At 71.2% G+C, this 55,698-nt stretch carries 57 protein-coding genes and 1 riboswitch (1 of these 58 only partly in view); of the genes, 33 read left to right on the top strand and 24 right to left on the bottom strand.

Features of this window, described 5'->3' with window-relative positions:
• Positions 1–1,185 carry the 5' portion of a dihydroxy-acid dehydratase gene (ilvD, locus tag Q1K33_RS04385; RefSeq protein ID WP_300401053.1) on the bottom strand. 525 nt of this gene lie to the left of the window's left edge, so the window shows 1,185 of its 1,710 coding nt (coding positions 1–1,185); the start codon lies at positions 1,183–1,185; its stop codon lies off the left edge, out of view.
• Between the two features lie 43 nt (positions 1,186–1,228).
• Entirely contained in the window at positions 1,229–1,684 is a 456-nt protein-coding gene (locus tag Q1K33_RS04380) for an SRPBCC family protein (RefSeq protein ID WP_300401051.1), read from the bottom strand.
• An 82-nt stretch (positions 1,685–1,766) separates the two neighbouring features.
• On the opposite strand from Q1K33_RS04380, the gene Q1K33_RS04375 reads away from it, so the two are divergent.
• The 6 genes from Q1K33_RS04375 (at position 1,767) to Q1K33_RS04350 (ending at position 6,309) form a co-directional block, all read left to right on the top strand.
• Positions 1,767–2,627, top strand: coding sequence for an EamA family transporter (locus Q1K33_RS04375; RefSeq protein ID WP_300401049.1), 861 nt, complete (start codon positions 1,767–1,769; stop codon positions 2,625–2,627).
• A gap of 133 nt (positions 2,628–2,760) precedes the next feature.
• Positions 2,761–3,015 carry a hypothetical protein gene (locus tag Q1K33_RS04370; RefSeq protein WP_300401047.1) on the top strand — a complete coding sequence of 85 codons (255 nt, stop codon included), beginning with the start codon at positions 2,761–2,763 and terminating at the stop codon, positions 3,013–3,015.
• 96 nt (positions 3,016–3,111) lie between these two features.
• Positions 3,112–4,026 (top strand): alpha/beta hydrolase, encoded by a 915-nt coding sequence (locus tag Q1K33_RS04365; RefSeq protein ID WP_300401045.1) that lies wholly within the window; start codon positions 3,112–3,114, stop codon positions 4,024–4,026.
• 4 nt (positions 4,027–4,030) lie between these two features.
• Positions 4,031–5,239, top strand: coding sequence for a PQQ-dependent sugar dehydrogenase (locus Q1K33_RS04360; protein WP_300401043.1), 1,209 nt, complete (start codon positions 4,031–4,033; stop codon positions 5,237–5,239).
• A gap of 107 nt (positions 5,240–5,346) precedes the next feature.
• Entirely contained in the window at positions 5,347–5,775 is a 429-nt protein-coding gene (locus tag Q1K33_RS04355) for a hypothetical protein (protein WP_300401041.1), read from the top strand.
• A 162-nt stretch (positions 5,776–5,937) separates the two neighbouring features.
• Entirely contained in the window at positions 5,938–6,309 is a 372-nt protein-coding gene (locus Q1K33_RS04350; protein WP_300401039.1) for a hypothetical protein, read from the top strand.
• Here Q1K33_RS04350 and Q1K33_RS04345 read toward each other — a convergent pair.
• From Q1K33_RS04345 to Q1K33_RS04305, 9 genes are all read right to left on the bottom strand, one after another.
• Complete coding sequence (locus Q1K33_RS04345) at positions 6,302–7,111, bottom strand: ECF transporter S component (RefSeq protein WP_300401037.1); 810 nt, start codon at positions 7,109–7,111, stop codon at positions 6,302–6,304. The two genes, Q1K33_RS04350 and Q1K33_RS04345, sit on opposite strands and share 8 nt — an antisense overlap.
• The gene (locus Q1K33_RS04340; protein WP_300401035.1) at positions 7,108–8,688 is read right to left on the bottom strand and encodes an ABC transporter ATP-binding protein; all 1,581 of its coding nucleotides are present in this window, start codon (positions 8,686–8,688) and stop codon (positions 7,108–7,110) included. Before Q1K33_RS04340 ends, Q1K33_RS04345 begins: the two co-directional genes overlap by 4 nt.
• On the bottom strand, positions 8,685–9,758 hold the full coding sequence (locus Q1K33_RS04335) for an energy-coupling factor transporter transmembrane component T (protein WP_300401033.1): 1,074 nt from the start codon (positions 9,756–9,758) through the stop codon (positions 8,685–8,687). The genes Q1K33_RS04340 and Q1K33_RS04335 overlap by 4 nt, the downstream gene beginning before the upstream one ends.
• On the bottom strand, positions 9,755–10,741 hold the full coding sequence (locus Q1K33_RS04330; protein WP_300401031.1) for a hypothetical protein: 987 nt from the start codon (positions 10,739–10,741) through the stop codon (positions 9,755–9,757). The genes Q1K33_RS04335 and Q1K33_RS04330 overlap by 4 nt, the downstream gene beginning before the upstream one ends.
• On the bottom strand, positions 10,738–12,375 hold the full coding sequence (locus Q1K33_RS04325) for a prenyltransferase/squalene oxidase repeat-containing protein (RefSeq protein WP_300401029.1): 1,638 nt from the start codon (positions 12,373–12,375) through the stop codon (positions 10,738–10,740). Before Q1K33_RS04325 ends, Q1K33_RS04330 begins: the two co-directional genes overlap by 4 nt.
• Before the next feature lie 70 nt (positions 12,376–12,445).
• A riboswitch (cobalamin riboswitch) is annotated at positions 12,446–12,568 on the bottom strand.
• Positions 12,569–12,615: 47 nt separating this feature from the next.
• Positions 12,616–14,136, bottom strand: a complete 1,521-nt coding sequence (gene gatB, locus Q1K33_RS04320; protein ID WP_300401027.1) for an Asp-tRNA(Asn)/Glu-tRNA(Gln) amidotransferase subunit GatB — start codon at positions 14,134–14,136, stop codon at positions 12,616–12,618.
• Complete coding sequence (gene gatA, locus Q1K33_RS04315; protein ID WP_300401025.1) at positions 14,133–15,656, bottom strand: Asp-tRNA(Asn)/Glu-tRNA(Gln) amidotransferase subunit GatA; 1,524 nt, start codon at positions 15,654–15,656, stop codon at positions 14,133–14,135. Before gatA ends, gatB begins: the two co-directional genes overlap by 4 nt.
• The gene (gatC, locus tag Q1K33_RS04310) at positions 15,653–15,952 is read right to left on the bottom strand and encodes an Asp-tRNA(Asn)/Glu-tRNA(Gln) amidotransferase subunit GatC (protein ID WP_300401023.1); all 300 of its coding nucleotides are present in this window, start codon (positions 15,950–15,952) and stop codon (positions 15,653–15,655) included. Before gatC ends, gatA begins: the two co-directional genes overlap by 4 nt.
• Before the next feature lie 72 nt (positions 15,953–16,024).
• On the bottom strand, positions 16,025–16,699 hold the full coding sequence (locus tag Q1K33_RS04305) for a GNAT family N-acetyltransferase (RefSeq protein ID WP_300401021.1): 675 nt from the start codon (positions 16,697–16,699) through the stop codon (positions 16,025–16,027).
• Positions 16,700–17,212: 513 nt separating this feature from the next.
• Here Q1K33_RS04305 and Q1K33_RS04300 point away from each other — a divergent pair.
• The 5 genes from Q1K33_RS04300 (at position 17,213) to Q1K33_RS04280 (ending at position 21,737) form a co-directional block, all read left to right on the top strand.
• Positions 17,213–17,671: a hypothetical protein gene (locus Q1K33_RS04300; protein ID WP_300401019.1), complete on the top strand. Its 459-nt coding sequence runs from the start codon at positions 17,213–17,215 to the stop codon at positions 17,669–17,671.
• 14 nt (positions 17,672–17,685) lie between these two features.
• Positions 17,686–17,982, top strand: coding sequence for a hypothetical protein (locus tag Q1K33_RS04295; protein WP_300401017.1), 297 nt, complete (start codon positions 17,686–17,688; stop codon positions 17,980–17,982).
• A gap of 588 nt (positions 17,983–18,570) precedes the next feature.
• Complete coding sequence (locus Q1K33_RS04290; RefSeq protein WP_300401015.1) at positions 18,571–19,626, top strand: Fic family protein; 1,056 nt, start codon at positions 18,571–18,573, stop codon at positions 19,624–19,626.
• A gap of 215 nt (positions 19,627–19,841) precedes the next feature.
• A complete protein-coding gene (locus tag Q1K33_RS04285; protein ID WP_300401013.1) occupies positions 19,842–20,441 on the top strand; it encodes a hypothetical protein in 600 nt (199 codons plus the stop codon).
• Positions 20,442–20,771: 330 nt separating this feature from the next.
• Positions 20,772–21,737 (top strand): DUF4268 domain-containing protein, encoded by a 966-nt coding sequence (locus tag Q1K33_RS04280; RefSeq protein ID WP_300401011.1) that lies wholly within the window; start codon positions 20,772–20,774, stop codon positions 21,735–21,737.
• Positions 21,738–21,918: 181 nt separating this feature from the next.
• Here the strand turns inward: Q1K33_RS04280 and Q1K33_RS04275 are convergent, their stop codons facing one another.
• A complete protein-coding gene (locus tag Q1K33_RS04275; protein ID WP_300401009.1) occupies positions 21,919–22,653 on the bottom strand; it encodes an SDR family oxidoreductase in 735 nt (244 codons plus the stop codon).
• Between the two features lie 103 nt (positions 22,654–22,756).
• On the opposite strand from Q1K33_RS04275, the gene Q1K33_RS04270 reads away from it, so the two are divergent.
• From Q1K33_RS04270 to wrbA, 7 genes are all read left to right on the top strand, one after another.
• A complete protein-coding gene (locus tag Q1K33_RS04270) occupies positions 22,757–23,605 on the top strand; it encodes a LysR family transcriptional regulator (protein WP_300401007.1) in 849 nt (282 codons plus the stop codon).
• Positions 23,606–23,667: 62 nt separating this feature from the next.
• Entirely contained in the window at positions 23,668–24,588 is a 921-nt protein-coding gene (locus Q1K33_RS04265; RefSeq protein WP_300401005.1) for an aminoglycoside phosphotransferase family protein, read from the top strand.
• 44 nt (positions 24,589–24,632) lie between these two features.
• Positions 24,633–25,904, top strand: a complete 1,272-nt coding sequence (locus tag Q1K33_RS04260) for an HNH endonuclease signature motif containing protein (protein WP_300401003.1) — start codon at positions 24,633–24,635, stop codon at positions 25,902–25,904.
• A gap of 77 nt (positions 25,905–25,981) precedes the next feature.
• The gene (locus Q1K33_RS04255; RefSeq protein ID WP_300401001.1) at positions 25,982–26,542 is read left to right on the top strand and encodes a hypothetical protein; all 561 of its coding nucleotides are present in this window, start codon (positions 25,982–25,984) and stop codon (positions 26,540–26,542) included.
• A gap of 45 nt (positions 26,543–26,587) precedes the next feature.
• A complete protein-coding gene (locus Q1K33_RS04250; RefSeq protein ID WP_300400999.1) occupies positions 26,588–27,217 on the top strand; it encodes a sulfite oxidase-like oxidoreductase in 630 nt (209 codons plus the stop codon).
• On the top strand, positions 27,214–27,948 hold the full coding sequence (locus tag Q1K33_RS04245) for an FAD-binding oxidoreductase (RefSeq protein WP_300400996.1): 735 nt from the start codon (positions 27,214–27,216) through the stop codon (positions 27,946–27,948). Before Q1K33_RS04250 ends, Q1K33_RS04245 begins: the two co-directional genes overlap by 4 nt.
• A gap of 96 nt (positions 27,949–28,044) precedes the next feature.
• Positions 28,045–28,638, top strand: a complete 594-nt coding sequence (wrbA, locus tag Q1K33_RS04240) for an NAD(P)H:quinone oxidoreductase (RefSeq protein ID WP_300400994.1) — start codon at positions 28,045–28,047, stop codon at positions 28,636–28,638.
• 57 nt (positions 28,639–28,695) lie between these two features.
• Here wrbA and Q1K33_RS04235 read toward each other — a convergent pair whose 3' ends face one another.
• The gene (locus tag Q1K33_RS04235; RefSeq protein ID WP_300400992.1) at positions 28,696–29,355 is read right to left on the bottom strand and encodes a TetR/AcrR family transcriptional regulator; all 660 of its coding nucleotides are present in this window, start codon (positions 29,353–29,355) and stop codon (positions 28,696–28,698) included.
• Positions 29,356–29,470: 115 nt separating this feature from the next.
• Here Q1K33_RS04235 and Q1K33_RS04230 point away from each other — a divergent pair, with 115 nt between their 5' ends.
• The 5 genes from Q1K33_RS04230 (at position 29,471) to Q1K33_RS04210 (ending at position 33,571) form a co-directional block, all read left to right on the top strand.
• A complete protein-coding gene (locus tag Q1K33_RS04230; protein ID WP_300400989.1) occupies positions 29,471–30,652 on the top strand; it encodes an acyl-CoA dehydrogenase family protein in 1,182 nt (393 codons plus the stop codon).
• A gap of 153 nt (positions 30,653–30,805) precedes the next feature.
• On the top strand, positions 30,806–31,147 hold the full coding sequence (locus Q1K33_RS04225) for a rhodanese-like domain-containing protein (RefSeq protein ID WP_300400986.1): 342 nt from the start codon (positions 30,806–30,808) through the stop codon (positions 31,145–31,147).
• On the top strand, positions 31,144–32,523 hold the full coding sequence (locus Q1K33_RS04220) for an MBL fold metallo-hydrolase (protein ID WP_300400984.1): 1,380 nt from the start codon (positions 31,144–31,146) through the stop codon (positions 32,521–32,523). Before Q1K33_RS04225 ends, Q1K33_RS04220 begins: the two co-directional genes overlap by 4 nt.
• Entirely contained in the window at positions 32,520–33,335 is an 816-nt protein-coding gene (locus tag Q1K33_RS04215; RefSeq protein ID WP_300400982.1) for a sulfite exporter TauE/SafE family protein, read from the top strand. The genes Q1K33_RS04220 and Q1K33_RS04215 overlap by 4 nt, the downstream gene beginning before the upstream one ends.
• A gap of 50 nt (positions 33,336–33,385) precedes the next feature.
• Positions 33,386–33,571: a hypothetical protein gene (locus Q1K33_RS04210; RefSeq protein WP_300400981.1), complete on the top strand. Its 186-nt coding sequence runs from the start codon at positions 33,386–33,388 to the stop codon at positions 33,569–33,571.
• An 8-nt stretch (positions 33,572–33,579) separates the two neighbouring features.
• Here Q1K33_RS04210 and Q1K33_RS04205 read toward each other — a convergent pair whose 3' ends face one another.
• Positions 33,580–34,944: an NAD(P)-binding domain-containing protein gene (locus Q1K33_RS04205; protein ID WP_300400979.1), complete on the bottom strand. Its 1,365-nt coding sequence runs from the start codon at positions 34,942–34,944 to the stop codon at positions 33,580–33,582.
• Between the two features lie 106 nt (positions 34,945–35,050).
• Here Q1K33_RS04205 and Q1K33_RS04200 point away from each other — a divergent pair, with 106 nt between their 5' ends.
• Together Q1K33_RS04200 and Q1K33_RS04195 are read left to right on the top strand one after the other, a co-directional pair.
• Positions 35,051–35,881 (top strand): GNAT family N-acetyltransferase, encoded by an 831-nt coding sequence (locus Q1K33_RS04200; RefSeq protein WP_300400977.1) that lies wholly within the window; start codon positions 35,051–35,053, stop codon positions 35,879–35,881.
• A complete protein-coding gene (locus Q1K33_RS04195) occupies positions 35,878–36,993 on the top strand; it encodes an ArsO family NAD(P)H-dependent flavin-containing monooxygenase (RefSeq protein ID WP_300400975.1) in 1,116 nt (371 codons plus the stop codon). The genes Q1K33_RS04200 and Q1K33_RS04195 overlap by 4 nt, the downstream gene beginning before the upstream one ends.
• 1 nt (position 36,994) lies before the next feature.
• Here Q1K33_RS04195 and Q1K33_RS04190 read toward each other — a convergent pair whose 3' ends face one another.
• Together Q1K33_RS04190 and Q1K33_RS04185 are read right to left on the bottom strand one after the other, a co-directional pair.
• Entirely contained in the window at positions 36,995–37,711 is a 717-nt protein-coding gene (locus Q1K33_RS04190) for an arsenate reductase ArsC (RefSeq protein ID WP_300400973.1), read from the bottom strand.
• 95 nt (positions 37,712–37,806) lie between these two features.
• On the bottom strand, positions 37,807–38,505 hold the full coding sequence (locus Q1K33_RS04185) for an ArsR family transcriptional regulator (protein WP_300400970.1): 699 nt from the start codon (positions 38,503–38,505) through the stop codon (positions 37,807–37,809).
• A gap of 147 nt (positions 38,506–38,652) precedes the next feature.
• Between Q1K33_RS04185 and Q1K33_RS04180 the strand changes: the two genes are divergently transcribed.
• On the top strand, positions 38,653–39,594 hold the full coding sequence (locus tag Q1K33_RS04180; RefSeq protein WP_300400967.1) for a YihY/virulence factor BrkB family protein: 942 nt from the start codon (positions 38,653–38,655) through the stop codon (positions 39,592–39,594).
• Here the strand turns inward: Q1K33_RS04180 and rlmC are convergent.
• A complete protein-coding gene (rlmC, locus tag Q1K33_RS04175) occupies positions 39,572–40,690 on the bottom strand; it encodes a 23S rRNA (uracil(747)-C(5))-methyltransferase RlmC (RefSeq protein ID WP_300400964.1) in 1,119 nt (372 codons plus the stop codon). The genes Q1K33_RS04180 and rlmC overlap by 23 nt on opposite strands.
• A gap of 81 nt (positions 40,691–40,771) precedes the next feature.
• Between rlmC and Q1K33_RS04170 the strand changes: the two genes are divergently transcribed.
• The gene (locus Q1K33_RS04170; RefSeq protein ID WP_300400963.1) at positions 40,772–41,290 is read left to right on the top strand and encodes a SigE family RNA polymerase sigma factor; all 519 of its coding nucleotides are present in this window, start codon (positions 40,772–40,774) and stop codon (positions 41,288–41,290) included.
• Positions 41,283–42,452, top strand: coding sequence for a hypothetical protein (locus Q1K33_RS04165; protein WP_300400960.1), 1,170 nt, complete (start codon positions 41,283–41,285; stop codon positions 42,450–42,452). Before Q1K33_RS04170 ends, Q1K33_RS04165 begins: the two co-directional genes overlap by 8 nt.
• 9 nt (positions 42,453–42,461) lie before the next feature.
• Here Q1K33_RS04165 and Q1K33_RS04160 read toward each other — a convergent pair whose 3' ends face one another.
• Complete coding sequence (locus tag Q1K33_RS04160) at positions 42,462–44,540, bottom strand: hypothetical protein (protein WP_300400958.1); 2,079 nt, start codon at positions 44,538–44,540, stop codon at positions 42,462–42,464.
• A 4-nt stretch (positions 44,541–44,544) separates the two neighbouring features.
• The gene (gene ligA, locus Q1K33_RS04155; RefSeq protein WP_300400954.1) at positions 44,545–46,671 is read right to left on the bottom strand and encodes an NAD-dependent DNA ligase LigA; all 2,127 of its coding nucleotides are present in this window, start codon (positions 46,669–46,671) and stop codon (positions 44,545–44,547) included.
• A gap of 76 nt (positions 46,672–46,747) precedes the next feature.
• On the opposite strand from ligA, the gene Q1K33_RS04150 reads away from it, so the two are divergent.
• From Q1K33_RS04150 to Q1K33_RS04140, 3 genes are all read left to right on the top strand, one after another.
• A complete protein-coding gene (locus Q1K33_RS04150) occupies positions 46,748–47,416 on the top strand; it encodes an alpha/beta fold hydrolase (RefSeq protein WP_300400952.1) in 669 nt (222 codons plus the stop codon).
• A gap of 209 nt (positions 47,417–47,625) precedes the next feature.
• Positions 47,626–48,297, top strand: coding sequence for a TetR/AcrR family transcriptional regulator (locus Q1K33_RS04145; RefSeq protein WP_300400949.1), 672 nt, complete (start codon positions 47,626–47,628; stop codon positions 48,295–48,297).
• A complete protein-coding gene (locus Q1K33_RS04140; RefSeq protein WP_300400946.1) occupies positions 48,294–49,901 on the top strand; it encodes an MFS transporter in 1,608 nt (535 codons plus the stop codon). The genes Q1K33_RS04145 and Q1K33_RS04140 overlap by 4 nt, the downstream gene beginning before the upstream one ends.
• 88 nt (positions 49,902–49,989) lie before the next feature.
• Here Q1K33_RS04140 and Q1K33_RS04135 read toward each other — a convergent pair whose 3' ends face one another.
• From Q1K33_RS04135 to Q1K33_RS04115, 5 genes are read right to left on the bottom strand one after another with little or no spacing between them, the layout of a single operon-like run.
• Entirely contained in the window at positions 49,990–51,006 is a 1,017-nt protein-coding gene (locus tag Q1K33_RS04135; protein WP_300400943.1) for a methionine synthase, read from the bottom strand.
• A gap of 7 nt (positions 51,007–51,013) precedes the next feature.
• Positions 51,014–52,138, bottom strand: coding sequence for a tRNA 2-thiouridine(34) synthase MnmA (mnmA, locus tag Q1K33_RS04130; RefSeq protein WP_300400941.1), 1,125 nt, complete (start codon positions 52,136–52,138; stop codon positions 51,014–51,016).
• Positions 52,139–52,165: 27 nt separating this feature from the next.
• The gene (locus Q1K33_RS04125) at positions 52,166–53,332 is read right to left on the bottom strand and encodes a cysteine desulfurase family protein (protein WP_300400939.1); all 1,167 of its coding nucleotides are present in this window, start codon (positions 53,330–53,332) and stop codon (positions 52,166–52,168) included.
• A gap of 28 nt (positions 53,333–53,360) precedes the next feature.
• Positions 53,361–53,930 carry a DUF6801 domain-containing protein gene (locus Q1K33_RS04120; protein WP_300400936.1) on the bottom strand — a complete coding sequence of 190 codons (570 nt, stop codon included), beginning with the start codon at positions 53,928–53,930 and terminating at the stop codon, positions 53,361–53,363.
• A 15-nt stretch (positions 53,931–53,945) separates the two neighbouring features.
• Positions 53,946–55,031: a 2-oxoglutarate and iron-dependent oxygenase domain-containing protein gene (locus Q1K33_RS04115; RefSeq protein ID WP_300400934.1), complete on the bottom strand. Its 1,086-nt coding sequence runs from the start codon at positions 55,029–55,031 to the stop codon at positions 53,946–53,948.
• 159 nt (positions 55,032–55,190) lie between these two features.
• On the opposite strand from Q1K33_RS04115, the gene Q1K33_RS04110 reads away from it, so the two are divergent.
• Complete coding sequence (locus Q1K33_RS04110; RefSeq protein ID WP_300400931.1) at positions 55,191–55,445, top strand: GrpB family protein; 255 nt, start codon at positions 55,191–55,193, stop codon at positions 55,443–55,445.
• A 9-nt stretch (positions 55,446–55,454) separates the two neighbouring features.
• The coding region (locus tag Q1K33_RS04105; protein WP_300400928.1) for a hypothetical protein at positions 55,455–55,698 on the top strand (244 nt) is incomplete at its 3' end.

The raw sequence follows: 55,698 nt of genomic DNA, 5'->3' as shown, positions 1-55,698 counted from the left end.
CCCGGTGAGGATCGTCAGGCCGCCGGTGGCGTGGATCGGGCGGTCGAGCTTGCGGATGACGTCGTCGTCGAGCGCCGGCGGCGCCAGCGCCTCGAGGTTCTCCGCCATCGTCCTCCCGGTCACCGTCAGGCAGTCGCCGTGCATCAGGCCGGCGTCGAGGAGCGCCTTCATCACGACGGGGATGCCGCCGATCTTGTCGACGTCGTTCATCACGTAGCGACCGAAGGGCTTGAGGTCGGCCAGGTGCGGGACCTTGTCGCCGACCCGGTTGAAGTCGTCGAGGGTCAGGTCGACCTCGGCCTCGCGGGCCATCGCGAGCAGGTGCAGCACCGCGTTGGTCGAGCCGCCGAGGGCCATCACGACGGTGATGGCGTTCTCGAAGGCGGGCTTGGTCATGATCTGGCGCGCGGTGATGCCCTGACGCAGCATCTCCACGACCGCCTCGCCGGAGCGGTGGGCGAACCCGTCGCGGCGACGGTCGACGGCCGGCGGGGCGGCACTTCCGGGCAGCGACATCCCGATCGCCTCGGCGACCGCCGCCATCGTGTTGGCGGTGTACATCCCGCCGCAGGCGCCCTCGCCGGGGCAGATCGCGCGCTCGATGCGGTCGACCTCGGCGCGGGTGATCTTGCCGGCCAGGCAGGCGCCGACGGCCTCGAAGGCGTCGATGATCGTCACGTCGTTGCCGTCGACCTGGCCGGGCATCGTCGAGCCGGCGTACAGGAAGACCGAGGCGAGGTCGAGGCGGGCGGCGGCCATCATCATGCCCGGCAGCGACTTGTCGCAGCCGGCCAGCAGCACCGAGCCGTCGAGGCGCTCGGCCATCATCACCGTCTCGACGGAGTCGGCGATGACCTCGCGCGAGACCAGCGAGAAGTGCATCCCCTCGTGGCCCATCGAGATCCCGTCGGAGACCGAGATCGTCCCGAATTCCAGCGGGTAGCCGCCGGCGGCGTGCACGCCGTTCTTGACGGCCTTGGCGAGCCGGTCCAGGGACAGGTTGCAGGGGGTGATCTCGTTCCAGCTGGACGCGACACCGATCTGGGGCTTGGCGAAGTCGTCGTCACCCATGCCGACAGCACGGAGCATCCCGCGCGCCGCGGCCCGCTCGAGGCCGTCGGTGACGTCGCGCGAACGTGGCTTGATGTCGGGCTGTCCGCTGGTCCGGCCGGGTGCGTCGCTCATGGACTCAGGATAGGACGCCGGGTCGCCGGGACCGCAGGTGCGTTCAGGCCTCGGCCACTGCCGCGAGCCGGGCCAGGCCCTTCTCGAAGTCCTTGCCGACGAGGCGGTCCATCGAGACCACCTTGCCGATCACCGCCATCAGCCCTCGCTGCTCGCCGGACATCCGCCAGGTCACGACGGTGCCCCCGTCGGACGGGGCGATCTCGAAGGCCACGTCGTTGGTTGCCCTCCACGGCTTGAGGAAGCTCAGCCGGACGTCGATGCGCTCGGGACTGGAGCCGACGATCTCCATCGACCCCTCGCCCGCCTTGCGGTTGCCCGCCCACGCGTAGTGCGCGCCGACGCCGCTGTCCGCGCCGGAGTAGGTGCGCTCCATCGCGGGGTCGACGCCCTCCCACGGCGACCACGACTGCCACTCGTGGAAGTCGTTGACGAGCCCGTGGACCAGCGCTGGATCTGCTGCGACGGACGTGCTGCGGCTGATCTCGAAGGACCCCATGGCGGCATCGTGGCACAGCGCGGGCGCCACGGCGCCCAAACCTGGGTCCGGCGCCGATCGCCGGCTCTCCTACGATCGGTCGGTGCGCCTCCCGTCCCCGATCGTCCTCGTGCTGATCGGCATCGTGTCGGTGCAGGCGGGCGCGGGCGTCGCCAAGTCGCTCTTCGACGAGGTCTCCCCCACCGTGATCGTGTGGCTGCGCCTGGTCACGAGTGCGGCGGTGCTGGCGGCGTACGCCCGTCCCCGCCTGCACAGCCGTACGGCGAACGACTGGCTGGTGGTGCTCGGCTTCGGCGCCAGCCTCGGGTTGATGAACCTCGCGATCTACCAGTCCTTCGCCCGGATCCCGCTGGGCATCGCGGTGACGATCGAGTTCATCGGGCCCCTGACCCTCGCCGTGGTCGGGTCCCGGAGAGCGCGCGACCTGCTGTGGGTCGGGCTCGCCGGCCTCGGCGTCGCGCTGCTCGGCTTCGAGCGCAGCGACCTCGACCCCGTCGGGGTGCTGTGGGCCCTGATCGCCGGCGCCATGTGGGCCTCGTACATCCTCCTCAGCGGCGCCACCGGTCGACGGTGGGAGGGCCTCGACGGGCTGGCGATGGCCAGCGTCGTGGCGGCCGGGCTGCTGACTCCGCTGCTCGCCCTGAGCGACACCGCGCTCGACGAGGGCCTGGGCAGCCCGCACGTGCTGCTGCTCGGTGCCGCCGTCGGCCTGCTCAGCTCGGTGGTGCCCTACAGCTGCGAGCTGGTCGCCCTGCGGCGCCTGCGCGCGGCCACCTTCGGCATCCTGATGAGTCTGGAGCCCGCCGCCGCGGCGCTGGTCGGCATCGTGGTGCTCAGCGAGTTCCTGAGCCCGGTGCAGTGGGTGGCGGTGGTCTGCGTGATCGTCGCCAGCATCGGCGCGACCCGCCAGTCCGGCACGATCGCCGAGCCGGTCCCCGCGTGAAGCGGGTGCGGGTCGGGTGGGGTGGGCCTGGTGGGTCCGGTGGGAGTTGGCAGCCTGAGAGAAGCGTGTGAGTTCACCCAACTGTCACGCACGAGTGATGACGCGGGTCACCCCTAGGGACTAGCGTCGAGACATGCTCGGAAACCAGCCGTTCGTCAGCCCGCTCTCGGGGCTTCTGACACGCCTGCGCGACTGGCCCGTCGCGGCCCAGCAGCAGGCCCGCCGCAACGCGATGGTGGCTGCCACGGCGTGCGCCCAGCGCCGGATCGAGCGCGAGGAGGTGGCCGACTTCCTGGAGTCGCGCCGCCGACCATCGACCGGCGCCGCCGACTCCCCCGCTTCGTCGGAGCCGGCCGGGCAGACCCCGCCGGCCACGGCTCACGGCTGATCCGGAGGCCGGGGACGCCCCGGTCCGGGGCGCACGGCCGTGATCGATCCTGACCGTCCGGCTCCCAGACGCGGACCGCTCGGGCACAATCGGCGCATGCCTCTGTCTGCTGCCCGCGCCGACGTGACGTCCATGCTCGAGTTCCGCGACATCCTGTCGGACGACGGGACCATGCTGCGCGCCTGGACCAACGACCCCGACAACGTGATCGACGGCCCCACCGTCGTGCTGTGCAACGGCCTCGGCACCAATGCCTTCTGCTGGCCCGCCCTGCTGGACCCTGACTGCGGCGTACGGGTCGTGTCGTGGAACCACCGCGGCGTGGGCGGGTCCGAGCGGCCGACCGATCCCACGCACGTGGAGATCGAGCACCTCGTCGAGGACGGGCTCTCGGTGATGGACCACTTCGGCATCGACGCCGCGGTCCTGATGGGGTGGTCGATGGGGGTCAACACGATGTTCGAGCTGGCCTCGCGCCACCCTGAGCGTGTCCGCGGCCTCTTCGCCGTCGCGGGCGTCCCCGGTGACACCTTCTCGACGATGCTCGCCCCGCTCCGCGTGCCGCACGTGGTCGCGCACGGCGTCACCGTCAACCTGGCCCGGGTGATGTCCGTCGCCGGCAAGGCGCTGACCCCGATCGCGCGGCGTGTCCCGGTCGGCCCGAAGGTGATCGCAGCGCTGTCCCACTCGGGCTTCATGTTCCCGCTGCGCGACCCCGAGCTGGCCGAGGTGGCCGTCAAGGAGTTCCTCACCACGCCACTCGACTGGTACTTCCACCTGGCCCTCAGCACGTCGCGCCACGCCCGCGTGCGACTGAGCAGCATCACCGTGCCAGCGGTCTTCGTGGCCGCGACCTTCGACGTGCTGGCCGGTGCGCGTGACATGGCCACCGCCGCGGCCCGCGTCAGCGAGGGGATCTACGTGGAGCTGCGCGGCTCCCACTTCATCCAGATGGAGCAGCCCGAGGTCGTCCACCAGCTGTTGCTCGACTTCCTCGACCGGGTCGGCTGACGCCGTGGCGACCTCGGGCCGCCGACGTCGACGTGTGGCCGGCGCGGCGGCGCTGCCGCTCGTCCTGGCCCTCGCCGTCTCCGGCTGCGACCAGGGCGGCAACGAGAGCACCGTGTCCCTGACCGGCACGGCGCCCCCGAGCCCGCAAGGCTCCGGTGTGCCGCAGGCGCCCAACACCGACCCGACCTCGACCGACGACCCGTCGCCGGCCCCGGGCAACGACGGGACGAAGAACAACGCACCCAAGGTCGTCGACACCATCGCGACGGGGCTGGCCGCCCCGTGGGGCCTCGACTTCTTCCCCGACGGCGACGCGATCGTCACCGAGCGCGACACCCAGCGCGTGCTGCGGATCAGCAGCGGGCGCCGTCACCGGGTGAGCGTCCTGGGCGTGCTCGACGCCGCGGCGCCCGAGGGCGAGGGCGGCCTGCTCGGCGTCGCGGTCTCCCCGGACTTCGAGACCGACCAGACCATCTACCTCTACCTGACGACGGGCAGCGACAACCGCGTCGTACGCACGCAGGTCGTCAACGGCGGGCTCACGCCTCTCGAGGTGCTCCTCGACGGCATCCCCAACGGCTTCATCCACGACGGCGGACGCCTCGAGTTCGGCCCCGACGGCTACCTGTACGTCTCGACGGGCGAGTCCGGCACGCCGGCGTTGGCGCAGGACCGGGACTCGTTGGGCGGCAAGGTCCTGCGGATCACCACCGACGGCGAGCCGGCGCCCGACAACCCGTCCGACTCGCCCATCTGGACCCTCGGCCACCGCAACGTCCAGGGCCTCGCCTTCGACGAGCGGGGCAACCTGTGGGCCTCGGAGTTCGGCCAGGACGCCTTCGACGAGCTCAACAAGATCGTGGCCGGTGGCAACTACGGCTGGCCGCAGGTCGAGGGCACCGGTGGCCCCGACGCCCCCCGCCGCTTCACCGACCCGCAGCAGACCTGGGACGTGGCCGACGCCTCCCCGTCCGGGTTGGCCTACGCCGACGGCTTCCTCTGGATGGCCGCGCTGCGCGGCGAGCGGCTCTGGCGGGTCAAGCTCAAGGGTGGGCGCGCGGTCGACCGGACGGCGTACTTCGTCGGCGACTACGGGCGGATGCGCACCATCGCGCGTGCGCCGGACGGCACCCTGTGGGTCACGACGAGCAACCGCGACGGCCGCGGCGATCCGGCCGACGGCGACGACCGGATCCTCCGGCTCCGGCCCTGACCGGGCAGGTCACCCGGGCGGGTGGATATCCCCGGCGTCTCCTGCTCGTTGTACCGGTGTAGGCAGAGCACTCGGAGCCCTGCCTTGTCATCAGGGAGGGTGATTGCATGTCGTACGGCGTCGTGGCCACGAAGTCGGGTCAGGTGCAGGTCGAGACCATCGTGCCGCAGGAGGAGCGTAGCTACGACCGAGCGCGCGAGCGGTTCCGCGCGCCGGTGGCAGGGCCGTGGGCTGCCGGTCGACTCACGCTCACCGGGCTGCACCTGTCCTTCATGCCGACGCGCTCGGGCCGCGGAGTCCAGGCGCTGACGATCAGCCTCGCCGACATCCTCTCGGTCGAGGCCAGTCCGGGACGGATCAACAAGGTCGTCAGCTTTCGTACCGAGACGATGCTGGTCCATGCCCGCGTCAGCGGGGCGATGGCCTTCGCCAAGCGGGTGGCCATCTCGGTCGAGGCCACCCGTCGGCGTGCTGCCGCGACCGCTGCCCGCGAGCAATCCACCAGCGAGACACCCCCGATCCGCCGGTTGGGCTGAGACTCACCTCACACCATGCGCCCGCTGGTGTCCGGGATTCGTCCGGGCTCGGCGCTGATCAGCGGCGATGCTCGGATCGGCGTCGTTCGTCCTGGACGATGGAGGACGCAGTCCCACGCCGAGAGCCATCGTTCCCGGCACGTCACTCGGAGGCGGTCCACCATGTCGTACGGCGTCGTCGGGTCGAAGGTCGCCAGCGTCCAGGTCGAGCGACCCGTGCCGGTGGAGCAGCAGGGGTACGACGCCGCCCGGGCACGGTTCCGGCCGCCGGCGGCCAGCGGGTGGGTCAACGGGCGACTGACCCTGACCGCGCTGCACCTCAGCTTCGTCCCGGCCCGACGCGACGCCGAGGTGGCGGCGATGACCCTGCCACTCGTCGACGTCGTGGCCGTCGAGGCGACCCCCGGCCGGGTCAACAAGGTCATCTCGTTCCGCACGGCGGACCTGGTGGTGCACGCGCGCGTGACCGGTGCGATGGCGTTCGCCAAGCAGGTGGCGGTGGCGGCCGAGGCCGCCCGCAAGCGGCTCAGCTGACCGCGACGACCGCTCGGCGCGAAGCCCGCCGCAGGGTGGTCAGCACACTGGGGCCCAGGACGACCAGCGCGATCGCGGTCGTGATGGCGCGGCCGGTGTCGAAGCTGCTCGTGGAGGTCAGCAGGGTGTAGACCGCGAAGGTCTGCAGGTTGTCCAGCAGCGGCGCGCCGGCGACGTACGACAGGTTGCCCTCGTGGCCCGGGACCGCGATGCCGAGCAGGAACGGCCAGCCGGAGAGGTTCATCAGCAGGCCGAAGGCGTAGGCCGCCACCACGCCGTACGCGGCCAGCATCGCGATCTCCCAGCGCCCGGTGACCCGTCGCGGCAGCAGCCCGGCACCCATCCCGATCCAGGCCGCGCACATCATCTGGAACGGCAGCCACGGACCCACGCCGGCGGTGAGCAGGGCCGAGGCGAACAACGAGCTCACCCCGAGCACGAAGCCGAACCCGGCGCCGAAGACGCGCCCGGACAGGATCAGCAGGAAGAAGACCAGCTCCACACCGGCGGTGCCGGCCGAGAGCAGGCGCATCAGCGCGTTGATCGCACTGAGCACGCCGAGGATCGCCAGGACGCGCGAGTCCATGCCGCCCTCGCTGATCTCGGCGATCACGACCGCGATCACCAGCGGCAGGAGCAGCAGGAAGAGGAACGGCGGGTCGGTGCGGCCGCCGCCGTCGGCGGGCACCTGGACGAGCAGCGGCCAGCAGAGCATCAGCAGCCCCGCGAGCGAGGCGATGACGAGCACCACCCGGGAGCGCAGCGCCAACGGCACCGCGCGCTGGTCGAGAAGGGTCGTCATGCCGACTCGCCTCTCAGCGCCAGGGCGCGGACGACCTCGTCGACGCGCAGCCACGGAGCGCCGAGGACCTTGGTGACCTGCGGCGCGAACGCCGGCGACTCGGCCACCACACGCCGTACGGGACCGGCCGAGACGACCTCGCCGTCGGCCAGCACCACCACGTCGTCGGCCGCCGAGGCCACGAACTCGACGTCGTGCGTGGCCACCATGACCGCGTGCCCCTCCTCGGCGAGGTCGCGCAGGATCTGGGCCAGGGCGCGCTTGGCGGCGTAGTCGAGGCCGCGGGTCGGCTCGTCGAGCAAGAGCACCTGCGGCCGCGCGGCGAGCACGAGGGCCAGCGCAAGCGCGAGTCGCTGTCCCTCGGAGAGGTCACGCGGGTGGGCCTGGTCGTCGATGCCGGGCACGAGCCGGTCGAGGAGGGCTCGGGTCTCTCCCCCACCGGCCAGGCACTCCTCGGCGACGGTCTCGAGGTAGAGCACGTCGCCGGCGGTCTGCGGCAGCAGCCCGACGACCCCGCGGCGTCCGGAGGGCTCGAGCGCGGCCGGGTCCTGCCCGGCCACCGTGACGACGCCGCCGCGGCGCTTGCGGGTGCCCTGCAGAGCCCACAGGAGCGTGGACTTGCCGGCGCCGTTGCGGCCCATCAGGGCGGTCACGCGTCCGCCCGACAGGGAGACGTCGACCTCCCGGAGCGCCACGTGCGACCCGTGGGCGACCGAGAGCCGCGAGCTGGTGAGCAGGACGTCGGTCGGTATGGCGCTCTCGGGTGCCGCCTCGGGCGGGATGAGGTCGAGGCCGCGCGCCTCCCGGCGGGCTTCACGGACGGTGAGCGGCAGCGGCGACCAGCCGGCAGCGCGGCCCAGCTCGACGATGGGCGGTACGACGGGCGAGACGGCGAGCAGGTCGGCCGGCGAGCCGACCTCGACGTGACCGCCGCCGGTGAACAGCGCCATCCGGTCGGCGAACGGCACGACCCGCTCGAGCCGGTGCTCGGCGAGCAGCACGGAGACCCCGAGGTCGTGGACCAGCCGGGTGAGGGTGGCGAGCACGTCCTCGGCGGCGGTGGGGTCGAGCGCGGAGGTGGGCTCGTCGAGCACGAGCAGGCGGGGGTGCATGGTGAGCACCGACCCGATCGCGACGCGCTGCTGCTCCCCGCCGGAGAGGGTGTGCAGGTCGCGCTGGCGCAGGTCGGCGATCCCGAGGAGGTCGAGGGTCTCCTCGACGCGTCGGCGCATCGTCTCGGGCGGCAGGCCGAGCTGCTCCATCCCGTAGGCGAGCTCCTCCTCGGCGGTGTCGGTGACGAAGCCGGCCGCCGGGTCCTGGCCGACGTACCCGATGGCGTGGGCCCGGTCGCGCGGCGGTGTGTCGATGATGCTGGTGCCGTCGAGCAGGACGTCGCCGGTGAGCACGCCCCCGGTGAAGCGCGGCACCAGTCCCGTCACGACGCCCAGCAACGTGGACTTGCCGGCACCCGTGGGACCCGAGACCAGCATCAGCTCGCCCTCGTCGACGGTGAGGTCGACGGCGTCGAGGATGCGCGCGTCGTCGTAGGCGAGGCTGATCCCGCGGAGCTCGATCATCGCGCGCTCCTCGCAGGCGGGGGGCTCACCAGGGCGGCCAGCGCGCCCAGAGCGACGGCGACGAGCGCGGCGAGGCTGACCTGCGGCATCACGCTGAGGTCGGGGTAGGCGATCGCGATCTGCTCGCTGTTGACCCACCACCCGATCACGCCGGCCGTCAGGCCCAGGGCCGCGACCGCGATCTCGGGGGCGCGCCACCGGTCGGGGCGGTAGCGGGTGCGCTCGACGCGGCGGCCGGACACGACGAGGCCGGCGAGTGCGACGAGGAGGCCGACGGCGAGCATCGGTCCGGCCAGGATCCGCGGGGCGGTCTGGTCGAGGAGTGCGTAGACGCCGACGACGACGCCGCAGAGTCCCCCGATCATCAGGGCTCCGGTCGTACGGCGTTCGGCGCGGGTCGCCGTACCGGCGCGTCCGTAGCCGCGGGTGTCCATCCCGGCGGCCAGAGCCAGGGAGCGCTCGAAGGTGTCCTCCAGGACCGGCACCAGGTAGCGCCGGAGCCGGCGCACACGTCCGGTCTCGCCCGCCCGCAGCGCCTGGGCAGCGCGGACGCGCTGGATGCTCTGGGTGAACTGCGGCAGCACGGTCACGGCCACCACGAGGGCGGTGCCGAGCTCGTAGAGGGCGGCGGGCAGGGAGCGGAGCAGGCGCTTGGGGTTGGCCAGGGAGTTGGCGGCGCCGACGCAGATGATGATCGCGGCGAGCCGAAGGCCGTCGTACAGGCCGGACAGGAGGGACTCACGGGTGAGGGGGCCGAGCAGGCTGATGCCCTGGACGACGTCGGGCAGCGGGATCTCGGGCAGGTCGAGCAGCACGGTGCCCGGGTAGCCGCCGCCCAGCACCACGCGGAACAGCACCCGCAGGAAGACCGCGGCGACGCCGAGCCAGACGTAGAAGCGGAACGACTTCGCCCACGGGTGGTCGCTGCGCCGGGCCGCGACGACCACGCCGACGACTCCGATGATCATCAGCAGGATCAGCGGATTGGTGGTCAGCGACGCCGCCGCCGCGAGCCCGACCGCCCACAGCCACCAGGCCACGGGATGCAGGTCGCGGGGCAGGCTCCTCACGAGTCGAGCGGGCTCCGGCGCCGGACCCACCAGGCCACGCCCGCGCCACCGAAGAGCAGCACGATCAGGGCGGGGGCGACGAAGCCGGGCAGCCCGTCGCCTTCGGCCCCGGTCGCCTCGGTCTCGGCGGCGACGGGGGCCGGGTCGGTCGTGGAGACCTCGGGCACGTCGTCGACCTCGGGCGTCGCGTCGGCGGTGGGCTCTGCGTCGCCGTCCTCGATCGGACCACGCTGCTTCTTCCCGCGCTTCGTCTCCTGGGCGTCGTCGCCGGCGGCCTCGCTCGGGGTCGCCGACTCGTCGGCGGTCGGGTCGTCGGTCGACTCGGGTGCCTGCGGGGCAGGGGTGGGCGTCGCCGAGGTCCCGCCGGAGCCGGACTGGTTGCCACCGTTGCCATCGTTACCTCCCTGGCCACCACGCGAGCCGCCCGTCGTCGGGGCAGGCGTGGGAGCCGGGGTCGGCGTCGGGTTGGGCGTGGGTGCCGCGGGGCGGCTGGCCGACGCGCTCGGCTTCGCGTCGCCGTCGACCTCGTCCCAGGAGAGCGCCACCAGTCCCCCCGCAGGGACCTTCAACGATCCAGCCCCAAGGGTCGAGTAGGTCCAGGCGCTGCCGGGGTCGCCTGTGGACCACCACAGTCCCCAGTAGGCGCTCGCGGGGGACGTATTGACGCACGGGTCGCTCGCCGGCTTGCCTGAGACACGGCACACGAAGCCAGGCTGCCGCGTGGCGTACGACAGAGGCAATTTGGCATCAGGAAAGAGGTCCGATGCCGCTTTTCCTGCTCCCTCCTCGTCGCAGGAGGTCACGACGCCACCGCCGAGCTGGTTGAAGTCCGCGATCACCGTCACCCCGCTCGACGCGCAGTCGGCGGCCCGCGCCGGAGCGGAGACACCGAGCGCGCCGACCAGCCCCGCCGCCGCGGTCAGCAGGACCGCGGCGGTGAGGCTCGTCGTACGACGCCCGGAGAGGCGTGACCCGAGGGTCATCGACCCTTGACGCGGAACTTCTCGGCGGCCTTGCGGTTGCCGAACTCGCCGCGGACCTTGACCTTCTGCTTGCCGGCCTGCTTGCCGACCTTGAAGGTCGTGACGAAGCGGCCCTTGCCGCCGGCGGTGCCCTCGTCCTTGACCTTGCCCTTGTAGAGGACGCGGACGCTCTCGCCGGTGGCAAGACCCTTGACGACGACCTTCTGCTTCTTCTTCTTGGCGACCTTGGCCTTCTTGAGCTTGAGCCCGAGCTTCTCGGCGGCGAGAGCGTTGAAGGTGATGGTGCCGAGCACGCCGTCGGTGAGGCCGACGTCGTAGACGCGCGTGCCCGAACCGCCGGGCAGCTCGACGGTGCCGGCAGCGTTGCCGTCGAGGTCGGCGTGGACGAGGGTCTGCGAGGCGCCGAGGGCGAAGCACACGGTCTGGCCCGGGGCCACCGCGTCCGCATACACGGGCTGCGTCGAACCGGCCCGGACGAAGCCGTCGGTGGAGACGGGCTCGGTCGAGTAGGTGCCGGCCGGCGCCCACAGCAGCGCAGGCAGCGCCTGCGCCGTACCGCGGCGGAACTGGTCCTGCACGGCGACGTCGAGACCCTCGCTGCGACCGGTGCTCAGCGCAGCGTCGTCGTAGGCGATGGCGCCGGTCTCGGCGGTGAGGCCCGTCGTGCACGGACCGAAGTCGTCGGCCTGGTGCTGACGCAGCCACACCGCGGCAGCGGTGGCGGCGTCGGTCTCGCCGGCGTCGCCGAGGGCCCAGCCGGCCAGGCCGGTGCTGTTGGCGTTGGGCGTGGTGATCTCGCCGTCGCTGCCGAAGGAGCCATCGGCGCCCTGGGTGTCGTCGAGCCAGGCCAGCGCGGTGTCGATGGCGGCCTGGATGTCGGTGTCGTCGCTCTGCGAGGCGAGGTTGAGCACCGCGAGCGCGGTGACGTCGGTGCTGGCGGACGAGGCCGCGTCGCCGTCACAGGTCTGGTCCGCGGCGTCGGGGGCCGCGAAGGACAGGCGGAAGAAGCCCTCCTCGCACTGCTGGGCGAGGAGGAAGTCGGTGGCGCTGTCGGTCAGCACGGAGCCCTCGGCGTCGAGGGCGTTGACCGCGAACGACTGGCCCAGCGTGTTGGAGAAGTCGGCCTCGAAGGCCTCGTCGGGGAAGAAGACGTCGCCGATCCGGCCCTCGGTGCCGGGCTCGGTGCTGACGCGGTCCTCGAGCTCGGCGATCAGGTCGTGGCCACCGAAGTCGGTGGGGTCGTCGCCGGCGGCGTCGACGAAGGCCGCAGCCTTGGCGAGCGAGCCCGCGCTGACGTGGGTGCCGACGAGCGGGCCGTCGCTGTTGCCCACGTCGTAGGTGTAGTACTCGGTGATGCGCGGCGCGAGGGCGTCGGCGATGTCGCCGGCGGTGTCGGTCTCGTCGAGGTAGGCCATCGCCAACCCCGTGTCGGTGGACAGGCCGAGGTCGTCGAAGTCGAACTGGTCGTTGTGCATCAGTCCGTCGGTGAGCTGGCCCGCGAGCCAGTCGACACCGTTGGACACGGGGGTCGGGTCCGGCTCGGCGGCCGACGACGGCGCTGCCGGCACGAAGGCCAGGGTGGACAGCGCCAGGGCTGGTACGGCGACCAGGGAGAGGCGACGGAGGTGGCTCATGGTTCCTTCCCGCTGCGACACAGACGGGAGGACCGGTCAAGGTCACCCGCTGCTTTTCCGCGACAGCGATGTGATCAGGACGCGTCGTGCCAGGTGCTCCGGCTCGCCTGCCCCGCCGAGCGGGACCGGCCTACGGTTGCGGGTCAGCGCCGGACTTGGACCGGCTTCCCCCACCACGGGCGTGATGAATGATTCGGCGTGAGCGTACCTCTCCGCACGCCTGCGCGACGACTCGCTCGGTCAGGCGAGACGCTCCAGGATCAGCTCGCGCACGCGCGCTGCGTCGGCCTGGCCCTTCATCTCCTTCATGACGGCCCCGATGAGCGCACCGGCGGCCGCGACCTTGCCGTCGCGGATCTTGTCCGCGACGTCCGGGTTGGCGGCGATGGCGACGTCGACGGCCGCGCCGAGGGCGCCGTCGTCGGAGACGACCGCGAGCCCGCGGGCCGCGATGATCTCCTCGGGCGTGCCCTCACCGGCGATGAGGCCGTCGAAGACCTGGCGGGCGAGCTTGTCGTTGATCGTCTTGGCGTCGACCAGGGCCTGCACCTCGGCGACCTGGGCCGGGGAGACGCCGAGGTCGGCGATGTCGGTGCCGGACTCGTTGGCGCGCCGCGCCATGTCGGAGAGCCACCACTTGCGGGCCGACTGCGGTGTGGCTCCGGCCGCGATCGTCTCCTCGACGAGGCCGAAGGCCCCGGCGCCGACGGTGTCGCGCATCTCGAGGTCGGTGAAGCCCCACTCGGCCTGGAGCCGGGCCTTCTTGACCGTCGGGTTCTCCGGCATCGTGGCGCGCAGCTCCTCGACCCACTCCCGGCTCGGCGCCACCGGCACCAGGTCGGGCTCGGGGAAGTAGCGGTAGTCCTCGGCGTCGGACTTCTCGCGACCCGACGTGGTGATGCCGGTGTCCTCGTGCCAGTGCCGCGTCTCCTGGAGGATCGAGCCGCCGGCGTCGAGGATGCCGGCGTGGCGCTGCATCTCGTAGCGCACCGCCCGCTCGACCGAGCGCAGCGAGTTGACGTTCTTGGTCTCGCTGCGGGTGCCGAGACCGCCCTGGTCCTTGGGCGCGAGCGACAGGTTGACGTCGGCGCGGATCGATCCCTGGTCCATCCGGGCGTCGGAGACCCCGAGGGCGACGATCAGCTCGCGCAGCTGGGCGACGTACGCCTTGGCGATGGCCGGGGCCTTCTCGCGCGAGCCCATGATCGGCTTGGTGACGATCTCGATGAGGGGGATGCCGGCGCGGTTGTAGTCGACCAGCGAGTGGTCGGCGCCGTGGATGCGACCGGTGGCGCCGCCGACGTGCAGCGACTTGCCGGTGTCCTCCTCCATGTGGGCGCGCTCGATCTCGACACGGAACGTCTCAGTGCCCCCGCCCTCGAGCGGGATGTCGACGTCCATGAAGCCCTCGAAGGCGATCGGCTCGTCGTACTGGGAGGTCTGGAAGTTCTTCGGCATGTCCGGGTAGAAGTAGTTCTTGCGCGCGAAGCGGCACCACTCGGCGATCTCGCAGTTGAGCGCGAGCCCGATCCGGATCGCCGACTCCACGGCCTTGGCGTTGACGACCGGCATCGCGCCGGGTAGGCCCAGGCAGGTCGGGCAGACCTGGGTGTTGGGCTCGGCGCCGAACTCCGTGGGGCACCCGCAGAACATCTTGGTGACGGTGTTGAGCTCGACGTGGACCTCGAGGCCCATCGCCGGGTCGTAGGAGGCGAGGACGTCGTCGAAGTCGACCAGGGTCACCTCAGCTGCCGTGCTCATGCGCTCGCTCCTGTCAGGTCCGGGGCCCGGTCGAGCAACGGCCCGCCCCACTTCTCGGTCAGGGCCACCTCGAGGGCGGCGCCCACGCGGTAGAGCCGGTCGTCGGCCAGCGCCGGCGCCAGCATCTGTACGCCGGCCGGCAGCCCGTCCTCGTCGGCGAGGCCGCTCGGCAGCGAGATCCCGGGCACGCCGGCGAGGTTGGCCGGGATGGTGGCGAGGTCGTTGAGGTACATCGCGATCGGGTCGTCGAGCTTCTCGCCGAGCTTGAACGCCGTGGTCGGCGCGGTCGGGCTGAGCAGCACGTCGGCCTGGCCGAACGCCGCCTCGAAGTCGCGCGAGATGAGCGTGCGGACCTTCTGCGCCTGGCCGTAGTAGGCGTCGTAGTAGCCGCTGGACAGCGCGTAGGTGCCGAGGATGATCCGGCGCTTCACCTCGTCGCCGAAGCCGGCGTCGCGAGAGGCCCGCATCACCTCCTCCGCGCTCGGGGAGTCGACGCCCTCGGGGAAGACCCGGAGGCCGTAGCGCATCGCGTCGAACTTCGCGAGGTTGCTCGACGCCTCCGCCGGCAGGATCAGGTAGTAGGCCGCGAGCGCGTGCACGAAGCTGGGGCAGGAGACCTCGACGACCTCGGCGCCCATCGCGACCAGGTGGTCGACGGACTCCTGGAAGCGCTGCTGGACGCCTGCCTGGTAGCCCTCACCGCCGAGCTCCTTGATGACGCCGACCTTGAGGCCGCTCAGGTCGCCGTCGGCGCCCTGGGTGGCGGCTGCGACCAGACCGGGCACGGGGGCGTCGACCGAGGTGGAGTCGCGCGGGTCGTGCCCGCCGATGAGCTCATGGAGCAGGGCCGAGTCGAGGACCGTGCGCGTGACCGGTCCGACCTGGTCGAGGGAGTTGGCCAGGGCGACGAGGCCGTAGCGCGAGACCCCGCCGTACGTCGGCTTGACCCCGACCGTGCCGGTGACGGCGCCGGGCTGGCGGATCGAGCCGCCGGTGTCGGTGCCGAGGGCGAACGGCGCCTCGAAGGCTGCGACCGCGGCGGCCGAGCCACCGCCGGAGCCGCCGGGGATCCGGTCGAGGTCCCAGGGGTTGTGGGTCGGGCCGTAGGCGGAGTGCTCGGTGGAGGAGCCCATCGCGAACTCGTCCATGTTGGTCTTGCCGAGGATCGGCAGGCCGGCGGCCTTCAGCTTGGCGACGACCGTGGCGTCGTACGGCGGGATCCAGCCCTCGAGGATCTTCGAGCCGCACGTGGTCGGCAGGCCCTGGGTGGCCAGGACGTCCTTGACCGCGATGGGTATGCCGTCGAGGTCGCCCGCGGGCGTGCCGGCGGAGCGGCGGGCGTCGGACGCGGCGGCCTGCGCGAGCGCACCCTCGCCGTCGACGTGGAGGTAGGCGTGGATGGCGCCGTCGACCGCGGCGATGCGGTCGAGGTGGGCCTGGGTGAGCTCGACCGAGGTGGTCGTGCCGTCGGCCAGGGCGGCGGCCATCTGCGCGGCGGTCTGCTTGATCAGGTCGCTCACTGTTCGTCCCCCAGGATCCGCGGGACGGAGAAGCGCTGCTGGTCGACCTCGGGGGCCATCGCCAGCGCCTGCTCGGCGGTCAGGCAGGGCTGCGCGACGTCCTCGCGGAAGACGTTGGTCAGCGGCAGCGGGTGGGACGTGGGCGGCACGTCGTCGCTGGCGACCTCGCTGATGGACGCGACGGACTCGAGGATGACCGACAGCTGCGGAGCCAGGTGGTCGAGCTCCGCGGCGTCGAGGTCGATGCGGGCGAGGTCGGCCAGGTGGGCGACCTCGTCTCGGGTGATCTCAGGCATGGTGCGCAGTCTAGGAGTGCGTGCGCCCGACGTCGCACTGCCCACCGTGGCGCCAGGAGCCAGTCCGCTCGGTCAAGCCTCCGGGCCACGCAGTCCGAACTCCGCCAAGCACTGCTCGACGCCGCTCACCGTCACCGCGGATCGCTCGGACTTCCGCTCGCGCCACGCGTCGGCAGTCAGACGCAGCCGGTCGGAGACCAGGGCTTCCTCGCCACGGGCGTCTCGGGAGATGCCGTCGTGGACGTAGCCCAGCTTGCGGGACACCCCCTGCGATGCGTGGTTGTCCTGGAAGACCTCCGTGAGCGCAGCCACCGCCCCCAGGTGATCGAAGGCGAGGGCAAGCGCACCGGCCCGCGCCTCGGTGCCGATGCCGCGCCCGTGGTGTTCGAGCCCCAGCCAGGATGACGTCGTCACCTCGCGTACGACGGCGAAGTCGCGGGCCCACAGGGTGACCCGTCCGATCGCCCCGCCCTCCGAGCCGTCCTTGGGGAACACGGCGAGCCCGAGAGCCCAGTCGTCGGGCCGCCACTCCCCCAGCGACGCCCAGTGCCCCTGCAGCACGAACCTGGCCCGCGCCTGTGGTCCGCCCTCGGTCCAGGGCGTGAGGAACGGGCGGTCCGCCGGGTCGTGGAGTCCGTCGGCTGCTACCTGGCCCAGCCGGGCGACCTCCTCGTCGCGCGGCAGGCGCAACGTCAGCCGCTCGGTCTCGATCGTGAGGGCGAAGAGCGGCCAGGCGTCGGTGAGCACGGGATGACTCAACCTGGGTGGGGGTGGTTGGTCCAGTGGGGTGGTGGGCGGAATCGACCCGCTGCACTTCGCCCAGATTGACGCACACGATGCGAGCGCCCGAGTCGGCCGTGTCTCCGGAGCTTGACTCGGTAGCCGAAGCGAATCTCAGCACGCCTAATGTTGCAGCGCCTGCCGCAGGGCCAGACAGTTCCGATGCCACGCCTGCTCCAGCCGACTCACTGATCTGAAGTTGCCGTTCGTCATCGTTGACGGGCCATCCGTCAGCGTCGCTCCGTGCGACCGGCATCGTGTATCGGTTCACCAACGGGCACCGACTGCGCACCGCGATCTCGGGGCCTTCTCGAATTATCGCGTTTGCCTGATTCCGCCTGCAACGGTGCGTTTGGGGGGTGTCGCGCCTGATCCTCCCGGTCGCGGCCGCGCTTCACTAACTAGACAAAGCGCATCAGAGTGTCAACGACAGGTTTACCTGTCGTACGGTGATTTGGTGTCAAGCGTTAGATTCGTCTCATGACTCATCAACACCACATCGATGCGATCCGGGCCGCTTCCGCCCGGGCTCGCGATGCCGAGGCGGCCAAGCAGGCTGCCGTCACCTCCGCGCGCGTCGCGGGCGTCGCCTGGGCTGAGATCGGCGAGGCGCTCGGCGTCACCCGCCAGTCGGCGCGTGAGCGCTACATCGCGATCGAGCAGATCGCCAAGGCATGGAAGGCTGTCGAGGGGTATTTGGCCGAGATCGGGCGCGGGCGGGACTACCCGCGCAGCTCGGCGGACATGGTCGGGGTGCTTCGCGACGAGGGCAGCCTCGACGACGCTGACGTGCTGGACCTTCAGCAGCTGCTGCACCGCTACTCGCAGGGGATGCTCGGTGAGACGATCACGGTCCGAGAGGCCGAGCTCCTCACCGATAAGGCGATCCCACTCAGCGCCAAGCTCTTCGGGCTGACCGCGACGCCGCATCCCGCCTGACATGACGACGTGCGGTGGAGGGCCGCTCTGACTGCGGTGCAGGGGATCTACGCGATCTTGGACGCGCGATCGGGACAGTTCCTACGACAGCGGCAGACGGCAGCGAACGGATCCTCGGACGCTGGTCGTCCTACGCCCAGGACGGTCACGGCGGCAACGTCGCGCTGCGGGAACTGGACGTGAAGGATCCGTCGCACAAGCAGGACTTCGTGTTCTCGATCCTGCGTGTGTTCGATCCGAGCGCGGCGACGGCAGAACTCAACGCTGCCGAGTCCCACTCTAAGGAGGCCCTCGCAGGTAGTTCGGGTTGACCGGAACTAGCGGCCGACCGCCGAACCCGGCACTGCAGAGCGGATGGCTTGCAGGCACTTAAGTGTCCATTTGTGCGTTTCGCCAGTCTTAAACTCTAAAGCCTGCGATTTGTGGTAACTTAAACGTGCGAAACTTCGAACTGATGGCAGGAACGCATGGATAAGCCGATAGTCTTCGCATCGGATCGAGCCCCGTCGACCATCTCCAGCGCCGTCAGACGAGGGGAACTGCTGCAGGTCGCTCGCGGGGTCTACTCGACTGAGGTCACCCGCCAGCCGGCAGAGATCGTGCGTGGCCACTGGACCACGATCGCGGGGCACCTCTTCCCGGATGCCGTGGTCACGGACCGATCTGCACGGACAGGAGGTCCGGTCGACGGTGTGCTCTACCTCGCGCACCCTCGCGCAGCACGTGACGCGACTTTGCCCGGCCTTCTCATCCGAGCACGATCTGGCGCGGGTCCGCTGGAGTCGGACATACCGTATGCAGACGGACTTCGCCTCGCCTCGCCGGCTCGCGGGCTCGCGGAGAACTGCCGACCCTCGCGCGCACGCCGAGGTGCGCGCCGGACCTTCGATGCCGATGAGTTGGGCGACTGGGTCGATGAGTTGTGCCGGCAGTACGACACCGAACGGCTCATGCAGTTCCGCCGGGAGGCGGAGGGTCTTGCCGCCCAGGTCGGCGTAGACCCGGCCAATCTGACCGTGATGCAGGAGGCGGTAGGCATCGCGGTTGGCACGCGCGACGTCGCCTTGACCGACTCGGTGGTCCTACGCCAGCGAGGCAAGGGCCTCGCCGTCGACCAGAACCGGGTGCGGCGGTTCGAGATGCTTGTCGACGCCATCCGAGCGTCTGCGCCTCAAAGTCGACCGGAGTCCTCGACGCCCGGAGAGCCGGGACGGACTCGATACCTGCCCTTCTTCGAAGCCTATTTCTCCAACTTCATCGAAGGCACGGAGTTCGAAGTCGACGAGGCGGCCGACATCGTATTCAACGGCGTGGTGCCGACCGACCGCCCGCAAGACGCCCATGACGTGCTCGGGACGTATCGGCTCGTCGCTGATCCTGAGGAGATGGGCCGGCGGGGCGACGATCCGGCTGAGTTCGTCGAGTTGTTGAAGCGCCGCCACGCTCGCATCATGGAAGGCCGTCCCGACAAGCGTCCCGGAGAGTTCAAGGAGAGGAACAACAAGGCCGGCAACACCCACTTCGTGCCGCACGATCTCGTAGAAGGCACGCTTCGGGCGGGCATCGAACTGCGCGACCGCCTCGACACGGCTTGGGAGCGAGCGATCTACGTCGCCTTCGTGGTCGCCGAGGTCCACCCCTTCGTCGACGGCAACGGCCGAGCCGCTCGGGTTGCGATGAATGTCGAGCTCTCAGCAGAAGGCCAGAGCCGCATCATCGTTCCTGTGGTGTTCCGCCAGGACTATTTAGACGGCCTGCGCCGCCTTTCGCGCAACGACGACCCGAGCGTCTACATCAAGGCCATGCGGTACGCCCACGACTTCACTCACAGCGTCGACTTCGACGATTACGAGGAGTCGAAGCGACTTCTCGAGGAGGCGCATGCCTTCGACGAACCGGACTCCGATCAACGACTGAAGATCCTTGAGCGCCGGCGACCCTGGGAGAACCAGTAGCTGAGGCAGCGGGCCCCGGCGGACGGCGGGCCGGGTGCGACACCGACGCGGATCGCCACCGCACACCTGGGTGGTATTAGCAAATCTCCCACGTTTTGCGGATCAATGGTGAACACGGACGAGAAGCCCTGCCATTCAGATCTGACCCACGCTTAAGGTGAGTCATTCCACCGCGAAACGGCTACGGCGTTGGCGCTCTCTGCGACCATCCTGGCATGGGCAAGTACGACGCACTTGCAGCGTTCCTAGCGGACCTGCCGCGCTCCAAATCCGAGATCGAGATGGCGTTCGGCCGCATCGACTGTCTCGTCGGTGGACTACCTCCATCCTCGCGCCGGTTGCGCACATGGTGGGCGAACAACTCTCAGGGACAGTCCTTGGCCTGGCATCGAGCCGGCTGGCACGTGCGCTCGGTCGACCTGGCGGCGAGCACGGTCGTATTCGCGCGCGGCGAGATCGGTGGTTCCTACGCCGCTCGAGGTCGCGCCTCTGCCGAGCCTGGTGGCGCGGCCAAGGGGCCGGTCGAGCCGACGCTCACCGCACCTCTACCGACCGGACCCGAGCCGATGCACGTCGAGACCATCGATGCACGGGTTGCATTCTCCTGGACTCGACTCGGCATCGTGTCCCTCGACTACGCCGGCAAACTGGCATTCCCGGGGCCCCTTCCCGCCAGCCCGGGGATCTACAGATTCACGTTGGCTAGCGAGTCGGGGCGCAGCCGGATCTACATCGGCGAGTCCGACAATCTGCGTCGTCGACTCAGCAGCAACTATCGCAATCCAGGTCCGCGACAACGGACCACGTTCGGGTAAACAAGCTACTTGCCGAACATGTACGCACCGGGAGCGAGGTCGTCGTTGACGTCTCAGTTGCTGCAACTCTGCAGACTTCCGGCTCAACCGAGAAGGACCTCGACCTCAGCCGAAAGGCCGGACGGCTCTTGGCCGAGAGCGCCGCGTTAGTCCTCGCCCAGACCCGCGATGTCACTGACATCGAGAACCTGGGCTGACCTGACACATCCCCGCGACTCGAGCGCCCGGATCGCGACTTGAGGTGCCTCACGTTGATCGCCCTCCACGGCGCCAGCGCAGATGTCAGTTGCTTGTGGCAGGGTGCCTTCACACGCTTACGGAGGAGATCACGTGGAGTCCGAAACCCAGGGCCTTGGCCGGCTGACGCCCATCTCGATTCGCGAGGTCTGGAAGCACGAAGCACATGACTTCACGTTGTGGCTCCTGGAGAACGCAGATGTTCTCGGCGATGCACTTGGAATGGACCTTGAGCTGACTGAGGCGGAACGACGCGTGGGCGGTTTCGCTCTGGACCTGATCGGAACTGACCTCTCCACAAATGCGACCGTGATCGTCGAGAACCAACTCGAACAGACCGACCACTCTCATCTTGGCCAGCTCTTGACCTACGCGGGCGGGACTGACCCATCAACGATCGTCTGGTGTGCGCCGACTTTTCGCGAGGAACACCGCGCAGCGCTCGACTGGCTTAACGAGCACACCGACGAGGACACCCGATTCTTTGGCGTCGAGATCGCGGCAGTCCGAATCGACAGTTCGCGTCCAGCACCGCTCTTCAAGATCGTCGCGAAGCCGAATGACTGGACAAAACAGCTGCACACCGAGCGGACCGCCGTGACGCTGTCCCCGAAGGCGTTGGCTTACCAAGCCTTTTGGCAGGATCTGCTCAGCATCATCCGCACTCAGCACCCCACTTGGACAAGGTCTACCGCGGGATCAAACCAGTCTTGGATCACCTTGCCATTCGGTACATCGACAATCTGGTACGGCATGACTTTCACGAACGCGGGCCCTCGCGTCGAGCTGTACTTCGGTTCCTCAGATGGGGACTTGAATCTGACGGAGTTCGAGCGCTACCTGTCTCATCGGGATGTGTTAGACGCCGGTTTCGATGAGCCAGTCCACTTCGACTCGCTGCCTGGCAAGAAGGCTTGTCGGATCCACGTTGATCGATTGCACGGCGACGTTCTCGACGCGGACGACCGAGACGAGATGCTGCACTGGTTCATTTCCACGATGGCGAAGTTCCGTCCCGCCACCCAGCAGATCCGCACGGTTCTCGGCTCAACAGCCTGAGGCTTGCAACGCCACTGGACGGGCATCACGCTCGGATCTCCAACCGCGTGCCAGGCATCCGCTGACCCGGTCTTGGCAGTTTGCTTCGGTCGTCACAGCGGCTGGCGCAGCCGCTTCACCGCGAATCGCTCAAGCGAAACCGCGTGAGGCAGGACCATCGAGGACGCATCGAGCCCATGGCCTACCAGGGGATCACCCCGTCGTCGTCGAAGTAGCCCCCGGTCGGGCCGTCGTCCGGCAGCGTCGCCAGGTGCAAGGCGATCGCAGCACCCTGCTCCGGCGTACGCGTCCCGCGGAAGCTGTTGAGGTCGGTGGCGACGAAGCCGGGGCACGCGGCGTTGATGAGGATGTTGGTGTCGGCCAGCTCCTTGGCGTACTGCACGGTCACCGCGTTGAGGAACGACTTGGACGGCGAGTAGGCCACCGAGATCGGGCCGGTCGTGCCGTCGTTGGCGGACTGGCGGGTCAGCGAGCCGACGCCGCTGGACATGTTCACGATCCGCGGCGAGGCGGCGTCGCGCAGCAGCGGGAGGAAGGCGTTGGTCGTCCGGATCACGCCGTAGACGTTGACGTCGACGGCTCGTCGGACGGTGTCGAGGTCGACGGTCGTCGGCATCTGGTCGGCGCTGCCGGTGATCCCGGCGTTGTTGACCAGCACGTCGAGGCGACCCTTCTGCTCCCCTACCAACTGGGCGGCTGCGGCCACGCTGACGTCGTCGGTCACGTCGAGCGGTACGCCGAACGCGTCGACTCCGCGCTCGCGCAGGCTCGCCACGGCGGCCTCGCGCCTCGCGTCGTCGCGAGCGCCCACGCCGACACTCCAGCCGAGGGCGCCGAGCCCCGCGGCGATCTCGTAGCCGATCCCCTTGTTGGCGCCAGTGACCAGCGCGATCTTCTTGTCCGTGGTTTCTGTCATGCCTCGATCGTGCTGCGCGAGACGGGTGGCCCCAACACCGATGCGAGGCCGATCGATACCGCGCAGGCATCGATATGCCCTTCGCGGGGGTATCGTCACCACCATGGAGACCCGAGAGCTGACCTACTTCGTCGCGGTCGCCGAGGAGCTCCACTTCGGTCGGGCCGCCGAACGCCTCGGCATCACCCAGCCGCCGCTCTCGCGCGCGATCGGCCAGCTCGAACGCCGCCTGGGCGCCACCCTCTTCGAGCGCACGAGCCGCCAGGTCACGCTCACCGAGGCCGGTGCGGTGCTGCTCCAGGAAGGTCGGGCCGCGCTGGACGCCGTCGTGGCGGCGGAGCGGCGGGTACGCCGTACGGCCCAGGCGCTGACCGGCAGGCCCAGCGTGGTGCTGGCCTCCAAGGCCGGCGCTTCGGCCGAGCTCCTCGCGAAGCTGCTCCATGCCTACGACGCCGAGCCCGGCGCCGCAGCCGTCGAGGTGCTGCTCTGCGGACCCGGCCAGCAGGAGGGACTGTTGCGCGACGGACGCGCCGATGTGGCGCTGCTGCACCGCCCGTTCGACTCCATCGCCGGATTCGACACCGAGGAGCTGGTGACCGAGGGCCAGGTGCTGGTGCTTCCGGCCGGCCACCCACTGTCCACGCGTACGTCGGTGACCCTGGCCGAGGTCGAGTCCCTGGCCGACCTTCCGCAGCCACGATGGCCGCGGCGCGATGGCAGCTATCCCGACGGCCCCGGGCCCGAGGTCCGCGACCTCACGCAGCTCCGGCAGCTCGTCGCGCTGGGCCGCACCTGCACGGTGCTCCCCGAGTCGGTGCGGGCCGACCTCGGCGAGACCCTCGTGTGCGTCCCGGTCTCCGACGCCGTCCAGGTCACGACCGTCATCGCCTGGCCTCCCCACAGCAGGTCGAAGGCCGTCGCGGGCCTGGTGCGCGCGGCGACGGCCGGTTGACGCCGGCTGCTGAGCAGCGAATGCGAGTCGCAGCTCGCGACGCTCCGGGACAGGATGTCGGGGTGCCCCGACTCCACGCCGACGAGCTGTCCATCGACCTCGCCCTGGCGCGACAGCTGGTCGACCGGGCCTTCCCCGCGTACGTCGACGACGACCTCAGGCCGCTGCCCGCCTCCGGCTCCTCGAACGCGCTCTTCCGGCTCGGCGACGACAGGCTCGTGCGGCTGCCGCGGCAACCGGGTGGCGGCGCCAGCATCGACAAGGAAGTGACCTGGCTGCCGTACGTCGCCCCGCGCGTCACCGTCGAGGTGCCGGCGGTCGTCGGCGTCGGCGAGCCGGACCTGGGCTACCCCGAGCGGTGGGCGATCACCACGTGGCTCCCGGGCATCCGTCCCTCACACTCCGGCTCCGTCAGGCGGGGCTCGACGAACGGTCTTGCCGAAGGCCTCGCCCGGTTCCTGACCGAGCTGCGCGGCATGGACGTCCCGGCTCGAGCCACGGACGACGAGTCACTGTCCTGGTACCGCGGACTTCCGTTGTGGACGCTCGACGCCGACTTCCGCGAAGCGGCCGCGGCCTGCCGAGAGCTGGATGTCCTCGACGTCGATGAGGCCCTCCGCGTCTGGGACATAGCCCTGGACGCCTCGCGCACCGCCGAGCCGGCCGCGTGCTGGTTTCATGGTGACCTTCTCGTCGAGAACCTGCTGCTCGACGGCTCCGGCGACCTGGCGGCGGTGATCGACTTCGGCGGACTGGCACTGGGCAACCCGACCGTCGACCTGGTCGTCGCCTGGGAGGCCCTGGACGTCGATGGGCGCGCCGTCTTCCGACGGGCCCTCGACATCGACGACGCCATGTGGACGGTCTCCAAGGGCTGGGCCCTGTTCATCGCCCTGATCACGCTCCCCTATTACGGCGCGTCCATGCCGGCGCGCTGTGCCGACCGGCTCGCGATGGCGGACGCAGCGATCCACAGCCCCTGAATCAGACCGTGACACTGTCGGAGCGATCACCTATAATCGAACACATGATCGACCTCGGTTTGTTGCAGGCACAGGTCCGGGACCTCCCGACCCCTGCGTTGAGCGATGACGAGCGCATCGATCTGCTGCGTGGGCTCGAGGAGCTGAAGTGCATCGCAGAGGCGGCGCAGGCAGCCTTGACTGCGGACTTCGCCGAGTCCCAGATCGCCAAGGCGGCTGATGCCGGCGTACCTGCCGAGCGCCGTTCGCGCGGGGTTGCGGCCCAGGTCGCGTTGGCCCGCCGCGAGTCTCACCACCGCGGGTCGCGGCATCTCGGGCTCGCCATGATCCTGCAGACCGAGCTGCCACACACCTGGTCCGCGTTCCAGTCGGGGCGGATCACCGAGTGGCGGGCCACGTTGATGGCCCGCGAGACCGCCTGTCTTGCCCTCGAGCAGCGGCTCGAGGTCGACGAGCGGCTCGCGGCCGACCCGGATGCCCTCGAGAAGATGGGTGACGCCGAGCTGGCTGCCGCCGCTCAAAAGCTGGCGGGCGAGCTCGACCCCGCGTCCGTCGCGGAGCGCCGTCGCCGGGCCGAGTCCGAGCGAGGGGTCTCGCTGCGCCCCGCTCCCGACGTCATGTCCCAGCTCTCGGCCCTGCTGCCGGTCAAGGACGGGGTCGCGGTCTTCGCCGCGCTGAAGTCCGCGGCCGACACCGCGACCGGCATCGGCGACCCCCGCTCCCGCGGCCAGGTCATGGCCGACACCCTCGTCGAGCGGATCACCGGCCGTGACCCGCTCGCCGACGACGCCGATCCCGGCACGACAGTCAACGTCATCCTCCCCGACAGCGTCCTGACCGGACAGACCGACACCGGCGCGTACGTCGACGGCTACGGACCCATCCCCGGCGACCTCGCCCGCGACCTCGCCGCCGGTGCCACCTGGCTGCGCCGCCTCTACGCCGACGCGCAGACCGGCGCCCTGGTCGCCATGGAGTCCACGAGGCGGAAGGTCCCCGACGGGATGGCGCGGTTCCTCCGGTTCCGCGATCGGATCTGCCGCACGCCCTGGTGCGACGCCCCCGTGCGGCACTCCGACCACGTCGAAGCCGTCGAGGAGGGCGGTCCGACGACCGTCGCCAACGCCCAAGGCCTCTGCCAGGCCTGCAACCACGCCAAGCAGGCCCGCGGCTGGACCGCGAGACCCCGACCCGGCCCGGTACACACCGTGCAGACCACCACCCCCACCGGGCACACCTACACCTCGGCCGCACCACCCGCGCGCAAGCCCGTGTGGGTCGAGGTCGAGCCCGGCACCTGGACGCTCATCTCCTGAGCGACCACGAAATTCAAGCGCACGCAATGGGTCGAACGACCCTGTCGCGCCCGCAACGCCGTCCCTAGGCTCGATCGATGCGCCCCCTCGGATCCACGACCTCCCACCGGCCAGCCCGTCTTGCGGCCCTGACGCTGACCCTCGCCGTCCTCACCGGGTGCGGCTCCTCGGACTCGAGCGAGGACGCCTCGTCCGAGCCCACCACGGCGGCCGAGCCCAGCACGGACGACGAGGCACCGCCCGAGGACGACGGTGGAGCCGTCGACGTCGTCGAGTGCGACACCTCCACCTTCGTCTACGAGCCGTTCACCGAGATCCCCAGCGACTGGCCGGACTCGTTCCCGCAGCCTGAGCTCCTCGAGCAGATCGACGGTGAGGTCGGTAGCGGCTGCGACCGCGTCACCGTCGACATGCGAGGCCGCTACACCGGGCCCGCCCGTGACTGGATGGCCGAGTACGGCGACCGGCTGACCGACGCCGGTTTCGAGCTCGCCGACGAGACCGACGACGGCAGGCAGGTGCTGCGCACCTACCGCCAGGGCGAGGACGTCATCAACTACGGAGGCGACGTCGAGCGGGCCGACTCCGACGGCGAGTACATCGGCGTCGGCATCGTGCTCACCGACTTCCCCGACTGAAGGTCCAGGCGCCGGCTCCGCGAGCGGCTCGGGCAGAATCGATCCATGCCCGTCACCCGCGGCTTCACCGGCCGCCGCCGCGCGACCGACTCGACCACCCCTGGCAGAGCCGATCGCCTCCCGCCCGGCCAGTACGACACCGGCTCGGAGTTCCCCTCCCTCACCGCGGAGGCGACGCCGCTCGTCGACGTCGACAGCTGGTCGCTGAGCATCGACGGCCTGGTCGAGACTCCGCAGCGCTGGTCATGGCGCGAGATCCACGCACTGCCGGGCGACTCCTACCACGGCGACATCCACTGCGTGACGACGTGGAGCAAGTTCGACACCACGTTCGCCGGGGTCAGCGTCGACACCCTCCTGGACGCCGCCGGCCCGCTGCCCGAGGCGGCGTACGTGATGGCGCACGCGACGACCGGCTACACGACCAACCTGCCGATCGAGGACCTGCGCGGCGGCAGGGCCTGGGTGGTGTGGGAGTACGACGGCAAGCCGCTCGCCGTCGAGCACGGCGGGCCGGTGCGCCTGCTCGTGCCGCACCTGTACTTCTGGAAGTCGGCCAAGTGGATCACCCGCCTGGAGCTGATGGCGCGCGACCGCCCCGGCTTCTGGGAGCAGAACGGCTACCACGACCGCGGCGACCCGTGGCTCGAGCAGCGCTACCAGGGCGACCCGTGACCACACCGCCCGCCATCCCGCCCGCCACTCCGCCCGCCACTCCGCCCGTCGGCGCCTGGACCACCGCCACCATCGCCGAGATCGAGCGCGAGGACCGGCTGGTGCGACTGCGCCTCGACGTCGAGGACCGGATCGACCACCTGCCCGGCCAGCACTACGTCGTACGGCTGCGGGCGCCCGACGACTACACCGCGCAGCGCTCCTACTCCGTCGCCTCCGACCCGGCCGACCCGCTGCTGGAGCTGATGGTCGAGGCGCTGCCCGACGGCGAGGTCTCCGGCCACCTCCACGACGAGGCTCGCGTCGGCGACGTGCTCGAGGTGCGCGGTCCGATCGGCGGCTGGTTCACCTGGACCGGCGAGGAGCCGGCGATCGCCGTCGGCGGCGGCACGGGTGTGGTGCCCCTCGTCGCGATGTTGCGGTACGCCGCCCGCTTGGGCGTCGCGGACCGGCTGCGGGTGGTCGCCGTCGGCAAGACCCTGGTCGACCTGCCCTACGCCGAGGAGCTCCTCGCCGGAGGTGCCTTCGTCGCCACCACCCGGGAGAACCTCGGCAGCCGCGTCGCCGCACCGCCGTACCCGGAAGAGCTCCGCGACCTCGCCGAGGGTGTCGAGCGGGCCTACGTGTGCGGCTCGGTCGGCTTCGCGTCCTACGCCCAACGACTGCTGGGCGAGATCGGCGTGCGCGCCGACACGGTGCGGGTGGAGCAGTTCGGCAGCACCGGGACCTGAGCCCGGCACGCGTGCCCCCGCAGGGGTGAGCAGGGCGCCACCACCTCGCCCCTACCGTGAAATTGAAACGTCAACCGACTCGGGAAGGGACTCCCCATGACCAAGCTCGCCATCGTCTACTACTCCTCCTTCGGCACGGGCCACGCCATGGCCAGCCGTCTCGCCGAGACCGCTGAGGGCCTCGGCGCCGAGGTGCGCCTGCGCCGCGTGCGCGAGACCGCACCCGACGAGGTCGTCCAGAGCGTCGAGGCGTGGGCGGCCCACGCGGCCTCCGTCGCCGACCAGCCCGTCGCCGAGCCCGACGACCTGGCCTGGGCCGACGCGGTGATCATGGGCTCCGGGACGCGCTACGGCCACGTCACCAGCCAGCTGCAGTCGTTCATCGACACCCTCGGCCCGCTGTGGCAGGAGGGCAAGCTCGCCGACAAGGCCTACGCCGCCTTCACCTCCAGCCAGACCAAGCACGGCGGCCAGGAGACGACGCTGGAGGCGATGAACACCACCTTCGCCCACTTCGGCGGCATCATCGTGCCGCCCGGCTACACCGACCAGGTGAAGTTCAACGACGGCAACCCGTACGGCGTCGGCAAGATCACCGGGGAGAGCGCGGAGCTCGACGAGCACGACCTCGCCGCCCTCGACCACCTGGTCACGCGCCTGCTGAAGATCGCGGGCAAGCTCGCGGCCTGAGTTCGTAGTGGCCCGAGCCCGTCGTCGCCCGAGGCCGTAGTCGCCCGAGGCCGAGCCCTACCTCAGCGCGTCGCGCACCGCGGCGGCCGTCGCCGCCGGCGACATCCCGGACGGGACCACGAGCACGGTGGCCCCGTCCGGCTCGTCGTGAGGGCCGGTCCGGGTCGTGGCGAAGACCGCCGCCATCGCCTCCTCGAACTCCGCGAGGGGATCGCCGCCGACACCGCGCAGCCACCGTCGCAGCACGACGTTGTGGGCCGTGACCACGCCGACCGCGAGCAGCTCGGCGTGCAGGTCGACGTCCGCGTCCCCGGTCCCGGCCAGCCACTCGCGCAGCCGTTCGCGGAAGAGCCGCTGGTAGCCGATCATGCTGGCGACCTCGCGGTCGCGCAGCGCGGGGACGGATCGGGTGAGTCGGTAGCGACTACGCGCCAGCTCACCCTCGCCGAGGTACTGGTCGAGCACGAGCCGCGAGGCCTCGACGATGGCCACGCGATGGGTCTCCCGGGTCCCCGTCGCGAGCCGAGCCGCGATCCGCGCCTGCACGTCCTCGTGCCGCGGGAAGATCACGTCCTCCTTCGACCCGAACGCACGGAAGAAGGTGGAGCGACTGACTCCGGCCCGCTCGACGATCTGCTCGACGGTCGTGGCGTCGTAGCCCTGCTCGTCGAAGAGGGCGAACGCCGCCTCGACCATCCGGTCGCGGGCCTGACTCATCTGTTCTCCTCCTCGGCTCGCCGGCTCGGCACATCATCACGTCATTTGGACTCATCCGGCCAGCGTGTGAAACTGGGTGCCACCCCGACGATACCGAGTTTCAGAAGGTGCCGAGATGAGCGACACGAGCCCCGCGCAGGACTGGTTCCGCACCACCGACGACCACGAGGAGCTGCGCGCCGCGGTGCGCGACCTGGTGGCCGACAAGGTGACGCCGTACGCCGCCGAGGTGGACGACTCCGCGTCGTACCCACAAGCCGCGCACGACGCCCTGGTCTCCTCCGACTTCCACGCCCCGCACGTGCCGGAGGCCTATGACGGCGTCGGGGCCGACGCGCTCGCCACCTGCATCGTGATCGAGGAGGTCGCCCGCGGCTGCGCGTCGTCCTCGCTGATCCCCGCGGTCAACAAGCTCGGCTCGCTCCCGGTCATGCTCGGCGGCTCCGAGGACCTCAAGCAGCGCTACCTCCCGCGTCTCGTCGCGGGCGAGGGCTTCTCCTACGGACTCTCCGAGCGCGACGCCGGCTCGGACACGGCGTCGATGAGGACCCGCGCCACGGCCGACGGCGAGGACTACGTCCTCAGCGGCCAGAAGTCCTGGATCACCAACGCCGGCGTCTCGGAGTTCTACACCGTCCTGGCCGTCACCGACCCCGAGGCACCTCGCGGCAAGGGCATCAGCGCCTTCGTCGTGGAGAAGTCCGACGAGGGCTTCACCTTCGGCGAGAAGGAGCGCAAGCTCGGCATCAAGGGCTCCCCCACCCGCGAACTGCTCTTCGACAACGTCCGGATCCCCGCCGACCGGATGATCGGCGAGCCCGGCACCGGACTCCAGCTGGCGCTGCGCACCCTCGACCACACCCGAGTCACCATCGGCGCCCAGGCCGTCGGGATCGCCCAGGGCGCCCTCGACTTCGCACTGGGCTACGTGCAGGAGCGCCAGCAGTTCGGCAAGCACATCTCCGACTTCCAGGGCATCCAGTTCATGCTCGCCGACATGGCGATGAAGCTCGAGGCCGCCCGCCAGATGGTCTACGTCGCCGCCGCGAAGTCCGAACGCAACGACGCCGACCTGCCGTTCTTCGGTGCCGCCGCCAAGTGCCTGGCCTCCGACACCGCGATGGAGATCACCGTCGACGCCGTCCAGCTGCTCGGCGGCTACGGCTACACCCAGGACTTCCCCGTCGAGCGGATGATGCGTGACGCCAAGATCACCCAGATCTACGAGGGCACCAACCAGGTCCAGCGCCTGGTGATGGCGCGTCAGCTGCTGGCGGGCAAGCACAACGCTCGCTGACCACGAACCCTCCCGACCGCGCTTCGCCCCACCGGGCGGAGCGCGGTCCTGCATTTCCGGCGCCAGCGAGTAGAACCCCCCAGGGGGTTCTGCTATCGTCTCCCGTAACCCCCTGGGGGGTTCCGAACGGCACCGAGCAGAGGAGTCCACACCATGCGTGAGATCACCATCGACGACCTGGCCTCCGCGGTCGCGGGCGGCGCCCACCTGGTCGACGTCCGCGAGACCGCCGAGTACGTCGCCGGCCACGTGCCCGGCGCGGTCAACATCCCGATGGGGCACCTCACCTCGCGTCTCGACGAGCTCGAGCGCAGCGCTCCGGTGCTGCTCGTGTGTGCCTCCGGCAACCGCAGTGGCGCGATGGCCGACGTCCTGCTCGCGCAGGGCTTCGACCCGGTCAACGTCCTGGGCGGCACCACGGCGTGGATCGCGTCAGGCCGACCGGTCCAGACGGGCACGCAACCGGGACGACGCGACGACGTGGTGACTCGATGACCTCCCCGACCGTCCTGCCCCTCGAGACCCCGACCCTCGGCGACCGCAGCTACCTGGTGCACGACGGCGAGGTCGCCTTCGTCGTCGACCCGCAACGCGACATCGACCGGGTGCTGACGCTGCTCGCCGAGCACGACGTCCGGCTGACCCACGTCTTCGAGACCCACATCCACAACGACTACGTGACCGGCGGGCACGCGCTGGCCCGCAGCACCGGGGCCGCCTACCTCGTCAACGGCGCCGACGAGGTGTCCTTCGCCCGCACTCCCCTGAGCGACGGCCAGGTCGTCGCGGTGGGCGAGCGGATGCGCGTCACCGCCCTCGCCACGCCCGGACACACGTTCACCCACCTCTCCTACGCCCTGACCACCGTCGAGGACGGTCTCGACCGCTCGATCGGCGTCTTCTCCGGCGGTTCCCTGCTCTACGGCGCCACCGGTCGCCCCGACCTGCTCGGGGACGAGCACACCGACGACCTCGTGCGCCACCAGCATGCTTCGGCCCACCGCCTCGCCGAGCTGCTGCCCGACGGCGCCGAGGTCTATCCCACGCACGGCTTCGGGTCCTTCTGCTCAGCCAACCAGTCCGATGCGACCTCCTCGACCATCGGTCAGGAGAAGCGAACCAACCCGGCGCTGACGCAGGACGAGCAGTCCTACGTCGACGAGCTCCTGGCCGGGCTCGGCGCCTGGCCGGCCTACTACGCCCACATGGCGCCGGCCAACGCCGCCGGTCCCGGCGCCCCCGACCTCTCGCTGCCGGCGCTCGCCGAGCCGGCCGAGCTACGCCGGCGGATCGAGGCCGGCGAGTGGGTCGTCGACCTGCGCAGTCGTACGGCGTTCGCCGCGGGCCACGCCCCGGGCACCCTCAACTTCGGCCTCGACGGGGGCTTCGCGACCTACCTCGGGTGGCTGGTCACCTGGGGCACGCCGATCACCCTGCTCGGCCAGACCTCCGAGGAGGTCACCTCTGCGCAGCGTGAGCTGGTCCGGATCGGCATCGACCGACCCGCAGCTCACGCGACCGGGGGGCCGGACGACTGGTCGGACCGTGCGCTGAGCTCCTTCGGCACCGCGACCTTCGCCGACCTCGCCGCTGTGCGGCACCACCGCGAGGTCGTCGTGCTCGACGTACGACGCACCGACGAGCACGACGCGGCTCGGATCCAGGGCGCCGTCAACATCCCGCTCCACGAGCTGTGGCACCGCCTCGACGACGTCCCGGCGGGCGAGGTGTGGGTGCACTGCGCCGGCGGCTACCGCGCCTCGGTGGCAGCGTCGATGCTCGATGCCGTCGGACGCTCCCTGGTGGCCATCGACGATTCCTTCGACAACGCGGAGAAGGTCGGCCTGCACCTCGTCGGGCCGTCGGCGTGACCCTCGTCCTGGCGCTCTTCGCCGGGGCCCTGATCGGGCTCAGCCTGGGCGCCCTCGGTGGCGGCGGGTCGATCCTCGCCGTGCCGGTGCTCGTCTACGTGCTCGGACAGAGCGCCTCCCAGGCCACCACGGGCTCCCTGGTGGTGGTCGGGGTGACCTCCCTGCTGGGGGCCGTGCTCGCCCATCGTGCCGGCCATGTGCTGCTCGCCCGGGGCGTCACGTTCGGCGCCGTCGCGCTGGGCGGAGCCGCCCTCGGGGCCCACTTCTCCAGTCGCGTCCCCGACCCCGTGCTCCTGGCCAGCTTCGCCGCCCTGATGCTCGTGGTCGCGACCGTGATGGGCGTGCGCACGCTTCGCTCGGGCGACACGGTCCCGGCCCAGCGGGCCGCCCTCGACGATCCGATCATCAGCTTCAGCCCTACCTTCGCCTGCCAGTGCCCGCGCGCTCTCAAGGTGCTGCTCACCGCCACGGCCGTCGGACTCCTCACGGGGTTCCTCGGTGTCGGGGGCGGCTTCCTCGTGGTCCCGGCGCTGCTGGTGGCGCTCTCCCTGCCCATCCAGTACGCCGCCGGGACGTCCCTGGTCGTCATCACGATGACCAGCGCCATGGCGCTGGTCGTGCGCGCCGGCGCGGGCGCGGCTCCCGACTGGTGGATCGTGCTCACTCTCACCGCGGCCTCCGCCGCCGGGGCCGCCGCCGGTGTGCGGGTCGCCGCGCGTGCCGACACCCGGCGCCTCCAGTCGGCCTTCACGCTCCTCGTGCTCGGGGTCGCGATCTACACCGCGGCTCGCGCGTTCCCCGCCCTCGCCTGACAACTCTCGCCAGAGATCACCCGACCCATCGACGAACGGAGACCCACCCCATGTGCCGAGCAGTGCGTTGCAAGACCTGCGGCAAGACCTCCTGGGCCGGCTGCGGCCAGCACATCGCCCAGGTGAAGGCCGGCGTGCCGGCCGGGCAGTGGTGCTCCGGCCAGCACAGCGCGGCCGAGAAGTCGGCCGGCTCCGCGCAGCGCAAGGGACTCGTGGCCCGGCTGCTCGGACGCTGAGCGTCCGACTATCCCGTCGTGGGGATCGTCCGAGCCGTCGTCACGGGCGCCCCGATCGACACCAGCTCGGGCCCACCGCAGCAGCCGCCCGCCTGATCGTCGAAGCCGGGCCCGGCGCCGCAGACCCCGGTCTCGGGCAGCGTGAGCTCGACGCGAGCGGCGGCCTCGAGGTCGCCGGCGACCTCGGCGACGATCGAGCGGACCTGTTCGAAGCCGGTCAGGGCCAGGAAGGACGGCGCCCGGCCGTAGGACTTCATGCCGGCGAGGTAGAGCCCGTCCTCGGGCTGACGCAGGAGGTCCGCGCCGTGCGGGCTGACCGTGCCGCAGGAGTGGTGCGCCGGGTGGATCTCCGGCGCCAGCAGCCGCGGCGCGGAGAGCTCACCGTCGAGGTCGAGCTGGACCTCGGAGAGCCAGGAGTGGTCGGGGCGGAAGCCGGTCACGGCCACGACGTGGTCGACGTCGGTCACCTCGCGGCCGTCCAGAGCGGTCAACACCAGACGTCCCGACCCCTCGTCACGGCGTACGGCGACCGTCCGGAAGCCCGTCACCTGCGCGACGGTGGACGACTCCGCCACCGCGCGGGCGTGCTCGCTCAGCGCCCCGCGCGCCTCGAGCTCGTCGGCGTCCCCTCCCCCGAAGGCCTTGGCCGCGTCGCCACGACGCAGGAGCCACGTGATCCGGGTCCCGGGCTCGGCGGCGGCGAGCTCTCCCAGGGCGACCAGCACGTTCTGCGCCGAGGCACCGGCACCGGCCACCGCGACGTGGCGGCCCGCGAGGAGTGCGCGAACCGCGGGGTCGGTGACGTCGGGCATCCCGTAGGTGATCTGCTCGGCCAGCTCGCGCTCCCCCGCCGCGGGGTAGCCGTCGGTGCCGAGGGGGCCGGGCCGGCCCCAGGTGCCCGAGGCATCGAGCACCGCGGCCGCGGTGAGCACCTCGTGGCCGGTGGGCGTCTCGACGTGGACGGCGAAGGGCACCTGCTCGCGGTCGATGGCGACCAAGCGGTCGCGGCCCTGACGGGCCACTCCCACGACGCGGCTCGCCGTACGGATGGAGACGCCGGCGGAGCGCAACGCCTCGGCCAGCGGGGCCAGGTAGTCACCCACCCACTCGGCACCCGTCGGCAGGGCCCGGGCGTCCGGACGCGTCCACCCCGTGGGCTCCAGCAGCCGGGCAGCCGCCTCGTCGACGAGCTCGGACCACGGCGAGAAGAGACGCACGTGACCCCACTCCCGCACGGCTTGGCCGACCGACTCGCCCGCCTCCACGACGATGACGGGCAGACCACGCTCGTGGGCCTGCGCGGCGGCGGCGAGGCCGATCGGACCGGCGCCGACGATGAGCAGGGGGCGGTCGGTGCGGGGAGTGAGGCTCATGGAGGGGTCCTGTTCGGTTGATCGATGTCGGTCGATACAGACCATATCGACCACAATCAATGTCTGCAAGCATCGACGCAGATCGATCATCAACTAGGGTGGCCGCATGGCCCTGCTCGACCCCCTCGCCGCCACGACGTACGCCGACTGGTTCGCCACCCTCGCCGACGCCACCCGCGTGCGCTTGCTCCATGCCGTCGCCTCGAGCCCGAGCGGCTCCATGCGGGTCGGCGACCTCGCCGGCGAGCTCGGGATCAGCCAGGCGACGTGCTCCCACCACGTGCGTCGTCTGGCCGAGGTCGGCTTCGTCGCCGTCGACAAGGTCGGGACGGCGAGCCTGGTGTCGGTCAACCCCGCCTGCTGCACCGGCCTCCCGCACGCCGCCGACGTCGTCATGGGCACGCTGGGGTCCCGGGGCGCCGCTCCGTGCTGCCCCGACGACCTGCCCGCCGACGTCGTGACCCGAGCGATGACCGACGACGACCTGCCGAGGGTGCTGGCGATCTACGCGCAGGGCATCGCCACCCGCAACGCCACCTTCGAGACCGAGCCACCGCCGCTGGACTCCCTGCGCGACCGCTGGCTGCCCCGCCACCGCTGGGTCGCCGAGGTCGATGACGTCCTCGCGGGCTGGACCGCCGTCTCCCCCACCTCGGCGCGCACCTGCTACTCCGGAGTGGGCGAGAGCACGGTCTACGTCGCCGAGGAGGCCCGCGGCCGAGGCGTCGGACGCGCCCTGCTGCACCGTCAGGTCACCGAGGCGGACACCGGTGGCCTGTGGACCCTGCAGACCTCGATCTTCCCGGAGAACCGCGCCAGCCTGGCACTCCACCACGGCGCCGGCTACCGGACGCTCGCCGTACGGTCCCGGATCGCGCAGCTCGACGGCGTCTGGCGCGACACCGTGCTGCTCGAGCGTCGGCGCCCCGAGGAGTGAGCCTGCCCGATGCCGTCGACGTCTGCGTCGTCGGCGGCGGACAGTCCGCGCTCGCCCTCGGCTTCTACCTGCGCCGCGCCGAGCGCGAGCGGACCCGCGCCGGCCGGCGCCCGCTGTCCGTGGTGCTCCTCGACCGGCGCGAGCGCCCCGGTGGCGCCTGGCTGGACGCGTGGCCGAGCCTGCGCCTCTTCTCCCCCGCGGGCTACAGCTCGCTCCCCGGTCGCCTGATGCCCGCGACGGGCAACGACGACAACCCCGACGCCGCGCACGTCGTCGACTACCTGACCGACTACGAGCACCGCTACGACCTCGACGTACGACGACCCGTGCTGGTCGCGGGCGTCCAGGACACCCGCGACGGCCTGGAGGTGCACACCGACCACGGCGACCTGCAGGCGCGAACGGTCGTCAGTGCCACCGGCACCTGGGACCGGCCCTTCTGGCCGAGCTTCCCCGGCGCGGACGTCTTCGCCGGTCGGCAGCTGCACACCAGCGACTACCGCGGGCCCGACGACCTCGCGGGCTCTCGCGTGCTCGTCGTCGGGGGCGGGAACTCCGGCGCCCAGATCGCCGCCGACCTCGTCGACGTCGCCGCCGCGGTGCACTGGGTCACCCGCGAACCCCCTCGCTACCTGCCCGACGACGTCGACGGGCGCGTGCTCTTCGAGGTCGCCACGCGAGCGGTCTCCGACCGGGCCGCCGGACGCGAGAGCGCCGGCGTCGGCTCGCTGGGCGACATCGTCGCGGTCCCGCCCGTGCGCGAGGCCCGCGACCGGGGCGACCTGCAGGCCGAGCCTCCCCCCGTCGCGCTCACCGCGCAGGGCGCGCGCTGGGAGGACGGTCGTGAGGTGGAGCTCGACGCCGTCGTGTGGGCCACGGGCTTCCGTCCGGCCCTGGGTCACCTGCACGGGCTCGGCCTGTCCCGGTCCTCGGGGCATCCGGTCACCGTCGCCCCGGACGGGTCACCCAACGCAGTCCGTTGCGCCGACGGTCGACCCCTGTGGTTCCTCGGGTACGGCGACTGGTGCGGGCCGGCCTCGGCGACCCTCATCGGGGTCGGCCGACCGGCTCGCGACACCGCCGAGGACGTCGTACGCCGTCTCGACGGCTGACCTACTGGCGGGCCTCTGCCGGGTCCAGCAGCTCCAGCTCGCCGAGCAGCGCGAGCACCCGGCGCTCCACGTCGTCGCGGACCTGGCGCACGTCGGCGAGCTCCTGCCCGGCCGGGTCCGCGACGTCCCAGTCGCGGTAGTCCTTGCCCGGGAAGATGGGGCAGGCATCACCACAGCCCATCGTGATGACCACGTCGGCAGCCCGGACCACCTCGTCGGTCCACGGCTTCGGGAACTCGCCGGAGATGTCGATCCCGCGCTCGCCCATCGCCGTCACCGCGGCCGGGTTGACCTCGATGCCCGGCTCGGAGCCGCCCGACCAGGCCACCGCGCGGTCACCGACGTGGTGCGTCAGGAACCCCAGCGCCATCTGGGACCGACCCGCGTTGTGCGTGCAGAGGAAGAGGATCACCGGACGCCCGTCGTCGTGCAGCTTCTCGACCCGCGCCAGGGCGTGCAGGCGCTGGCGGGCGAAGCGCTCGGCGAGCAGCGGCAGGAACGTGACCACGGTCGAACGACCCGCGAACTCGTCGTACGAGGTCGTCAGGAAGCGCTCGATCGTCTCGGCGCCGTACAGGCCGTCGAACTCCCCGGCCAGCCGGGAGGCGGCCCGACGCAGCGCGACCTGCTGGTCGAGGGTGATCTCGCCGCCGGCCTCTTCCGGCAGGTTCTCGACCGGGTTCTGGGGCAAGCTCTGGGAGAGGCTGGTGTCGGTCATCGGGACTCCTTCGTCCGGTGGTGTGTGCGGGGGTGTGTGCGGTGGTGTGCGCGGTGGCAGGTGCTGATGGGGCGTTGGGTGCTGGGGTGCGCCGCTCACGAGGCGGCGGTCGCGACGTCGATCCGGGTCTCGAGCTCGTCGAGGGTGGCCTCGAAGGCCTCATCCGTGTCGATCCGCACCGGGTCCGGCACCGACCAGTGGACGGCGGTGTGCACGCTCGTCGCGTGGCGCACCAGCTCCTCGTGGGCGCGGTCGCAGACGGTGACGACCACTGACGAACCGATGCTGCTGACGTCGAGCTCGGTGGGGCGCCCGGTGAGCCGCACGCCCCGCCTTCCGGCCGCCGTGACGGCGCGCTCGGCGATGCTGTCGGCGGGGTGCGTCCCGGCGGAGGTGGCGCGCGGTCGAGTGCCGGGCCGGGCGTTCCAGAGCGCTGCGGCGATCTGCGACCGCGCGGAGTTCGCCGTACACACGAAGACAATCTCCTCGGCGCCCTCGGCGCCCCCGGCACCCGTAGCTCCCCACAGCGGCGGCGTCGCCACGCCCCCGGGCAACGCCGCCGCGACGAGGCTGACGTAGGACCGTCGACGGTCGGCCTCCGAGCGCCGACGGGCGACGAGACCGACGCGCTCGAGGACGCCGAGGTGGTGGGCCAGGAGGTTGGACGTCATGGCGAGCTCGACCTGCAGCTCGCGCGGCGAGGCGTCTCCGACGGCGAGCAGGTCGACGACCCGGAGCCGCGAGACGTCGGCCAGTGCCGCATGGCGGGCTGCCCGCAGGACCAGGTCGTCCATCATCGCGCCTTTCGCTCAGTAGTTATTGACTCAATAGTTGCTGAGTTACTTACGGCCGTCAAGTCAGCGAGGGCCGCCAGCACCGCGCGCGGTGGACTACGGTCGAGGACCCCAGACCTGACCGCCACGAGCCGCTGGAGCCGACACGTGTCGACCGAAGACCACCGCGCAGAGCGTGAGCCGCGGCGCCGATCCGTGCTGCGCGAGCTGGGCGCAGAGATCGCCGAGGACCGCGTCCTGGGTCTCGCCGCCGAGATCGCCTTCTTCACCGTGCTCAGCCTGTTGCCGGGCCTCCTGGTGGCGGCGGGGTTGCTGAGCTACCTGGAGCTCATCGCCGGCGCCGACGTCGCCGCGCGCACCCAGGTCGAGGTCACCGATGCCTTGAGCCAGATCTTCGACAACCAGGCCGACTCGGTCACCACCGCGGTCGAGACCATCCTCTCGGGGCAATACGGCGGACTGCTCACGGTCGCGACGATCGGCGCCCTGGTGTCGCTGTCGGGGGCCTGGGCCGTGGTGATCGAGGCCCTCAACCACGCCTACGACATCGAGGAGCACCGCACCTGGCTGCGCCGTCGCGGCCTCGGGCTCCTGCTCGGCGCGGCCACCGCGGTCGTGGTCGTCGTCGCCCTCGCCGTCGTGGTCGTCGGCCCCTTGCTCGGTCGTGGCGAGGACGTCGCCGACGTGGTCGGCCTCGGCTCCACGTTCGTGTGGTTCTGGGACGCCGCCCGCTTCCCGACGCTCTTCCTGCTCGTCACTGCCTGGCTCGTGCTCGTCTTCCACGTCGCCCCCAACCGGCCTACGCCGTGGCGGGCCAGCCTGCCGGGTGCTTTCGTCACCACCACCCTGTGGCTGCTGGCCACGCTCGGCTTCAGCATCTACGTCCGGGTCGTGGCCGAGCGCAGCCCCGTCCTCGGAGCCCTCGGCGGCGGCGTCATCCTGCTGACCTGGGTCTACCTGCTGAGCATCGCGCTGCTCGTCGGGGGCGAGCTCAACGCGGTCCTGCAGGTGCGTCGCGAGGCCGCTGCGGCCGGGGAGAGGGCCGCCACGGAGACGGACGAGGACCTCAGCGACGCTCCAGCAGGGTGATCACCTCGAAGTGGCTCGTGTGGGCGAACATGTCGATCACCCGTGCCCGGCGCGGCACCCACGACGGCAGCTGCGCCAGGTCGCGCGCGAGGCTCGTGACGTTGCAGCTGGAGTAGACGACCCAGCGCGCCGACGACGACTCGAGCCTCGCGCACAGGTCGGGGCCGAGGCCGCGCCGTGGCGGGTTGACCACGACCAGCTCGGCGTCGGCGTCGACCGCGGTGGCGTCACCACACACGAAGTCGACCGCCAGGCCGCTCTCGGTCGCCGTCGCCACGGCGCTCGCCACCGCCTCCTCGCTCAGCTCCACCCCCCTCACCCGGCGGCCCGGGGCGGCCAGGTGCAGGGCGAACCCGCCGACGCCGCAGTAGAGGTCGAGCACCGACGACGCCCCGACCTCGTCGGCCCACGACGACGCCTGGCGGTAGAGCGTGGCCGCGAGGTCGGTGTTGGTCTGGAAGAAGCTGCGCGGGCGCAGGTGCAGCACCCGGTCGTTGACCCGCATCGGCAGAGTGAGGCGATCGGTGAGGATCTCCTCCTCCGGCCCTTCGAGGATCGCCTTGTGCTCCGGCTGCCGGTTGACCGAGACCACGGCGACAGACGGATGCTCGGCGAGCAGCGCAGGCAGGTGCTTGCGAATCCGCGGGACGCCCTCGGTGGAGCGGAGCACGAAGCGCACCAGGAACTCGCCGTCCGGCGACTCGGTGACGATCAGGTGCTTCAGCTCGCCACGCCGCAGGCTCACGTCGTACGGCGTGAGGCGGGCGCGCACCACAAACTCCGAGAGCACCTCCAGCAGGCCGTGCATGGCCGGTGAGTACAACGGGCAGAGCCTGAGGTCCACGCCGGTGCCCGACGGGTCCAGGATGCCGAGCGTGGGTGCCTGCGGGGTGCCGGCCACGACCATCTTGGCCTTGTTGCGAAATCCCTCCGTGGCACTGGCCGCCGTCGACAACCAGGACACCCCGGAGATGTCCGGGTGGTCCGCCAGCGCCTCGCGGCAGCGGCGCTCCTTGGCGTCCAACTGCACGTCGTACGGCGTCGGCAGCTCGGTGCACGACCCGCACCTGCCCGCGGCGAAGTAGGCGCAGTCCACGAGATGAGCGTAGTCAACCAACCGAAGTGCCCCGCATCGCATCTGACAAGGTGACCGACACGCTCTCACCGGGGAGACCGCATGCCACGACCACCATCCGACGCCGAGTTCAGCGAGCTCGTCCAGGCGTCCTGGGCCTCGCTCTACCGCACGGCCTACCTCCTGCTCGGCGACCGCGCCGAGGCAGAGGACCTCGTCCAGACCGCGCTCGCCAAGACCTACGCCTCCTGGTCCAAGGTCCGCACCATCGAGGCGGCGCCGGGCTACGCCCGCACGACTCTGATCAACACCGCCAGCTCGTGGTTCCGCAAGAAGTCGTGGCGCAACGAACGTCCGACGCAGACGCTGCCCGAGCAGGGCGTCACCCACGACCCGTCCGACCGTCCGGCGGTCATCGCCGCCCTGGCTCAGCTCCCACCGCGGCAACGCGCCGTGGTGGTGCTGCGCTACTACGACGACCTCAGCGTTGCCAGCACCGCACACGCCCTCGGCATCACCGAGGGCACCGTGAAGAGCCAGACCTCCGACGCCCTCGCCCGGCTGCGCGCGCTGCTCGGCGACGCCGTCGTCCCCGACACCCTGGGAGCCCACCATGACTGAGCGTCTCACCGCCCTGATGACCGCCGAGGCAGACCTGCTCGACGTACCACCCGCACCCACGGCCACCGTGCTGACACGCGGCCGGACGCTCCGCCGGCGACGCCGCGGAGCCCGGCTCGGCACCGGCCTCGTCGCCCTGGCACTGGTCGCCGGGGTCGGTCTCGCGGTGACGTCGGGCTCGGACGACCGTGGCGATGCCCTCGATCCGAGCGGGTCCCCCTCGGCCGGCGCCGATGCGCCGGACCTCGGGGCCGTGTTCGCGATCGGACCCGACGTCCACCTCACCGGCGTGGACGTGGTCGCCGACATCGACGACGTCACCGTGAAGTCGATGTACTACACCTCGGCGGGCGTCCTGGTGCGGCACGGCGACAACAGCTACAGCGACGGGGGCGGGCCTCAGCGGTTCTCCCTCGTCGGAACTGACGGCGTCGTCACGCCCCTGGCCCTCGTGACCGAGGGCATTGTCCACGCCACCGACCCGTCCCAGCCGTACGTCGTCTACGTCGACCGCCCCGACGGACTCGACGGTGTGGCTGTCCTGCACGTGCGTGACGTCACGACCGACAGCGAGGTCGCGACCGTCGACCTGCCCGAGGCCACCGAGGGCTATTCCCCCGCCTCGCTCGACGGTGACACCGTCTACGTGCGCAACGGCAGCTCGGTCCTCACCGTCGACTGGCGTGAGGCGACCGTGGGCACGTCGGACACCCTCACCAGCGAGGTGGTCGCCGGAGGCCACGCGATCGAGGGCTACGGCGAGGACCCGACGGTCGTCGACGTCGCCACCGGGCGCACCCTGCTCTCGGCCGACCTGAACCCGGACGCCTACGGCTACTTCAGTCTGTCGCCCGACGGTGCCTCGGCGGTGCTGTTCGTCGACGACGACACCTTCGGGAGCGGTGGCGCGTCCGAGACCACGGCGTACGACGTCGAGACGGGCGCGACCCTGACGGTGCCCGGCGCGAGCTACGACTACGGATGGACCAGCGCCGGAGACCTCTTCAGGGTCTCCGAGCCGGGCATCGTGACGACCTGCGTCGTCTCCACGGGTGAGTGCGCCGAGACCGACGCGAAGCTCGACGTCCTCCCCGACACCAACTACCGGACCCGGACCGTCGAGGACGACCTCGTGCTCGGAGGTGTCACCCGCGAGTCCTGAGGTGGCTCGTCAGCAGACGTCGGCGACCCGGTAGATCACGGTCCTCGTGGCGTCCACGCCGAAGCTCGCCTCCGCCGGCCAGCCGTCGAAGAGCGCCTCGTTGAGCTCGAACCTCGGACTGGCCCGCTCCTGCGGGCCGACCAGGACGTAGTCGACGGGCTGGGTGACCAGCAAGGCGCACGCGGTGCCCGGGCTCGGGGCGGAGTAGATCGCCGCGATCGCCTCCTGGCGCGCCGCGACGTCGTACCCGGCGGAGGAGGCCCAGGAGGAGTAGCCGAGCGCGACGCCGCGTCCGGCCAGCAGGGGCGCGGAGTAGAGCTGGTCGTAGTCGGTGAGGAAGGTCGAGCGCAGCGGCGTCTCGGCGATGATCCAGTCCATCGCCTCCTGCTGGGTCTCGTCGCCGAAGACGCCCACCACGTAGTCGTTCTTGACGGTCATCGCGTCGATCACGCCGGAGACGACCAGGAGGCCGGTCAGCGACACGGCGGTCGTCCTGGCCACCAGGCCCCGGAGGCGGATCCCGCGAGCGTGGCGTCGGAGCAGCCGGCCCCCGCTCACCCAGATCATCACGAGTGCGAACGCGACGAACGGGCCGGCGAGGTTCTCCCAGAGGTTGAAGACCTTGTGGTTCTGCCCACCGACGTCCTGACCGACCTGCACGACGCTCCCCCACAGGAAGACGGAGGTCGTCGCCGCGATGATCCGGCGGTCGCGCCACGACCCGAGTGCGAAGGCGAGCGCGAGCAACGGGATGAACGCGCCTTCGTTGAGCCACCAGTACTGGGCGAACGACCACCAGTCGGCCACCGACAGCAGGTCCATGTCTCCGCCGTGGCACGACGAGGCGGTCGAGGCGCAGGTGAGGTAGCCGAGATGGATCCCCAGCCCGCCCTCGGCGCTCCCCCCGTTGAGCAGCAGCGCCTGCGGCACGGCCAGCGCCAAGGCCGGTACGGCGAACCACGCGCCGGCCTTCAGCCAGGCCACGAGCCGGCGCCGGTCGGCCCGGGCGGCGAGCACACCGAGCAGCAGCAGCGCTCCGAGGAAGACCGCGGCGGCCAGCCACACGACGCCGTTGAGCCAGAAGGCCACGCCGAAGGTCACTCCCACCCCGGCGAGCACCCGCCTGTCGGGTGCCTCACCGTCGCCGAGACCAACCAGGTGCGCGAGCACCGCGTAGACCAGGAGCAGGACGAGCGCCATCGCCACGATCAGGTGGGTCTGGGTCAGGTAGGCGTTGGGCGTGTTGAACATGACGATCCGGTCGTCGGTGTAGGGCCCGCCGGTGAGGTAGCCCTCGTGCGCCCACAGCACGCTGGGGCGCAGCGCCGTGAGGAGACTGCCGCCGCCGTCCTCCTGCACGTAGCGCAGCCACCCCAGCGACTGGTTGGTCAGCAGGAGGGCCACGGCGACCAGGCCGGCCCACACCCCGCGGTCGCTCCACCACCGAGGCGGAGCCACCGGGCTGAAGAGCAGCCGGGCGATGGCGAACGTCGTCAGCAGCATCGTGGTGAAGCCGATGATCGCGGGCAGGTTGAACGACCACAGCAGCGAGAGCCCACCCTCCTGGAGCATCGCGGCGAAGAAGTCGAAGCCGAAGTGGTAGCGGATCGGCTCGCCGGCGAAGAACGGGTACTGCGTCGGGTAGTTCGCGCCGACCGAGAACGACCGCGAGAGCGCACCGTGCAGGCCCAGGTCACCCCAGGTGTTGGCCGAGACCAGGGTCTCGCCGTTCTCCTGGCGCAGCCGGGAGTGCATGAACCACCACGAGACGGCCACCGCGAGGACGGCCAGCGCGGCGTCGAGCCGCGGGATCCGCAGGTCCGGCGGGCGCACCCGCCTGCCGACCACCAGGAGCACGACGCCTGCCAGGGCGGTGCTGACGATCAGTCCCAGCTGCAGGGCGCGCTCGGCCCATCCGAGGACCTCGGCGGCGGTGAAGGCCACGGCGTACGTCGTCCACGACGTGACGACGACCGCGAGCAGAAAGCCTCCCGGGATCCGCACGATCGCGGGGGCCGACGGCAGCGCTCGAGTCAGGACGGCGAAGCCGGCCAGGCCGGCGACGAGCAGGTACGCGGCCGCCAGCACGCGGTCACTCTAGTGGCGCGGGAGGCCCCTGCTCGAGGAGTGCGGTGAAGCCGGCCTCGTCGAGAATGGGGACGCCGAGCTGCTCGGCCTTCTCGGCCTTGGAGCCGGCGCTCTCCCCGACCACCACGAAGTCCGTCTTCTTCGACACCGACCCCGACGCCTTGCCGCCGCGGGACAGGATCGCCTCCTTGGCGGAGTCGCGGCTGTAGTCGACCAGGGACCCGGTCACCACGATGGTCAGCCCCTCCAGGGTGCGTGGGGTCGACTCGTCGCGCTCGTCGGCCATCGTGACCCCGGCCCGCTCCCACTTGTCGACGATGGCGATGTGCCAGTCGTGGGTGAACCACTCGATGACGGCCTCGGCGATCGTCGGCCCGACGCCCGCGGCGGCCGCCAGCTGCTCCTCGGTGGCCGCCCGGATCGCCTGCATCGAGCCGAACTCGGTGGCCAGGGCGCGCGCGGCGGTCGGACCGACGTGGCGGATCGACAGACCGACGACGACCCGCCACAGCGGGACCTGCTTGGCCTGGTCGAGGTTGTCGAGCAGGCGCTGCCCGTTGGCGGAGAGGACCCGGCCCTCGGTCGCGCCCTCCTCGAGCTCGGCCTTCTTGGCGGCCCTGGTGAACAGGTCGGTCCGCATCAGCTTCGCGGCGTCCAGGTCGAAGACGTCGCCCTCGTCGGTGATCACCCCGGCCTCGAGCAGGGCAGCCGCCGCCTCCGAGCCGAGGCCCTCGATGTCGAACGCCCCGCGCCCGGCGACGTGGAAGACCCGGTCGAGCATCTGCGCCGGGCACTTCTGGTGGTTGGGGCAGCGCAGGTCCTTGTCGCCCTCCTTCTGCTGGGCCAGGGTGGTGCCGCACGAGGGGCACTCGGTCGGCATCACCCACGCCTCCAGCCCCTCGGGACGCAGAGGGAGGACCGGCCCGACGATCTCGGGGATCACGTCGCCGGCCTTGCGCAGCACCACGGTGTCGCCCGGACGCACGTCCTTGCGAGTGACCTCGTGGGCGTTGTGCAACGTCGCGCGCTCGACCGTGGAGCCCGCGACGCGCGTCGGCTCCATCACCCCGAACGGCGTGACCCGGCCGGTGCGCCCGGTGTTGACCTCGATGGCCAGCAGCTTGGCATTGACCTCCTCGGGCGGGTACTTGAACGCGATCGCCCAGCGTGGGGCACGACTCGTGGAGCCGAGGCGTCGTTGCAGACCGACGTCGTCGACCTTGATCACCACGCCGTCGATCTCGTAGGGCACGATCGTGTGGCGTCGCTCCCCGACGTCGTCGATGAAGGCCTCGACCTCGGTCGGCGACGCCAGCACCCTGACCTGGTCGGAGGTGGGCAGGCCCCACGCCGCCAACGCGTCGTACGCCTGTGACTGCGCGGTCGGCACGAAGCCGTCACGCGCCCCGATCCCGTGACAGACCATGCCGAGCGCGCGGGTGGCGGTGACCCGCGGATCCTTCTGCCGCAGCGAACCCGCGGCGGCGTTGCGCGGGTTGGCGAAGACCGGCTTGCCGGCATCGGTCATCGCGACGTTGAGCCGCTCGAACGCCGCGACCGGCAAGAACACCTCACCGCGCACCTCGACCGACGCCGGCACCGGGAACTCGTCGGTGCCCGTGAGCCGGTGCGGGATGGAGTCGATCGTCTTGACATTGGGCGTCACGTCCTCGCCGGTCCGGCCGTCGCCGCGGGTCAGGGCGCGCGTCAGCCGACCGTCCTCGTAGAGCAGGTTGATCGCGAGTCCGTCGACCTTGAGCTCGCACAGCAGCGCCGGCGCCTCGACGCCGTCGCGGGCGAGTCGGGCATGCCACTGCTCGAGCTCCTCGTAGCTGAAGGCGTTGTCCAGGCTCTCCATCCGCTGCTGGTGATCACGCGCGGTGAAGTCGGTCGAGACCGACCCGCCGACCTTCTGGGTCGGCGAGTCGGGCGTGCGCAGCTCCGGGTGCGCCTCCTCGAGCGCCTCGAGCCGGCGCAGGCGCTGGTCGAAGTCGGCGTCGTCCAGCACCGGGTCGTCGAGCACGTAGTAGCGCCACCGGGCGTCCTCGACCTCCTCGGCCAGCAGGCGGTGCTCCTCGCGCGCGGCCTCGGGAGCAGCCTCGGGAACGGGGTCGGGGGACGTCTCGGACATGGGGACATCTTGCCGGTGACCACCGACGTGGCACACCTCACCCATCCGGGTGCCCGGACGGGAGCGAATCTCACCCGTGAGCAATGAACAGTCGCGCGAGGACGTCGCCCCCCAGACCCGGTCCGGACGCGCTGTGACGCGCCTGGACGTTGCCGCCTCCGCCGCCGGCGCCGCACCTCGGGGCCTGGTCCTGGCCCTGCACGGCGGCAAGCAGACCAGCCGCCAGCCGGTGGACGGCCGCAGTGCCTCCTGGAAGCGGATGGCGGCCCTGCAGCGCACGATCACCCCCGACCTGCACGAGGAGCAGATCAGCACCTGGCTGCTGCGCTACGAGGTGCGCGGCTGGAACGGCGGCGCGCCGGTGGCCGACGCCCGCTGGGCCCTGGAGCAGGTACGCCGTGAGGTCGGCGACGTGCCCGTCGTACTGCTGGGGCACTCGATGGGGGCCCGCACCGCCGCCTACGTCGCCGACGACCCCTCCGTGATCGGGGTCGTCGGGCTCGCCCCCTGGTGGCAGCCGGACGACTCGGTGGCCGCGCTGCGCGGCAAGCCCGTGTCGGCGGCTCACGGCAGCACCGACAAGATCACCTCGGCGCGGATGACGCGCGCGTTCCTCGATCGCGCCGAGGGCATCGCGGCGAGCACCGAGTTCTGCGACATGGGCCGGGTCGGGCACTACATGTTCCGCAACGTCCGCGCGTGGAACGGGTTCGCGGCCTCGCGCTGCCTGCAGCTGCTGCGCTGACCTGCACGAACGCCACAATTGTGGAGTTGTGGCACGGTTCGGCGCCGCCGACATGTCATAACGGCACAATTGTGGGATCTGAGCACGCCTGAACGCGCTCGCGAAGAACTTCTGCGTCTTTTTCCCGTCGCCGGGAATGAAACGGAACCGTACCCTCTTGCAAGGTACGAAACCGTTCCGTTTCATCCAGTGACGAAGGCCACACCGCCATGACCCCAGCACCACCCCCGCCCGGCGCCGAGGGCGGCACCCGTCCTCGTGTCGAGGGTGAGCGCGAGCAGGAGATCCTCGACGCCACCCTCGACGTCCTGGTCGATGTCGGCTACGACCGGCTCACGATGGACGCGGTCGCCTCAGCGGCCCACGCCTCCAAGGCGACGCTCTACCGCCGCTGGACCGGCAAGGCCGTGCTGGTCATCGACGCGCTCCTCTCCCAGAAGGAGCCGCACGCCCTGCCGGACACCGGCAGCCTGCGCGAGGACCTGCTGGGGGCCTTCTGCGGGATGGGTGGACTCACCGACCAGCGGCAGATCGCCATCTTGGGCAGCGTGATCACCGCGATCGCCCGCGACGAGGACTTCGCCACAGTGTTCCGCCGCGACTTCATCGGGCCCAAGGCCGCCATGGCCGAGGAGATCTTCCACCGGGCTCGGACGCGTGGGGAGATCCGTGCCGACCTCGATCTCGACCTGATCGCCCCGGCACTCCCGGGCATCGTCCTGCACCGGATCTTCATGCTCGGCGAGAGCCCCGACAGCGGCTTCATCACCGAAGTCGTCGACCAGATCATCCTGCCCGCCGTCGCTGTCGGGCAGCCCACTCCAGCCAGCAACCCCGACCACTCCGCCACGCCAGCCACGAACTCGAAGGACAACCCATGACCGACCTGACCCGAGCCGAGGCACCTGCCCCGGACGCGAACCCCCCGCGCGAGCTGAATCTCGCCTGGGCGCTCGTGCTCATCTCGATGGCCCAGCTGATGGTGGTGCTCGACGCCTCCATCGCCAACATCGCCCTGCCCTTCATCGGCGCGGACCTCAACATCAACGACGCCAACCTGACGTGGATCGTCACCGGCTACGCCCTCGCCTTCGGCGGGCTGCTGCTCCTCGGCGGCCGGCTCGGCGACCTCTACGGCCGTCGCCGCGTCTTCATGATCGGCCTGTCCATCTTCGCTGTCGCCTCGCTCCTGGGCGGTGTCGCGGGCAACGAGGGGCTGCTTCTCGCCTCGCGCGGTCTGCAGGGCCTCGGCGCCGCCCTCGCCTCGCCCGCCGCCCTGGCGCTGATCACCACGACGTTCCCCGCCGGTCCGGCCCGCAACCGCGCCTTCGCGGTGTACGCCGCCATGTCCGGCGCCGGCGCGGCTGTCGGCCTGATCCTCGGTGGCTGGCTCACCGGCCTCGACCCGATCCTCGGTCTCGAGGGCTGGCGCTACACCTTCCTGATCAACGTCCCGATCGGTCTCGTCGCAGCCTTCCTGGCTCCCCGCTTCCTCAACGAGTCCGAGTCGCACCCCGGTCAGCTCGACATCCCCGGTGCGATCACGGGCACGTTCGGCCTGCTCGGCCTGGTCTACGGCTTCAGCCGCGCCGGCGAGGAAGCCCACGGGTGGGGCGACACGTGGACGATCGCCTCGCTGGCCGCCGGTGTCGCACTGCTCGCCGTCTTCGCCGTCATCGAGTCCCGCGTGGCGCACCCCCTCCTGCCGGTCCGGGTGTTCGCCAACCGCACCCGCGCCACCAGCTTCCTGGTGATGGCGCTCGTGCCCGCCGCGATGTTCGCGATGTTCTACTTCCTCAGCCTCTTCATCCAGCTGGTCGTCGGCTACAGCCCGCTGCACACCGGGTTCGCGTTCCTGCCGTTCTCCGTGGGCATCGTGATCGGGGCGGGCATCTCGTCCAACCTGGTCAACCGGATCGACGCGCGCTACATCGCGGGGGTCGGCACCCTGATGGCCGCCGTCGCCCTGTACGGGTTCTCCCGCCTGTCGGTCCCGACCGGCACCGCTGACCTGTTGGCGGTCGGTCCCGACAGCTTCCTGGGCGCCGGCGTCAACTACTGGTCGTCGATCTTCCCGTTCATCATCTTGATGTCGGTCGGCATGGGCATGGTGTTCGTGCCGCTGACCCTGACCGCCGTGCACCACCTGCGCTCGGAGGACTCCGGCATCGGCTCCGGCGTGCTCAACACGATGCAGCAGGTCGGCGGCGCGCTCGGCCTCGCCATCCTCGGCACCGTCTCGCTGCACTACGCGAGCAACACCAAGACTGACCTGTTCCAGGACCTCGTGGCACAGGGCAAGTCCCCCGCCGAGGCGGGCCGGCTGGCCTACATCGGCTCGTTCACCGAGGGCGCCTCGGCGGCGTTCCTGGTCGGTGCGGTGCTGATCCTGATCGGCTCCCTGGCGATCTGGGCGTTCCTCAACGTCAAGCACCAGGAGCTGGCCACCGACGGACCCGAGGGTCTGCCGGTCCACGTCGGCTGACGCTCGACCCGCACGACGTACGACGAGGCCCGGTCACCGCGAGGTGGCCGGGCCTTCGTGCGCGCGAATCCGTGCGCCGGGCCGCGTGTCAGCCGAGGTTGGCGGCGGCCGAGCGGGAGATCTTCAGCGCGCGCCGGGCCCACTCGCCCGAGGCTCCGGCCTGCCCACATGCCGGGGAGACGCCGAGCGCGGGCGCTGCCTCCTCGGGATCGATCCCGAGCATGTCGAGCCAGCGGCGCAGACGCTCCACCACGGCGGTGTCGGTCAGGCCCGGGTCGTCGAGGGGCGGGACGACGCCGAGCACGACCCGGTCGCCGGCCTCCAGGGCGCTCCCGAGCGCCTCGTGGCCGGCGCCGTCGAGCGTCGCGACGTCGACGAGCAGACCGCGGGCTCCGGCGCCCCGCACGAGCTCGAGGGGGGTCTCGGGGGCGCAGGCGTGCACCCAGGGCTCGGCGCCCTCCTCGGCGATCGCCGCGAGCACCCAGCCGAGCTGCTCGGAGGCTTCGGGCGGATGCAACGTGCGGTGGCGTCCGAAGCCGGACGCGGTCGGCACGCCGCCGCCCATCACGGCAGCGAGCGCCGGCTCGTCGACCTGGACGACGAGCCGCGAGGCCTCCCCCACTGGCCCCCGGTCGTCGAGGCGACGCCGTACGTCGCGCACGTGGCCGCGCACCGACTCGGCGAGCGCCTGGGCCAGGTCGCGGCGGGCACCGTGGTCGCTGAGGACCTTGTCGCCACGGGGCTTCTCGACCATCGCCGCCAACGTCCACGGACCGACGACCTGCACCTTGAAGGCGCCGTCGTAGCCCTGGGTGTGCTCCTCGAGCACGTCGAGGTCCTGGTCGAGGCGGCTGCGGGCGCGCCGGTGGTCGACGCCGTTGCTGTCGGTCAGTCGCCAGCCGGCGGGCTGCAGGTCGACGCCGATGCCGTCGACCAGTGAGAGCGTGCGTCCGATCATCCCCGAGGTGACCCCGCGCGCCGGGAGCTCGGGCAGGAACGGCAAGCCGTGCTCGCCGCGGTCTCCGGCCAGCTCGTCCAGGACGACCTGGAGGGCTGAGGCGAGGTCGTCGCCCGGCATCGACCCGATGCCGGTCGCGATCGTCATCGACTCATCACGCCCGACCTGCCGGCACTCGGTCGGTCGCCGAGATCGTGGCTGACCCGACGACCCGGGTGCCGTCGTACACCACGACGGCCTGCCCCGGGGCGATGCCGTACGCCGGCTCGTGCAGCTCGACGGCCACCTCGTCGCCGGCGACGCTCACCGTCGCGGGGAGCTCCTCGCCGTGGGCGCGCAGCTGCACCGTGACGTCGGGGCCGGAGAGCCGCTCGGGCACGGCGCCGCACCAACGCGGACGGATGCCACGCAGCGAGTGGACCGCGAGCCGCTCACGCGGGCCGACCGTCACGGTGCCGGAGACCGGTTCGATGTCGAGCACGAAGCGCGGCTTGCCGTCGGGCGCGGGGCGCCCGATCCGCAGACCCTTGCGCTGGCCGATGGTGTAGCCGTAGGTGCCCTCGTGGCGACCGAGGACCTCGCCGGAGTCGTCGTCGACGATGTCGCCGCCCTCGTTGGGGGCGCGGTCGCCGAGCTTCTCCTTGAGCCAGCCGGCGTTGTCGCCGTCGGCGACGAAGCAGATGTCGTGGCTGTCGGGCTTGTCGGCCACGAGCAGTCCGCGCCGCTCGGCCTCGAGCCGCACGGCGGGCTTCGTGGAGTCGCCGAGCGGGAAGAGGGAGTGTGCCAGCTGACGCTGGTCGAGCACGCCGAGCACGTAGGACTGGTCCTTCCCGTCGTCGATCGCGCGGTGCATCTCGATCAGTCCGCCCTCGGCCTCCGGTCCGCGACGCAGCTGCGCGTAGTGCCCGGTCGCGACAGCGTCGAAGCCCAGGGCCAGGCCCTTCTCGAGCACCGCGGCGAACTTGATCTTCTCGTTGCAGCGCAGGCACGGGTTGGGGGTGCGCCCGGCGGCGTACTCGTCCATGAAGTCCTCGACCACGTCCTCGTGGAACTCCGCCGAGAGGTCCCAGACGTAGAAGGGGATGCCGATCACGTCGGCGGCACGGCGGGCGTCGTTGCTGTCCTCGATCGTGCAGCAGCCGCGTGCGCCCGACCGGTAGGACTGGGGGTTGCGCGACAGCGCGAGGTGGATGCCCGTGACGTCGTGGCCGGCCTCCGCGGCGCGCGCGGCGGCCACGGCGGAGTCGACCCCACCGGACATGGCGGCGAGGACCTTCACTCAGATCACCACCAGATCACCACTGGGTCACCGTCGGGCCGCCCTGGCCCGCTCCACGACCGGGCCGATCGCCGCGACGACAGCGTCGACGTCGACCTGGGTGGAGGTGTGTCCGAGCGAGAACCGGAGCGAGTGCCGCGCGGACTCCTCCGAGCAACCCATCGCCAGCAGCACGTGGGACGGCTGGGCCACCCCCGCCGAGCAGGCGGATCCCGTGGAGCACTCGATGCCGCGTGCGTCGAGGAGCATCAACAGCGAGTCGCCCTCGCAGCCGGGGAAGCCGAGGTGGGCGTTGCCGGGCAGCCGGCGGTCGGGGTCCCCGTGCAGGTGCGCGTCGGGGACCTCGGCGACCACGCGTCGGACGAGGTCGTCGCGCAGCTCGGTGAGACGGGTGGCGTGCTCGGCCTGCTGCTTGACCGCCAGCTCGACGGCGGCCGCGAAGCCGGCGATCGCCGGGGCGTCGAGGGTGCCGCTGCGGATGTCGCGCTCCTGCCCACCGCCGTGCGACAGCGGCGTGACGCCGAGCTCACGCCGTACGACGAGCGCCCCGACGCCGTACGGGCCGCCGACCTTGTGGCCGGTGACGGTCATCGCGTCCACGCCCGAGGCGGCGAAGTCGAGCGGCACGGCACCGAGCGCCTGCACGGCGTCGGTGTGCACGGGGATGCCGTGCTGGGAGGCGATGGCGACGACCTCCTCGATCGGCTGCAGCGTGCCGACCTCGTTGTTGGCCCACATCACCGAGATCAGCGACGTCGGCGCGTCGGAGGTCAGCGCCCGCAGCTCGTCGAGGTCGATCCGGCCCGCGGTGTCGACGCCGAGGAGGCGGACCTCCGCCTCGTCACAGTCCTGGAGCCAGCGAAGCGGATCCAGCACCGCGTGGTGCTCGATCGCGCTCGAGACCAGTCTCGGCGTCCCCCCGAGCACGGCCGTCCGCGACCAGTGGATGCCCTTGAGGGCGAGGTTGTCGGACTCGGTGCCACCGGAGGTGAATACGACCTCGCCGGGGCGGCAGTTGAGGGCCTGGGCGATCGTCTCGCGCGACTCCTCGACCACGCGCCGGGCGCGCCGCCCCGAGGCGTGCAGCGAGCTGGCGTTGCCGACGTCTCGCAGGTGCTCGGTCATCGCCTCGATCGCCGCGGGCACCATGGGTGTGGTGGCGGCGTGGTCGAGGTAGTGCACCTGCTCGTTCATGTGGTCCCAGCGTACGGCCAGGGTGGGGTCAGGCCTTCACCCGCAGCGTCCCCAGCCTGCTCGGAGCCCCGGGCGCCACCGCGCACGCCAGGCCCTGCTCGAAGGAGGAGCCGTCCCCGTAGGCGGTGAGCTCGACGGCCAGCCGCTTCGGCACGCGCACGGCGTACCGTCCGGCGGCCGGCGCCTCGAACGACGAGACCCTGCCCGTGCCGCGCAGGGTGAGCGACCCGGAGGGCGGGATCTCGGTGCGCGGGACCCGCAGCTTGCGCACCGCCGCGCGGGTGGGGCCCACGCGCAGCTTGGCGCGGTCGGCGCGGCCCTCCACCGACTCCACGCCGAACTGCCGCAGCGTCGCCACGGTGTCCGCGGGCAGGACGAGCGACACCTTGATCCGTCGCTCGGCCACGGTGCTGCCCGCGGCGGCCTTCTTCGGCAGCCTCGCCCTCACCCTCACGTCGACGACTCCCGAGCCCTGCCCGAAGTCGCAGACGTACGCCGTGTCCAGCGTGGCCTTCGTGCCCGCCGCCTCCGCCTCGGGAGCGATGCGGACGGTGACCAGCAGGGCGGCCACCAGGGCGAGCGCGAGGATCCTCTTCACGGGTCGGAGCCTACGTCAGCCGGCAGCTCCACGGGGCCGACTGCCGCTGATCCGTGCCGCCTCCCGCACGGCGGCGAGGTTGCGCACCCCGGCCCGAGAGCCCGCCAGCTTGGCCCGCACGTGCTCGTCGACGGTGACCGCGTCGTAGAGGGCCGGGTGGTCGTCGTCGACGTACGTCGGGAGCGGCCCCACGAGCGCGTCGGCGTTGCCGTCGTGGAAGAACGCCGCCGAACGGCGGCGCTGGATCGTGCCGTCGACCACCGGCGGCTTCACCCGGTGCAGGGTCGAGAGCCACCGCTCGTTGGTCAGCCGTGCGGTCAGGTCGCCGAGGTTCACGAGGAGGGCACCGTCGAGCGGGGTCACGTCGTGCCACCCGCCGGTGCGGTCGAGCACCTGCAGGCCCCTGACCTGGTCGGCCCAGAGCACCGTGACGATCCCGAAGTCGGTGTGCTCCCCCATGCCGGTCAGGTCCCCGTCCAGGTCGACCTCGGTGCCCTCGGGCAGCGCGTAGTTGTTCATCCGCGGCACGTCGATCGAGTGGTCGGCGAGCTCGTCGAAGAACCTCGTCGGCAGCCCGAGCGCGTCACCGAAGATCCTGGTCAGGGTCCGGGCGACCCGTCCTGCCTCGGAGAAGTACGCCGAGACGTGTTCTTCGAAGCCGTGAACCTCAGGCCAGGTGTTCTCGGCGTAGTGCTCGGCGATCAGCTCGACGCCCGCGTAGTCGCTCGCGGCGCGTCCCACGTTGTAGGCCTCGAAGAAGTCGTTCATCCGGGTGGCCGACTCGACGCCGAGGCTCAGGCTCAGCGACTCGGACTTCGGGGCGGTGTAGCCGCGGTTCTCCCCCGCCGGACGGATCCACCGGCGCTTGTCGTCCACGGGCTGGTCGAAGAAGGCGTCCATCGCCTGCCCCAACCCGAAGACGACCTCGGGGGCGATCCCGTGGCCGAGGACCTGGATGAATCCCACCTCGCGGCACGCGCGGTCGATCGCGACAGCGACGGCGGCCCGCTCGGTCGGCGCACTGTCGACGACGTACGGCGAGATGTCGACGACGGGGACCTGGAAGGTGCTGGTGGTGCCTGAGGTGGCGAGCTGACTCATGGCGGACTCCTCGTGGGAAACGGATGGGTACGTCGTTCGGAGGTGTCCGTTTCCGACCCACGGGCGCGGGGCGATGTCCTGTTGAACTCGAGCGACCCCTCCAGGCTAGGCGACTTCTGTTTCGCAGCGATGAACTCGACTCCTGCCAGAATCCGGAGCATGGACAGCTCACGCGCCATCGTGATCCAGCCGTACGACGACAGCTGGCCGGCCGAGTTCGCGAGGGTGGAGGCCCTGCTGCGCGAGTCGCTCGACCAGGTGGCCGAACGCATCGACCACATCGGCTCAACGGCGGTGCCCGGGCTGGCGGCCAAGGACGTCATCGACGTCCAGGTGGCCGTGGCATACCTCGCGCCGGAAAGAGTCTCCACAGATCGTTCGAACAGTCTCGCGATTGTCGGTGGCTCGTTCTAGAATGGGGGCATGCCCGAGACCACCACCCCGACCGCGATCGCCGCGGTCCGCGACGCCCAGGACGCAGTCGCTGCGGCCGAGGTCGTGTCGTTGCAGGCCGTGGTGGCCTGGGCGGTCGAGCACCGCGTCGAGCTCGGTGTCGTGACGCCGGAGTCGTTCGGCGAGAACGGTGTCCTGTTGGGTGGGGTCGGGTGTCCACTGGTCTCCGAGTTCGACGTCTACGACCTCGCCGCCACGCTGGGCATGTCATCCG

Source organism: Nocardioides sp., assembly GCF_029937575.1.
Taxonomy (GTDB): domain Bacteria; phylum Actinomycetota; class Actinomycetes; order Propionibacteriales; family Nocardioidaceae; genus Nocardioides.
The sequence above is the reverse complement of the archived record's forward strand: the minus strand, read 5'-3'. Positions and strand labels throughout refer to the sequence as shown.

Bases quoted from the DNA above. Each gene is read 5' to 3' on its own strand.
- Q1K33_RS04380 (WP_300401051.1), bottom strand. From the start codon at position 1,684: ATGGGGTCCTTCGAGATCAGCCGCAGCACGTCCGTCGCAGCAGATCCA.
- Q1K33_RS04370 (WP_300401047.1), top strand. From the start codon at position 2,761: ATGCTCGGAAACCAGCCGTTCGTCAGCCCGCTCTCGGGGCTTCTGACA.
- Q1K33_RS04365 (WP_300401045.1), top strand. From the start codon at position 3,112: ATGCCTCTGTCTGCTGCCCGCGCCGACGTGACGTCCATGCTCGAGTTC.
- Q1K33_RS04355 (WP_300401041.1), top strand. From the start codon at position 5,347: ATGTCGTACGGCGTCGTGGCCACGAAGTCGGGTCAGGTGCAGGTCGAG.
- Q1K33_RS04350 (WP_300401039.1), top strand. From the start codon at position 5,938: ATGTCGTACGGCGTCGTCGGGTCGAAGGTCGCCAGCGTCCAGGTCGAG.
- Q1K33_RS04345 (WP_300401037.1), bottom strand. From the start codon at position 7,111: ATGACGACCCTTCTCGACCAGCGCGCGGTGCCGTTGGCGCTGCGCTCC.
- Q1K33_RS04340 (WP_300401035.1), bottom strand. From the start codon at position 8,688: ATGATCGAGCTCCGCGGGATCAGCCTCGCCTACGACGACGCGCGCATC.
- Q1K33_RS04330 (WP_300401031.1), bottom strand. From the start codon at position 10,741: ATGACCCTCGGGTCACGCCTCTCCGGGCGTCGTACGACGAGCCTCACC.
- Q1K33_RS04325 (WP_300401029.1), bottom strand. From the start codon at position 12,375: ATGAGCCACCTCCGTCGCCTCTCCCTGGTCGCCGTACCAGCCCTGGCG.
- gatB (WP_300401027.1), bottom strand. From the start codon at position 14,136: ATGAGCACGGCAGCTGAGGTGACCCTGGTCGACTTCGACGACGTCCTC.
- gatC (WP_300401023.1), bottom strand. From the start codon at position 15,952: ATGCCTGAGATCACCCGAGACGAGGTCGCCCACCTGGCCGACCTCGCC.
- Q1K33_RS04300 (WP_300401019.1), top strand. From the start codon at position 17,213: ATGACTCATCAACACCACATCGATGCGATCCGGGCCGCTTCCGCCCGG.
- Q1K33_RS04285 (WP_300401013.1), top strand. From the start codon at position 19,842: ATGGGCAAGTACGACGCACTTGCAGCGTTCCTAGCGGACCTGCCGCGC.
- Q1K33_RS04275 (WP_300401009.1), bottom strand. From the start codon at position 22,653: ATGACAGAAACCACGGACAAGAAGATCGCGCTGGTCACTGGCGCCAAC.
- Q1K33_RS04270 (WP_300401007.1), top strand. From the start codon at position 22,757: ATGGAGACCCGAGAGCTGACCTACTTCGTCGCGGTCGCCGAGGAGCTC.
- Q1K33_RS04260 (WP_300401003.1), top strand. From the start codon at position 24,633: ATGATCGACCTCGGTTTGTTGCAGGCACAGGTCCGGGACCTCCCGACC.
- Q1K33_RS04255 (WP_300401001.1), top strand. From the start codon at position 25,982: ATGCGCCCCCTCGGATCCACGACCTCCCACCGGCCAGCCCGTCTTGCG.
- Q1K33_RS04250 (WP_300400999.1), top strand. From the start codon at position 26,588: ATGCCCGTCACCCGCGGCTTCACCGGCCGCCGCCGCGCGACCGACTCG.
- wrbA (WP_300400994.1), top strand. From the start codon at position 28,045: ATGACCAAGCTCGCCATCGTCTACTACTCCTCCTTCGGCACGGGCCAC.
- Q1K33_RS04235 (WP_300400992.1), bottom strand. From the start codon at position 29,355: ATGAGTCAGGCCCGCGACCGGATGGTCGAGGCGGCGTTCGCCCTCTTC.
- Q1K33_RS04230 (WP_300400989.1), top strand. From the start codon at position 29,471: ATGAGCGACACGAGCCCCGCGCAGGACTGGTTCCGCACCACCGACGAC.
- Q1K33_RS04225 (WP_300400986.1), top strand. From the start codon at position 30,806: ATGCGTGAGATCACCATCGACGACCTGGCCTCCGCGGTCGCGGGCGGC.
- Q1K33_RS04220 (WP_300400984.1), top strand. From the start codon at position 31,144: ATGACCTCCCCGACCGTCCTGCCCCTCGAGACCCCGACCCTCGGCGAC.
- Q1K33_RS04210 (WP_300400981.1), top strand. From the start codon at position 33,386: ATGTGCCGAGCAGTGCGTTGCAAGACCTGCGGCAAGACCTCCTGGGCC.
- Q1K33_RS04205 (WP_300400979.1), bottom strand. From the start codon at position 34,944: ATGAGCCTCACTCCCCGCACCGACCGCCCCCTGCTCATCGTCGGCGCC.
- Q1K33_RS04200 (WP_300400977.1), top strand. From the start codon at position 35,051: ATGGCCCTGCTCGACCCCCTCGCCGCCACGACGTACGCCGACTGGTTC.
- Q1K33_RS04190 (WP_300400973.1), bottom strand. From the start codon at position 37,711: ATGACCGACACCAGCCTCTCCCAGAGCTTGCCCCAGAACCCGGTCGAG.
- Q1K33_RS04185 (WP_300400970.1), bottom strand. From the start codon at position 38,505: ATGGACGACCTGGTCCTGCGGGCAGCCCGCCATGCGGCACTGGCCGAC.
- Q1K33_RS04170 (WP_300400963.1), top strand. From the start codon at position 40,772: ATGCCACGACCACCATCCGACGCCGAGTTCAGCGAGCTCGTCCAGGCG.
- Q1K33_RS04165 (WP_300400960.1), top strand. From the start codon at position 41,283: ATGACTGAGCGTCTCACCGCCCTGATGACCGCCGAGGCAGACCTGCTC.
- ligA (WP_300400954.1), bottom strand. From the start codon at position 46,671: ATGTCCGAGACGTCCCCCGACCCCGTTCCCGAGGCTGCTCCCGAGGCC.
- Q1K33_RS04145 (WP_300400949.1), top strand. From the start codon at position 47,626: ATGACCCCAGCACCACCCCCGCCCGGCGCCGAGGGCGGCACCCGTCCT.
- Q1K33_RS04140 (WP_300400946.1), top strand. From the start codon at position 48,294: ATGACCGACCTGACCCGAGCCGAGGCACCTGCCCCGGACGCGAACCCC.
- Q1K33_RS04135 (WP_300400943.1), bottom strand. From the start codon at position 51,006: ATGACGATCGCGACCGGCATCGGGTCGATGCCGGGCGACGACCTCGCC.
- Q1K33_RS04125 (WP_300400939.1), bottom strand. From the start codon at position 53,332: ATGAACGAGCAGGTGCACTACCTCGACCACGCCGCCACCACACCCATG.
- Q1K33_RS04115 (WP_300400934.1), bottom strand. From the start codon at position 55,031: ATGAGTCAGCTCGCCACCTCAGGCACCACCAGCACCTTCCAGGTCCCC.
- Q1K33_RS04110 (WP_300400931.1), top strand. From the start codon at position 55,191: ATGGACAGCTCACGCGCCATCGTGATCCAGCCGTACGACGACAGCTGG.